Raw genomic sequence first — 45613 nt, 5'->3', positions numbered from 1 at the left:
TCAAGGAGGCGAACCCGGCGGTCCAGCTCCCCGCACGCGTGGACGGCACCGTGCAGGCCGACACGATCGGCGCCAAGGGCACCACCCCGGAGACCTACCTGGGCTACTCGCGCTCGACCAACCTGCAAGGCGCCGGCAAACTCACTCCCAACAAGACCGTTGCCTTCGGCCTCAACTCCGCCCAGCCCGACGACACCTTCAGCCTCGGCGGCAGCTGGCAGGTCGGCACCCAGAGCGTCACCTCGACGAAGACCTCCCAGAGCCGCCTCAACTTCAACGCCGCCAAGGTCTTCCACGTCCTGTCCGGCGAGGGCACCGTCAAGGTCTCGATCCCCGGCCTCCCCGACAAGACCGTCAAAGTCTCCGGCACTCCCAACGCCTACCAGCTGGCCGACCTCCCCAGCCAGCAACGCCACACCATGACCGTCACCTACACCCCAGGTCTGTCCGCCTTCACCTACAGCTTCGGCTGAGGCGAACCGACGTCACGACGGCGCAATACCTGGGCAATCTCCGTCCCGGATGCTGTTACCCATGGAGACTCTGCGGACGGCGCTGGCCGGTGGGGCAGCGTGTGAAGTGTGTGGCCGCCTTCCCCACCCCCGGCGGCTGCGCCTGACGCTCGCGAAGCTGCTGGCGGTCGCTCCGATCGAGTTGGCGTTGCATGCGATTGTGCTCGCGCTGCATCCGCCGTACCTGCTGTCGGTCGCCGCGCTGGCCAGTGTCACGACGGTGCTGGTGATCTGGGTGATCGAGCCGTCCACCATGCGCCTCCTTCGAAGGTGGCTGCACGGCCCCGTACGGCGCGGGCCCGCCGTCGCGGACACCTTGTGGCGCGTGCGAGTCACCGTCGACGACCGATCGGGCGCACTCGAGCGCCTGACGCACGAGCTGACCACCCTGGACGCGAACATCCTCGATCTCCACGTCCATCCGCTCGATCACGGCGTCCGTGACGAACTGGTCGTGTCGACGCCGGAGTCGACCGGCGCGGACGAGTTGCACGCCGCCATCGAGACCGCGGGCGGCCGGGACGTGCACGTCTGGTCGACCACAGCCCTGGCCCTGGTCGACGGCCAGACCAAGGCCTTGAGCCTGTCGATGCGAGTGGCCGCCGACCCGGCCGAACTTCCGCACGCTGTCGCCGACCTGCTCGGCGCCCGCCTGGTCACCGACCACGCCTTTCTCGCCGGACAGCTGCCCGGCGATCGCACGATCCTGAAGATCCCCTCGCCCTGGGCCGGCCTCTTCGCCTTCACCCGCCCTGGCGAGCCGTTCACCCCCGCTGAATCAGCCCGCGCCCACCGCCTCGCCCAACTCGCCGAGGTAGCCCACGCCCGCCCGTGACCCGCCGGTCAGGAGCGATGCCGCAAGCCCTCCGAGATCAACCCGGCCACGTCGGCCGGTTGAAGGTTGGTCAGCTCGGCGACTACTTGATAGGTCAAGCCGCTCTCGCAGGCCAGGTACAACACCAGGTCACGGCGTTCCCCGGCCGGCCGGGCGGAGACGCTCTCGGCGCCACCGCAGCGTTCGAACAGGTGCCGAACCAGCTCAGAGCGGACAGCCCCGGGGCGGTGCGCGCTGGCGCTGTGGATGACGTCGACGACGGCCCTGCGGGCCCGGAGCGGGTCGCGGGTCATCGCAGTCGCCAGCGACAAGAGCGCGGAACCGTGCTGGTCGCACAGCTGGCCGGCAGCTCCGGCGGGCGTACTGACGGTCTTCGACATGAAGCCTGATCCTCCCGGGGGGCAAGTACCCCTAACAACGCCTGGATCAAACAGACGTCACGCAGCGCGAGGCTCAGACCTGGCCTTCGAGGACGACGCGGCCGGACTCGTCGCGGACTTCGAAGGATCGGGCCTCGGCGCGGAGGACCGAGGAGTTCAGGTTGCAGACCATCGGCGCGGGGCCGGTGCCGATGAACTCGCCGGCCGGGGCGGTTCGCCCGTCCGAGTCCAGCACGACGACGCGGTACCGCCGTCCGGGTTCGTAGCCGCTGCCGGCCAGTTTGATCTCCATCCCCCAGGTGTGCGGGACGACGCTCGCGGTGGAGCGGATACCGGCGGCGATCGGCGTCACCGACACCGGCTCGATCGGGATCTTCGGCGGATCCGGGGCGGCGACGTATCCGATCCCGACCCCGCTTGCGCCGACCGCGAACAGCACGGCCGCGGCGAGTATCCAGCGGCGGCGCGGAGGTCGCGGCTCGGCCTTGATCGCCGCCAGGATCGACTCCTCCAGGCCGGGCGGCGGCAGCTCGGGCCGGCGCTCCAGCCGGGCGGGATCGACCGACCGCAACGGCCCGGCGAGCGGGGCGATCACCGCCAGCTCGGCCCGGCACTCCGCACAACCGTCGAGATGGGCCTGGACGGCGGTTCGTTCCGCGGGATCGAGCTGGTTCAGGGCGTAGGCGCCGAGCAGCTCCCGCAGCCGGCGATGCTCCTCGACGTTCACAGTTCGACTCCCATCTCGTCCATCGCCAGGCGCAAGGCCTTGAGACCGTAGAAGACTCGGCTGCGCAACGTGCCGACCGGCACGCCGAGTTCCGCGGCGACTTCGGCGTACGGGCGTCCTCTCAGATAGGTCTCGACCAGCGCCGAACGCGCCTCCGGCCGGATCCGTCCCAGCGCCTCCTCGACCAGCCAGCCGAGCACGAGCTGATCGTCGGCGCTGCCGACCGAAGGACTCAAATCGGTCAGCAGGTCGGCGGGGTGCGGTGTCGCCGGGCGCGCGGCCCGGCGGCGCGACTCGTCGATCACGAGGTTGCGGGCGATGGCGAACAACCACACCCGCAGACTCGCGACCGACGGGTCGAACCGATCCGCGGCCCGCCAGGCCCGGACGAACGTCTCCTGGACGACGTCGCGCGCGGCGCCGTCGTCGTCCAGCTGCCGCAGCGCGAACCGATAGAGCTCGGCGCCGTGCTCGGCGTACGCCGCGCGGACTCCGTCGTCGTGGCGGAGATCGTGTTCGCTACCGGGCATCGGTCGAGGTATCTCAGCGCGCGGCGTACGCCAGACCGACGACGTCGCCGAGACCGAGGGCGAGCAGCGGCGACGTCCGCCCGGTCTTCAGGTCGACCCGGACGAGCTGCGAGCCGCCGAACAGACCATGCCCGCCCCGGACCGCGGCGATCGCGTCGTAGTCGCGGGCGTTGAAGGACCCACGCCCCTTGCCGAAGATGTCGAAGCCGTTCACCGCCGAGATGTCCCGGCCCAGGCGGCCGACCGGGAACAGCTGCCCGCTGTTCGGCGACACCACCGGCGTTGCGCCGGGCAACGTCCCCTGAGTTGCCAGCGCATCGCGCGCGGCGTCGAGGACGTACAGGCCGGTACTCGTCGCACCCGCGAAACTGTCGGTGTACCCGGCCGCCGCGACCCGTGGGGCCGAGCCGCCCGCCGCATACGCCAGGTTGACGTCGGTCGCGGCCACCGCACCGGTATCGGGGTGCACTCGCAGATTGCGCCCGCTGCTGGTGACGACCCGGATCCGGTCGACCGTCGGGTTGAAGTCGATCCCGACACTGGAGCCGAGCGCCCCGGCCGCCGGTGTGCCGACCGCGGTCGCGCGACCGGACTTCACATCGAGCGTGTACAACTGCCCGGACTTCGCGATCGCGTACAACTTGCCCGTTGCCGGCCGCACATCGATACCGACCAGCCGATCATGAGCCTTGAGCCCCCGAACCTTGACCCGGTGCTCGGCCAGCAACGGCCGCTGCGCGTCCCGAACGCTCAGCGAGCCGTCGCTCTCCAGCAGATACAGGTCGGGCGACGCACCCCGAGCCGAGGCCGAAGCGGTCGGCGCCGCGGCCACAACAGCGCCCAGGGCAACGATCACGGCCAACGTCTTCTTCATGTCGGACTCCTCGATCCAGCGAATGATGCGAGTAGGTACGGCCCGGCACTCGCCCGCGTTCAAGAAGCTCCGAACTTTCTCCGCCCCGGGGCGCCCGCTCAGGCAACACTTCGGCCCGGACCCCAGCACGGATGGGTCACTTAGCCGACAGGAGATCCGCATGATGTGGACCAGGTACCCGCCTACGCCAACGCGTCCGACATCAGCAACCTCAGCCGAGCATCCTGCTGCTCAGACGGAGTCGGCTCCAGCACGACGCCAACTGGCACGAACGCCCAGGCAACGAAGTAGCCGAACCGTCTTGGGTACCACCCGCTGGACGCCGAACCGGCCACATCGCCGTCTGCTGGCTCACCCCGAGCCACCGTGTAAACCGCCCCAGTTCGTGTTGATCCGCCGGTGCATGCGAAAGAGGTGATGCGTCTGGCGGCCGTGCGGCTCAGTTGGACCACGCTGAGAACCTGGCCGGCACTCACTCGACGACTCGACGCCGATGTCGTCAACATGTCGGCCCGATCGCGCGGACCCGACGTCCGGACGGGCAAATCCAGCCCGCAACGAGCAGGCCGGCTGTCATGGTTGATCAGCCAAACTATCAATTGGGGGTCTGACGATGAAGGCAACGACTCGTGTCACACAACGCCTCTCGGCACTCGCCGCGGCCCTAGCCGCCGCAACACTCGCTGCCGTGCCAGCCGCAGCCGATCCACCCGAGCGGCCGATCATCCTCAATCTCGTCAACCAGCACAGCGGACTGTGCTTGACCGCAACAGATGCCAGCCAGAGCTTCGCCGTACTACAACTGCCGTGCAACGGCAGTTACGCTCAGAAATGGCAGAGCGAATGGCTGTGGCCGTACATGATGGACCTGCAGCACGGCCGCTGCCTGACCGCCTTACCCGGCACCAGCGCTCTCCAAACGACCGAGTGCTCTTGGAAACGCCCCGGCCAACCACGCGACCCGAAGCAGGACTGGGCCTACGACGGCGGCTCCGCGCCCACAAAGTTCGCCAACGGCGGCCTCTGCCTCGGCGTCCTCCCAGGCAACTCCTGGGCCCGCCGCCTCGACTGCAACACCGGCCCTGCCGTTACCTGGTACCGCTGACCGCCTCGACCACTGAGGTCCCAGCCCCGGAGCCTGCCGGCATCGGCCGGCAGACTCCGGGCGAGGTATCGCAGGTGCGCTCCGGATACCCCGCGCAATTCGCTACCTGGCCTGCTTGCACGTCGGGCATCCTGTGACATAGGGGTTCTTCGACCAGCCGGTGTAGTGCCACGGCCCGGCCGCCTCGGTCGTGCCCGATTTGGAGAAACCGCGGGTCCGGATGCGTGCAGCGGCTGAATACTGCAGGTAAATCTCCGAGCTTTGAACGCGCCAGTCCTCCTCCAGCACCCGGCATTCCTCGGCGGGGCCAACCTTCATCGTTTTGTTCCCGGCCGGAGTGATGAACTGGCTCGCCGGGCTGTAAACCGGAGAAGTCACCGTCTTGAACGAGCCGTCGATCACGTTCTGAAGCGTCAGGACGTATTGCACGTCGACGGGCGTCCGGTCGGCCGCCTTCTTGTCACAAGCTGCAATGCGATTCAGAAAGTTTGCTCGCCCGTTGATCCAGCTGCCGTTCCCGCTGACCGAGCCGAATTCATGCGCGGCACCGAAACTGAACTGAATCGAGTCACCCATGCTGCCGTCGCCCTGCGGCACTTTGGCCTGGGCAGCGTTGCCGCCTGCCAGAGTGATAACGGCGGCTGCAAGCGCCCCCACCGCCACGAAACGTACTCTCATTTCAACTCCTGACTTGCCGGTTCAGATTTCTGCGATTGTGACTCTGTAAGTCTGTTTGAGCTCGCGGACGAGCTTTGGCCCAGCGAATCTCACGATTCCACGGGTCCACCAGTCCTCGACTGCCATGCGAGGGAAGGCGTCCGGCCGAAGCAAGACCCGGAAGCGGGCGTCGATCTGCGCCACCTGCTCCTCAAGATCTGCCATCTCGGCGTACCCGGACAACTGCTCGCTCTGCAGCGCAGCCTCGATCGAGTCCCGAGAAGTCAGCTCATTGAAGTAGTCCGACGCAGAACCTCGATAACCCACTTGACATTTGGCGACGAATCGACCCCAGGCGCCGACGAGCTCTGCCGGCGACGCATCCCGACGCCTACCCGACGCGACAACGAGAGCCGTGAAAGCCACGTCGAAGGAGCTGGGTTTCGTCATCGATTCACCTCCTTCCAAAAATAGCGCCATCCATCGACGGGCCTGAAGAATGTGGTGATCTTGTCACCTTCTCGCATCCCAATATTGCCGGTCATCTCGTCGTACCGAATGATTGCACCATCACTTCGCTCGCCCTCGCGAACACCCGGCGGCAGCGGGCCGCACATCAGCGAGCATGAATCCTCAATATACCGGTTGAACCCTCCATTGAATTCGTACTCCGGCATATCGGCCTTCCAGTCAGGATCATCCGGGTCGTCACCGAGCACGTGCTTGTCGTAGTGCTCGTCCGCCGTTCTCGGGTCGAACCTGCAGTTGTGTACGAGGACCGGGTTGGTGCCGGCGAGAACGTAATAGGTGTGTGCCTTGGTGACGCTGAGGTTGTGGACCCGCGCTTCGGCCTGGTAAGCGCGCTTGGCGACGACCTTCACGACCTGGCCGGGTTGGATGTGACGCAGCTCGGCACCCGGCACCAGCTTGGCGGCCGTCGTCCACCGGTTGCTGGCGGTGTCGTAGAACGGGTGGCTGTCGGTGGCGGTGACCTCGTCGACGACCAGTGAGCCGTCCTTGGCTCTGCTGCTGACCTCTAGGACCACCATGTTCTTTGTGCCGTCGCCGGCAATCGTGTCCGATACCCGGTGTGGTCCGGTCTTGCCTGTGGTGGCATCGGTGGCCAAGACCAGGTCGTCGGCGCGGACATCCGCGATCCGCTTCGTGGTGCCGTCCGCCATCAGCACCTTCGTGTCCGGCGTGAACGAGTTGCATTTGGCCGGTCCGCCGCCGCCGAGTTTGCGGAGGATCTTGGGGCCGTACTTGCCGGCTGATCGGCCGCCGGCCAGGGCATCGCCGATGCCGGGGATGACTCCGACCAAGCTCAGCAGGCCGTTGGCCGTGTCGCCGTCGACGAAGTACTTGGCGGCGTTGATCGTGTCGAAGTAGGGCCCGATGCCGGGCAACTGGCCGAGGCCGTCGAGGATGGCGTGGTACTCGTCGGGGTGGTCTTCGATCCATTCGGCTCCGGCGCGTTCGTACTCGGCGACGCAGGAGCCGGGCAGTGCGCAGCCGAGGCCGTCTTGTTTGGGCGGCTTGACGGCGTTGCGGACTACTGGACCGTTCTTGTTGACGAGGCCGCGGTAGAGGCGTTCGCCGACGCCGCCGGTGGTGTTGGTGAGGTCTTTGTAGGAGCCGGCGCCTGGGAGGGTCGGTTTGTTGGGGGCGGCGCCGCACAGGGCGGGGTTACCGCCGGCGCAGCCCGGGGAGCCCGGGGGCGGGAACTCCGTGCTCTTGACGCGCTTCTCGATGGCGTTGTTGGCCGCCTCGGTGCGCTTACGGTCGCGTTCTTCTTTCTTCTTGCGCTGGCACTCGGCGTCGCAACTGGGCTTCTTCTTGGGCGGTGGGTTGCCGCCCTTGTCGCCGCCTTTGTCGCCGCCCTTGTCGCCGCCCTTGTCGCCGCCCTTGTCGCCGCCTTTGTCGTCGCCCTTGCTGCCGCCACCGCCCTTGGGCTTTCCGTAGCCGGATCCGATGTTCCCCTGACCGTGCTTGTCCGGGTCGATCGGAACGCACTTGACCAATTGCGCAAGGAGTCGGGGATCTGGCTTCTCGCGCGGAGGTGAGCCTCCGTCGTCGTCATCCCCGTCCAGGCAAGGCTGGTTGCCGGTGGGGTCGTACTTGGTGACGGGGTTGCCGGCGGCGTAGGCGTAGAGGTTGGGGTAGTTGGAGGGGGTGCTGGCGGGGTAGGTGACGGTGTCTCGGGAGGAGAAGGTGCCGGAGCTGGGTTCGTACCAGCGGGCGCCTTGGTTGACCTGGCCGCTTCGGGGGTCGGTGTAGTCGCCTTGGTAGCCGATGCGGTACTTGAGGCCGGTGCCGGTGGATTCGCCGAAGGGGTTGTAGGTGCGGGAGTCGGGGAGGCCGGCCGCGAGGCCAGTGTCGGTCGGGTCGAAGCCCCCGATGACGTCGCGGTGGCGGTCGGACAGGACGAGTCGTTTGGTGGATTCCTGACCGACGCTGAGCAGGTTGTCGTCGGGGCCGCGGCCGAATTGCTGGGTGCCGTCGTTGATGACCTCGTCGCTGAAGCCGGCGTACCGCATGCGCGTGGTGCCGGCCTGGACGGGGCGGTCGAGGGCGTCGTAGGTGAAGTCGCGGCCGGACACGGTGATCATGCGGTCGAAGGCGTCGAAGCTGAAGGCTTCGGTGGTGGAGCCGTCGGTCTTCGAGAGCATGGAGCCGCGTGCCGAGTAGGTGTAGTCGGTCCCGTCACCGGTGATGAGCCGGTTGCGGGCGTCGTACGACGCGGTCGCGGTACCGGCCTTCGTCCGGTTGCTCGCGGCGTCCCATTCGTACGCGGTCGTCTTACCGCCGACCGTCCAGGAGACGAGCCGGCCGAGCTGGTCGTACGCGTAGGTGTTGTCGCCGGCGCCGGAGACGCCGGTCGTCTTCTTGTTGGTCACGTTGCCGTCGGCGTCGTAGCCGTAAGTCAGCGACGCGACAGTGGTACCTGCGCTGTTCTTGAGGACGTCGCTGGCCTGCCGGCCGAACGCGTCGTACCCGATCGTCCGTATCCGGCCCGATCCGTAGTCGACCGTGCTGATCCCGCCGGCGGCGTTGTAGCTGTAGGTCTGCGGCGTGCGGGTGACGGAGTCGGTCGCCGAGGTGAGCCGGCCCTTCGTGTAGCTGAAGTCCGACGTACCGACAGCATCCACGCGCTGCGTGAGCTGACCGTCGTCGTTGTAACCCATGGTCGCCGGCCCGGAGGGGCCTTCGGCGCGCAGAAGCATGCCGCGATCGTTGTAGGTGTAGGTGTTGGAGCCGCCGATCGAGCTGGTCGACTTCACCCGTCCGGCGAGGTCGTAGCCGATCTCACGCGTAGCGGTGGCGGCCTCAGCTCCGGTGCCCTCTTCCTTGACGAGTCGGCCTGCGGCGTCATAGGTCTGCGTACGCCGGACGCCGCCCGGCGCAAGCATCGAGACCGGCCGTCCCATGGCGTCGTACGACGCCGTCCAGGTCCGATCCGCGACCGCCGGATGGCCCGGCGTCGATGGCTCGACCACCGTCTCCGGCAGTCCAAGGGTGTTCACCGCGTACGTCGTCGAGTTCCCCCGGCCATCGGTGTACCGCGACCGGTTTCCGGCGACGTCGTAGCCGTACCCGATCGTGATCGACTCCGTCGCCGTGACGGGATCGACCTGTTTGGTCAGCCGGCCGAGCGCATCGTAGGTGTACGCCGTCGCCCGCTTGCCGCTCACCGGACTCGACAGGATCAGGTTGCTGTCCGGGTCGTAGCCGAAACTCCGCGCGCCCAGCGAGTTGCCGGCGGCATCGTGCAGGCTGGTCGCCGTCGTCCGCCCGAACAGGTCGTACGTCGTACGAGCGGTCCGGCCCAACGCGTCGGAGACCCGCACTTGCCGGCCGGCGTAGTCGTAACCGAACTTCGTCACGACACCGTTCGGATCGGTGGAGGTCGTCAGCTGGCCGAGCGTGTCGTAGGCGAGGACGCTCGCTGCTCCCGAAGGCGTGGTTGCCTTCGTCACGTTGCCGAGATCGTCGTAGTCGGCGCGAGTCACGAAATTCGCCGCCGCCGGGGTCCGCTCGACCGCCGTACTGGTGATCTGCCGACCGAGGTCGTCATAGGTGAACTTCTGCACCGCGCCGAGCGGACCGGTCACCTCCGCGACCTGCCCGTCCGCCAGATAGCTGTACTTCCACACCGCACGCTCGGCATCGGTGGCCGCCGGAGCGTCGACCTCGATCCGACGGCCGAGGTGGTCGTACTTGAACCGGGTCGTGTTCCCCAGCGCGTCGATCTTCGCGGTGATGTTTCCGACGGCGTCGTACTCGGTCTTGAGCGTCGGCGTCAGTGGGCTGCCGGCACCCGGTGGTGTGTAACTCGGTGCGTTGCTCTGAATCGGTCGGCCGAGTTTGTCGTAGGCAATCCGGCTGATGTTGCCTCGCGCGTCCTTCGTCGATGTCGCCAGGCCGAAGGCTCCGTAGCCGACGACAGCGGTCGGGCGGGCCTCGGCCGGAGCGGAGCCGTTCTCGGCCAGCACCTTCGGCGCGACACTGCGCACCTGGCGACCGAGTTCGTCGTACTCGAACGTGGTGGTGAAGTCGGCCTTCACCGCGCCGCTGACGTTGCCGCGCGGCTGGGTCGCGGTCAGCGCCAGACCACGCTGATCGTAGGTCCAGGAGGTCGTCAGATAGGAGCCGTCCGCGGCCTTGTTCTTCTGCTCGAGGGTGCGACCCGCGGCATCCACCACGAACTCGGTCGTCGCGATCGTCGCCGGCGTGGAGCCGTCGACGTTCGACCACGCGCCGGTCCGATCCGTCTTCCGGACATTGCCGGCCAGGTCGAGGGTGTACGTCGTCCTCCGGGACAGGCTGGTGGCCGGGTTGACACTGGTGGTCAGGATCCGGCCGGCGGCGTCGTAGGTGTTGACCGTGGTTGCCTTGCCGTTGGCGCCCACCCGTTGGAGCAGGTTACCCGCGCCGTCGTAGGTGTTGTTCTCCAGGACGAAGTCCCGGTTCGTCCCATCGGGATTGCGAACTGCCTTTTGTGTGGTGGAGCGCAGCAGATCGTCACCGAAGTAGGCGTGTACGAACTCGCGCCCCATCGAGTCGACTTCGCGGATCTTGCGGCCCGCCTCGTCGTAGTTCAGCGACTGCCGCACGGTGTACCCGGTGTTACCGGACGGGATGTTGCCGTCGCGGACCTCGGCGAGCGTGTTCTGTGCGGTATAGCCGTAGGACCAGTTGCTGCCGTTGGCATCACGTGTCCAGGTCGTGTTGCCGAACGCGTCGTAGCCCGTCGCACTCTCGTTGCCTTCAGCATCGACAGTACGGCTGATCCGGCCCCGGTCGTCGTAGTCCAGTTTCGTGATCCGCGGATCGCCGCCGGCCTGCAGGTCCTTGGAGAGGTTCTGCACGATGTTGCCGTCGGCGTCGTAAGTCATCTCGACACGTTGCTGGTGCTTCGCGCCGCTGACGGCATCGGTCGTGACCGGTCCGGTGATCGAGGTCAACCGCGAGGCACGGTCGTAGGTGAAGTCGGTGCGGGCACCCGCCGGCACGCTGTCCGAGACCTGAGTCTGCGAGGTCGTTCGGCCGAGTGCATCGTAGGTAAACTTCGTGATCAGGCCGGACGGGTCCTTTTGCTGTGCGATCTGGCCGGTCGAGTAGTAGGTGTACTCGGTGACCGCGTCCGTATCGGCGGTGACCTTGTTGGTGATTGTCCGTACCAGTCCGGCCGGCATGGGCTGCCCGTCCGCGCCGGCAGCCACGCCATCGGTGTAGGTGTACGCCGTCGATCCGCCGCCCGGTGACAGCTGCAGGGAAACGTCACCATTGCCGTTGTACGACGTCGCCGAACGGTACGTGTTGTCCGTAGCACTGGCCGACCGGCCGTCACGAACCTCGAACGGTTTGTCCCACCTTGGGTCGAGCCCCGGCCACGAGCCCTTGTGGTACGTGTAGTACTCCGTCGAACATCCGGTCGTCCCGGTTCGGCAGGACTTCTTCGAAGCGAGATTGCCGCGGTCGTCGTAGGTCATGCTGACCTCGGCCTTGACCTCGTTCGTCAGCTTGACGAGCTGACCACGCGCGTTGTGGGTGAAACTGCGGACGGCGAATCCCTGCCCGGTCGCCCACTCGTAGTCCGGGTTCTCGCCCGGCACCGGAAGGTCTTCCGGCCGAAGATCGCGACCGAGAGGCTTCCCGGTCCGCAGCAGCCAGCCGCCTAGTGCGTCGTACTCGTAGACGGACGGACGGTTGGCCGGGTCGAGGACGGTCACCGTACGCCGGAGGTCGGTCTTGCTGCCGACCGTCTCCGGTGCGCCGACCTTCCAGCCGCCGCCATTGCTGTCGATGTATTCGCTGACCCGGTCCAGCGCTGGGTCGTACTTGACCTCGAGCTGCTGTCTGCCGCCAGGCGAGGTGACCGACGTCAACTGGTCGGCGGCGATCCGGCCCTGCCGGAAGTGCTCGAAGACCTCCTGATGCGGCAGTGGCTTGGAGTAGATCGCAACCTCGTCGATCTCGCCTTCGAAGTAGGCCCGCTGGGTGTCGGCCCAGCCCGGCCACGCCGACGGCGTCACCGCGTAGGCAGCGCCGATCTGGTTGAACGGGAACGGCGAGTTGTCGACGTGCCGCCCCGCTGCCTTGCCGACCAGCGCACCGTCCAGGTACAGCGATTGGGTCGAGTCCTGCACCGACAAGGCGACGTGATGCCACTCGTTGTCGTTGACCACACCTGTGCTGGTGATCGGCGCGTAGGCGCCGTTCCAGAACTGGCCGCGCAGCTTGCCGTCGGTCCCGACGTACAGGATCGGCATTCCGGCGGTCGACGGGTCACTCTGACTGTTCTCGATCTTGCGGTTCTGATACCCCAGCAGCGGCCGCGCGTTCGTGGACGAGGTCCGGAACCACATCTCGACCGAGGCCTCGCGGTTACGCCGCAGGATCCCGTTGCCCATCTTCACGTACGCCGGTCCTTCAGAACCGGCAAGCCGCACCGCCTTGTCCGCGTCGCCGACGCCGGCCAGCGGGCTGGGCTTGCCGGGTACGGCGCCGACGTACGAGCCGTTCTCGCGGTAGGGGTTGGTGTCGATCTCGTTGAAGGCGGGGTCGGTGACGTCGTCGCCGTCCGACATCCGGTAGTAGATGTCCGGCTGGCTGTCGACGACCGCGCTGCGGTAGTGCGAGCCCTTCTCGGAGTCGTAGCTCGTGCACTGCTGCTGCGGGTCACAGACCTTCATCAGGACGTCGCCGACGTAGGTGTAGGTCCAGGTCAGCGCTGTGCCGTCGACCGGTTGGGTGCTGACGGCGGCCACGTGCTTGTTGTCGGCTGTCCAGGCGAAGCTCAGCTTGCGTCCGGCGCCGTCCGCACTCGCGACGGTGTCCAGCGTTCCGTTGGCCCGATAGGTCAGTACCTGCGGCTTGCCGGAAGTCGCGTGGATCTTGGACAGCTTGCCGGTCGAGTTGAAGGTGTATTGGGTGCCCGCGGCGACCTGCAGGGTCCAGACCCCGCCCGCCTGCGTCAGGCTGGCCTTCGAGTTGTCAGGCGCGGCGTAGCTCCCGTCCGGATTACGGCCGAACCTGACCTGCTGGCCATCCGGGTAGGTGACCTTCACGTTCTGTTGAGCGGACTCCTCGACATCCAGCTTCATGTCGTAACGGGTGGACCATCCGGCGCCGAAGGCACCGTCACGGCGTGGGTCGAGGCTGTTGTAGGTACGGGCGACATTCAGCTCCGGACCGGCGACCGGGATCACAGCATCGACGGCGCCGGTGGTGAAGTTGCCGACCTGCGGGTCGTACGGCTTGTCACCGCTGCCCTGCGGCGAGTTCGCGATCCGCGACGTGATGACCGGCTGCGGAACCGACGTCGTCAGCGTGACCACCGGGCCGTTGGTCACGACGCCGTCGTTGTCCTTGACGTAGACCCGCCAGTCGTACTCCTTGTTCCACGCCAGCTTGCCGGCCGGCACGACCCAGCTCCTGATCGGGTTGTACTCGTTGGTGAAGCATCCGACCCGGCGTTCCGCGCCGACGACCTCGCAGACCTCGAACTTGTACTGCAGGCCGGTCGACGGCGTCTCGACGTCCACCGCGTCCGCCCACAGCTGCGGCGTCAGCGTCGGCGCCTGATAGCCGTTCACCGGCCAGACCTTCTTGATCACCGGCGGCACGTTCGAGACGGTGATCACCGCACCGCCGGCCGGTACGCCGTGGTCGGTGAAGACCTTGTTCCCGGCCGAGCTCTTGTGCACCATCGTGAACTCGAGGCGGTAATCCGTGCCCGCGGCGCTCCCCGGCAGCGCCTGGACGTTGGCCTTCACCTTCACCGCGCCCGTCCGGGCGATCGACACCGGCATCGGCGTCTGCAGCTCGTGCTGGGTGGTGATGCGCTTGCCGTTGCGGTCGAAGACCCGATAGGTGAGGTAGTGCGTCGACGGGTTCCAGGTGTCCGGTCCCAGATTCCGCACCGTGACCGGAATCTTGCCCGGGCGGTTCTCCAGCACGGCGTCCGTCTCGAGATCGTCGTCCGCGATCGGGTGCACCTTGTACGACGCGTTGTACGGCGAGTGCGTGATGAACAGCTGCGGCGGGTTCGGCGTCGACGTGCCGGTGAACCGCTTCCAGGCCAACGGGTCCAGCTCGTTACCTGCCCGGACGCTCAGGCCGTTGTTCGTCGTCTTGCCGTTCACCCAATCCTGCATCCAGGCGCGGCCCGCGGCGTTCATGTCCAGCTGCTGCCACGCGGTCGAGCACTTCGACGAGGTCTGCCCCTGAGCGATGAAGCCACGGGCGAACCCGGCGCCGGTCAGCGCCGGGCCGACCGCCGGGCCAGGGAACTTGATCTGATCCCGGGGGATGTTCTGCCAGGTCGTCTTGACCCCGTGCACGCTGATCCAGCGCGGGCTGCAGCTCGGGGCCTGGAAGTTCAGCAGGTTCAGCCGGGCATCGATGATCCGGTGGTACTTCAGCGTCGTCCGGCCGATGTCGCCGAACGACAGGTACATCGCGTTGACCTGCCTGCCCTCCCCACAGGGCCCGCCGGCAACCGCGGGCCGGCAGCCGAGCCACAGGTCCTGATCACCCAGCTGGGAGCCGTTGATCCCCACGCTGATCGCGTAGTTCGAGTCGTGCCCCTCGGCGGGGTGGATGCTCGGATCGACGCGCACGGGGTAGACCCGGGCCTCGTCGTCCAGCCAGGCGTCATCGATCGTCATCTTCAGCGTCGGCCGGCCCGCCTCCGTGACGATCCGGTAGGTGATCGCGCTGGACACCGCTGGGCCGCCGACCGGGTTCGAGTCCTCCATCGTGCCGCCGGGGATCAGCGCCCGCTTGGCGCCGGACGCGTCGGTCAGGACGACGTCGCGACCAACGACGGTCGCGGTCAGGCCGGTCAGATCCAGCGGGAACGAGTAAGAGCGAGCAGCCGACTTCGACTGCAGGACGATGGTCTCCTTGATGCCGCCGGGTTGAACGACGAGCTCGAGATCCGCGCTCGGGACGAAGCCTGGATAGAGCACCTTGCTACCGCTCGCCTGGCCAGGCACCTTGCGAGCACCGGCGACCGACCAGCTGATGCGGTGATCGGCGTCCAGCTGCAATGTGCCAAGGCGCGGGGCATCCGCGGTCGGGGCAATCGTCGAACGCACCTGGTCGGCCGTGTTCTGCCAGACGCCGGTCAACGGATCCTTGCGCAGCGTGGTACTGATCGGCGCCCAGGTGCCGTCGCCCTTCCGGTAGTTCACCGGAGACTGGGAGAAGACCGTCGTCTCGGTCTTGTCCGAATTGCTGAAGACCTTTGTGTTCCGCCCCCGGCGGTCCGTGAGCTCCCGGCTGGTCTTCGGGTCGAAGCTCTGAACCGGCGTCGCGCTCGGCTCCACCTCGGCGATCCGCTGCGGTCCGGGCTTCGGCGCCACCGGATCACCGACCGGGTACCGAGACCGCAACGACGGCGGCACCACATTGTTCGTGCGCGGCTCGCCGCCGATCCGCCGGTCCGCACTCCCGACCTGCTGAACAGGCGCGGTTTCCTCGCCCTTGCCGCTCATCGCAGCCACAGCCGGTCCGCTCGCGGCCGCCGCCGTCTCGGCGTTGGTCCGCAGCCCGGCCAACGGCACAGCACAGGCGAGTGTGATGGCCAGAACCTTGGCCGGCAGCGACATCCGTCGCTTTCGAGCGGACAGCGATGAGCGAGACATGGGCGGTATCCCCCGGTAGACCGTCGAATGACCTCGACCGCGGGACCACCCCAAGTGTTCTCCGGCAGGGCCGGGCGCAAGCGGGGCGGTTGTGCGGGTCAGGAGTCTTGTGCGCCGCTCACGATGGCGGACAGCTCCTGCGAACTTCTTGCAGGTTTCTGCACGCGCTCGGCCGGACCGGTCTCGATACGTTCGATCCGGCCCGGTGGTCAGCCCCAGTCCCAGGCCGTTGCGCAGGGCATCGGGCGGCAGGGGGTGTGTGGGGCGTTTATCGATATCACCGTCAGCTCCTGACACTGCGATTTCAGGCATCGGTTCGGGTGGCTTGATGTGAGGTTCACGATGACGAGGCCGTCGTGTGAATCGCTTGCAGGTTTCTGCATTAAGCTGAAGGTGACCTCTATTCGTGTCGTTCGGGCGTTGCGTCAGAGGGGGCTGGGGTGTGACGGCTGAGATACGTCTGCTGGGTGAAGTCGACGCGCTCGTCGACGGGCAGCCGGTGGATCTCGGGACGCCGATGCAGCGGTGCATGCTCGCGGCGCTCGCGGTCGAGGTGGACCGGGTGGTGCCGGTGGATCGGCTGGTGACGCGGGTGTGGGGCGCGGAGGCGCCGCCGCGGGCGCGGGCCACGTTGCACAGCTACATCTCGCGGCTGCGGAGAGCCTTGTCGGGTGCGGCCGGGGTGTCCATCGTGCGGCGATCGGGCGGGTACGCGCTGACCGCCGGCACGGCTCAGCCAGGGATCGACCTGCACAGATTCCGTGCGCTGTGTGCTCGCGCCCGCGCCGACGACAGGCATGCAGAGCAATCGCTGTCCGAGGCTCTGGAGTGCTGGCGCGGCGACGCCTTGACCGGGTTGAACGGCAGATGGGCCGAGGCAGAGCGCGAACAGCTGGCGCAGGAGCGACTGGCGGCACAGCACGACCTCGTTGACATCCGGTTGGGGTCCGGGCGCGGAGAGGCGCTGGTCGCCGAGTTGTCGGCACGCGCCGCCGCGTACCCGTCGGACGAGCGAGTGGCAGGCCAGTACATGCTGGCGCTGACTCAGGCCGGGCGTGCCGCCGAGGCGCTACGGCATTATCAGCAGGTCCGTACCTGGCTGGTGGAGGAGCTGGGTACCGACCCCAGCGCCGAACTCCAGGAGCTGCATCAGCAGGTGTTGTCCGCGGGGCCACCCCAATCCACGCTGCCGGTACGAACGCCTACCGAGCGGGCCCCAGGTCGTAACTGCCTTCCTCGCGACCTTCCGGACTTCACCGGCCGCGACGGCGAGTTCGCCCGGCTGGCAGCGTCTGCAGCCGACCGGGCCACCGTCTACACCGTCGACGGGATGGCGGGGGTCGGCAAGACCGCGTTCGCCGTCCACGCCGGCCACCGCCTGGCCGATCGATTCCCGGACGGCGCACTCTTCGTGGACCTCCAAGGCCACAGCGCGGGCAAGACGCCACTCACGCCCGACGAAGCTGTCGACGTACTGCTGGGTCAGCTCGCCATCACGGTGACCGGAGACGCCAAGGCGCAGTGGCGGGCGACGTCCGCCTCGCTACGGCTCCTCGTCATCTTCGACAACGCCGTGGACGAGACGCAGGTAGCACCGCTGCTGCCCGGTGGTCCCAGCCTCGTCATCGTGACCAGCCGATCCCGCCTGCCGAACCTCGCAGGCGCCCGCCCGCTGTCACTGGCCGTTCTGCCAGAAGCGGAGGCTACGACACTCTTCGCACGACAGGTCGGCGCTGATCGAGCCGCCGCAGAGCCCGACGCCGTCGCCCACATCGTCCGCATCTGCGCCGGTCTGCCGCTCGCGTTGCGGCTGTCCGGAGCCCGGCTGGCGCACCGAACCGCTTGGCCGATCGCACATCTGTCCGCCCAGCTGGCCAACACGCGCGGACGGTTGCCCCAGCTGTTCGCCGATCGTGAGGTCGCGCTGGCCTTTCGCATGTCCCATGATCAGCTGTCCGCCGGCGACCGGCAGATCTTCTACGCCCTGGCCCGGCATCCGGGCGCCGACGCGGACACCGCCGTTCTCGCCGCAATGACCGACCTGTCGGTCGGGCAGGCCGACGAGGCCCTGCAGCGGCTCGTCGACGTACATCTGGCTGAAGAACCCGTACCCGGCCGCTACCGCCAGCACGACCTGCTCAGGCAGTACGCCCGCAGCCTGTCCAACGACCCTCAGATGACCGAGAAGATGCTCGACCACTACACGACCGCCATCACCGACGCCGTCGCCAGCCACCGAGCCAGCGGCCCGGACGCCGAAGCGGCACACAACTGGCTGGTCGCCGAGCGCAGCAACCTACTGGCCGCGACACGGCGCGCGGCGGCCGAAGGAAACAGCAGCAACGCCTGGCGGCTCGCCATCACCTTCTGGCACTTCCTCGGTCGCAACATCACCGACGATCCGATCGAACTGCTCGAACACAGCCTGACCACCGCGCAAGAGACCGGCGAAGGCGGCGAAGGGCTCCTGAACACCCTGCTGGCCATGGCCCACTGGTCGGCAGGCCACACGTCCAACGCCTTCGATCTGCTGACCGCATCGGCCAACCAGCAATCCAACGGCGAGTCACATGCGCACACGCTCGCCCTGCTCGGCCTGATCCACCTCCAACGCGGCGCACATACTCTGGCCGAACGTCAGGCCCAGGAAGCGGCCGACGAACTCGCCGGCCTCGGCACGTTGTCCCCGCTCGGCGTCGATGCCAAAGTCATCACCTCGTGGACACGCGGCGTCGTCCGCAGCCTCAACGACGACCACGAAACCGCCTTGGCTTACCTGCGCGCGGCCTGTGCCGACTCCGAGTCGCTCAGCCAGCACAGCCCGAAGGACCATGTCCTCACCGCGCTCGCCCGCTCGATGATCGCCCTCGGCGGCTACGGAGACGCCTTGGGGTTCCTCCACCAAGCACGCGCCGTCCGGCAGCGAATCGGCGATCACAGCGGCGAAGCCGAAACTCTCATCCTCATCGCAACCGCAAAGCGCAGCTCAGGACGCAGCCACGACGCCTTGGTACCCCTGCACACCGCCCTGGCCGTACTCGACCAAGGCCATCGCCTCCAAGCCCTGGCCCACATCGAGCTGGGCCGAACTCTCGCCGCCCTGGGGAACGCGGCCGGCGCGATCGAGCACTACGAGCTCGCCCTCACCGTCGCGGCACCCGGCGAGCACCTCCACGAACAAGCTCAAGCCCACCACGAACTCGCCCGAGCGCACGCCGGCGACAACCCCCGAAAGGCCGCCGAGCACCAGCACCTCGCAACCGGGATCGCCACCCTGCTCGACCTCGAGATCCCCCGCTCACTCCCCCACTTACGCCCCGCAGGCTGGTAGTCCTGAACCGGCGAGGACGCTGTCCCCGTTCGGTTGATCTCCCCACAGAGTCGTGCGATGACGGCCGGTTTGCCCATTTGTCCGTCGTGGACCCGGTTACGGGGCGCCGTGGAGGAGGTCTGCGATTGCTTCGCCGACGTCGGCGAGTGCGACGGACTCGGCGCGGGCGGGGTCGCCGGCTCGTAGGGCGTCGAGGAGGGCTCGGTGGTTGGGCCAGCGGGTGAGGCCGAACTCTTCGCCGCGGGCGATTCGCTCCCAGCGCAGGTCTCTGGCCTCAGGCTGGGAGAAGACGCGGGTTTGCTCGAGCAGGCGCTCCAGAACCGGGTTGCCGGCGCATGCGGTGACCAGATCGTTGAACCGGTCGACGACGGCGAAGAGCTGGTAGATGTGCTTCTCGATCGGGAGACCGTCGCTCCGGCGCTGGGCGATCACGATGAGGAGATCGTCGGCCTCCCCCAGGGTGGACTCCAGCCGATCGAGCTGTTCGGCAGTGACGTGCCGCGCGGCAAACCGGGCTGCCATACCGCGGAGCGCCGCGTGGACCTCAGCCAGATCCTCGACAGCCTTGTTGCCGATCGTCGACACCTTGACGCTGCGCGGCCCGGTCCGCTCCAGGAGACCGTCCTGCTCGAGCCGCCGGATCGCCTCGCGCACCGGCGTCGGGCTTACGGACAGCTGCTCGGCCAGCCCGCGCTCGGTGACCTTCTCACCGGCGCGCAGCTCGCCACCGACGATGGCCTCCCGGATCGCCTGGTAAGCGCGGTCGGCGAGGGTGTCGGTCGCGAGACTGGCCAGCTGCTTGGTCGTCACGAGGCGAGTGTACAGATGCCATGACAAACCTCGTATCGAATCTCTTGACAGTTTTGCTATAGCAAAACTAATCTCCGTGGCAAATGTTCGGACCGAGAGGACGTGGTGGTGAGCGCAACCCCGCCGTCCGCCGCGACAGGGCACCAGGCCGGACGGACGATCACGTTCTACGTCGCCCTGGCGGTCTTCGCCCAGGAAGTGACGTGGAACTTCTTCGACTCCCAGGTGCCGCCGCTGCTGCGCGCCCACCTCACCAGCACCGCTGTGGTCGGTCTGCTGATGGGGATGGACAACCTGCTCGGGATCTTCATCCAGCCCTGGATGGGGAACCGCTCCGACCGCACCCGGACCCGCTGGGGACGACGCGTCCCCTACCTGGTGGCCGGCATGCCGGCCGCCGCGCTGGTGTTCCTGCTGATTCCACAAGTGGCCGGCAGCCTGTCGTTGCTCATCGCAACCATGGTCGTCTACGCGGTCATCTGCAACGGCTTCAAGCCGGTCTCGGAATCGCTGCTCCCCGACTTCATCACGCCCGAACGCCGCAGCCGCGCCAATGCGGTGGTGAAGATCGCGGCCGGACTGACGACGCTGGTCGCGGCGCTGATCAGCATCCTGCTGGTCGACGACCATCCGTCCGCGGCCTTCGCCATTCCGTCGCTGCTGATGCTAGCGGCGATCGCGGTGATCGGCTTCCGGGTTCGCGACAGCCGCTCACGCGGCTACCAGCGAGCGCTGGCGGAGGACGAGTCGGCCGGATCGCGCATCCGGGTGCGCACGATCATCCTCGGGATTCTGCGCGACGAGGACCGCAGCCGGCTGCTCCTCATCCTCGGGATCTTCGTCTTCGGCTGCGCCTGGGCCGCCGTCCGGGCGTTGATGACGCCGTACGGGCAGGAGGCGCTGGCGATGTCGCGCGGCGCGGCCGGCGGACTGGCGCTGCCCAGCGGCATCGCCTATCTGGCCGCCGCGATCCCCGCCGCGCTCCTGGCGGAACGCTTCGGGCGGATCAAGGTCATGGTCGGCGGGATCGCGATCTTCATCGCCGCGATGGCGCTCGGCACGATCTGGCAACAGCCGACCGGCAGCTACGTCGCCTTCGCCCTCGGCGCGGCCGGCGCCGCCGGATTCATGATCAACGCGGTCGTCGCCCTGTGGAACCTCGCGCCCTCGGCCCGGGTCATCGGCACCTACACCGGGCTTTACACGGTGGGCTGGGCCTCGGGAGCGTTCCTCGGTCCGGCGATGGTCGGCGCCTTCGTCGACCTCACGAGCTGGCGTTCGATGCTCGTCGGCATCGGCGTGATCGCCGCACTCGCCGCGCTCGTCATCACGCGAGTCGGCGTCCTGCAGCGCAATCGTGCGGCGGCCCCATGACCCGGCGACTGCTGCTCACTTCCGACTTCCTGCACCCCGGCGACGAGGTCGACGACTACCTGCGCTCGGCCGGGTTCGCCACGCTGCACGCGCCACTGACCGGACGACGGACGCCGAGCGAACTCATCGAGCTGCTCGACGGGGTTGAGGGAGCGTTGATCGCGAACGAACCGCTGACGGCCGAGGTGCTCTCGGCCTCCGTGCTGCGCGCCGTCGTCCGCACGGGTGTGGGCCACGACTCCATCGATCTGACCGCCGCATCCGGTCTGGGCATCTCCATCAGCAATCTGCCGGGGATCAATGCCAATGCCGTTGCCGAGTACACGATCGGGCTCATCCTGGCCGCGGCCCGTGGGCTGGTGCCCAGCGCGGCAGGAGTAGCCGCCGGCGGCTGGCCTCGTCATGACGGCTTCGAGTTGCGTGGCGCAACCCTCGGTCTGGTCGGCTACGGCACGATCGCGCAGGCCGTCGTACCGCTGGCCCGGGCCTTCGGCCTACAGGTCCTGTGTACGACCAAACTGCCGAGGGCCGATCCCGCGGTCCACTTCGTCGCGCTGCCCGAACTACTCGGCTCCGCCGACTTCGTCTCGCTGCACACGTCGCTGACCGAGCAGACCCGCGGCCTGATCGGCGCAGCGCAGTTGCGGCTGATGCGACCGAACGCCGTACTGGTGAACACCTCGCGCGGTCCGGTGGTCGACGAGGAGGCGCTGGCCGCAGCCGTTCGGGACGGCGTCATCGCCGGCGCCCAGCTCGACGTCGTCGCCGAAGAACCCCTGCCGACGACCAGCCCGCTCCGGAACGTTCCGGGAATCGTCGTCTACTCGCACCTCGCCGGGCAGACCGCGCAGGCGCGACAGGCGGCCGGCAAGCAGGGCGCCGCCGAGTTGGTCGCCGCGCTCGCCGGACGTCCTCGGTACCGCGTCAACATGATCGAAAGGAAACCTTGATGACAGTGGACGCCGTTCGGGTCCTGGCCGCCAGTGGCATGCTGGGCGGCGGATTCCCCGCGGAGACGATCGATCGCGGTCTGGCGCTCGGCGCCGACGTGATCAGCGTCGACGGAGGATCGACTGACAGCGGCCCGCACTATCTCGGCTCGGCCACCGCGAAGACCACCCGCCGGGCCGTCGCCCGCGATCTGCGGCTGCTGCTGCGCGGAGCCGCGAAGGGCGGCATCCCGCTGATCATCGGTTCCTGTGGAACCAGCGGCACCGACGCCGGCGTCGACTGGGTCGCCGAGATCGCCGCCGAGGTGATGACCGCGGAAGGCCTCGACCTCCCGGTCACCCGGATCTACAGCGAGCAGGACGCGGGCGACCTCCAGACGCAGCTGAAGGCGGGCCGGGTCCATCCGCTCGCGCCGTCCGGACCGCTGGACGCCGAGACACTCGACAGCTGCACCCACATCGTCGGAGCGATGGGCCACGAACCCATCGTCGAAGCACTCCGCGGCGGCGCCCACGTCGTGCTGGCCGGCCGCGCAACCGACACCGCCCTCGCGGCGGCGTACCCGCTGATGCTGGGCATGCCCGCGGGCCCGACCTGGCACGCCGCGAAGATCATCGAATGCGGCGGCCTCTGCACCACGAAACCGCAGGCCGGCGGCGTGCTCGCCACCATCGACGCCGACGGCTTCACCCTGGAACCACTGAGCCTCGAAGCCGCCTGTACGCCGACGATCGTCGCCGCGCACATGCTCTACGAGACCGCGAACCCGTTCGAGATGCGCGAGCCCGGCGGCACCCTGGACGTCCGCTCCGCGACGTACGTCGCCCTCGACGACCGCACCGTCCGCGTCGAGGGCTCACAGTTCCACCCGGCCGCCCAGTACACCGTCAAACTCGAAGGAGCCCGGATCACGGGCTACGAGACCATCTCCTTCACCGCGATCCGCGACCCGCACATCCTGGCGCGCATCGACGGCTGGGCCGGCTTCATGCACCGGATGCTGACCGAACGGATCCACGACACCCTCGACCTGGAGCCCGGCCAGTACGACTACGACCTCCGCCTCTACGGCCACAACGCCGTCCTCGGCACCCTCGAGCCGGACGCCGGACCGCCCCGCGAAGTCGGCGTCATGCTCGTGGTCAGCGCAGCGGATCAGGAGACCGCCACCGCAATCGCCAAGGTCGCCAACCCCCTGATGCTGCACCTGCCAACCGAAGACATGAATTACCTACCCAGCCTCGCCTTCCCCTTTTCCCCCGCCGAAACCGAACGCGGCCCGGCCTACGAATTCACCCTCAACCACGTCGTGGACACCACCCCCCTGGCCCTGTTCCGCACCGAGACCGGAGTCCGCCCGTGACCACCCTCGCCGACCTGACCACCGAAGTCCGCTCCAAGAACGCCGGCCCCTTCTGGCTCACCCTCGAACTCTTCCTCCGCGACGAGCCCGCCTACCAGCTCGCCGCCGACCCACGCCTCCTCAACGAACGCACCATCGCCGCCCTCTACGCAGTCGACGAGACCACCGTCCAGCTCTTCCGCATCCCCACCCTCAACGTCATCAAAATCTCCTTCCCCCGCCCCCGCAGCCAGGGCTCCCTCCACGACCGAGACATGCACTCCGGCCAACAACACATCCCCCTGGCCCAGCTACAGGTCCAGCAACCGCCCGCCTGAGCAGCGACGCGCTGCTCAGTTGATCATCGGACGCGTTGACCTTCGTGGTCCGCAGGACCGGGTAGCTTGTCGCACGATGACGACTACAGGTGATTCGCGGTCCCGGGGGCGCAGTTTGCGGCGGGACGCGCTTGGGTTGGGCACGTCCGCCGCGATCGGGATCTCCTCGTCGGCGCCGGCGTACTCGCTGGCCGTTGCGGTCGGGCTGCTCGCCGCGTACGTCGGTACTGCGGCTCCCCTGGTCCTGGGGCTTTCGGCGGTGCCGGTCGTGCTGGTCGCGCTCTGCTTCCGCGAGCTGAACCGGACCGAGCCGGACTGCGGTACGACGTTCCCCTGGACAGAGAAGGCGTTCGGCATCGGAGTCGGCCGCATGGTCGGCTGGACCACGGTGATGGCTTGCGTGCTCGTCATGAGCAACCTGGCCCAGGTCGCCTCGATCTACACCTTCGTCCTGCTCGGGCTGGACGATGCGGCCGGCTCCCGCCCGGCACAGGCTGCGCTGGGGGCCGTGTTCATCACCGTGATGGCGGCGCTCGCGTACCGCGGTATCCGGATCGCGGCCTGGACCCAGGCGATCCTGCTGACGGTCGAGGTCGTGGCGTTGCTCTGGTTCGCCGGCAACGCCTTCCGCGAGGCCGGCTCGTTCAGCCTCGCGACGAACACCGGCGAGGGCAAGTGGGCCCTCGGCGTACTCGTCGCGGTGTTGCTCTACTGGGGCTGGGACTCGTCCTTCAGCGTCAACGAGGAGACCCGCGATCCGCGCCGTACTCCGGCCGTCGCAGCCCTGGTCGCCAACGGTTTCCTGATCGTCCTGTACGCCGTGGTCGCCTGGTCCGCGCTCGCATACGCCGGCGTCGGCACGCTGGCCGGCATCGCGGACGACGACTTCTTCTCGGTCCTCAGCAACGACCTGCTCGGTACGGCGGGCGGCAAGCTGCTCATCGGCGCAGTCCTCGTCTCCGCGCTCGCCTCGACCCAGACAACCATCCTGCCGACCGCCCGGACCATGCTGTCGATGGCCCGGCGCGACGCGTTTCCGGGGCAGTTCGCGCGGATCTCCACTCGCTTCCACACCCCCAGCGTGTCCACCGTGGTCTTCGCCGCGGCCAGCCTAACCATCTACGTCACCCTGGTCCTCATCTCGGACGCCGTACTGGCCGACGCCGTCGGAGCCGTCTCGGTCCTGGTGTCGCTCTACTACCTAGCCACCGCGATCGCCGTACCGGTGTATTTCACCGGCCGGCTCAAGGGCCGCGTGCCGCAGCGGTTGATCATCCCGGTGCTCGCGGCCGCGTCGTTCGCCGCAGTCCTGGTGCTGGCTGTCGCCGACGTGGGTACCGGCCCCCTGGTTGTCGTGGGTGTCACCATGGTGGTGGGCGCGCTGATCATGTACTCGATGAAGCCGCCTGCCGAGGGAGAAGGCAGGGTATGACGCAATCCGGACCGATCAGGCGCATGCGCAGTGCCGGCATCACGCTCGGCCTGACCGCGCTGGTCGCCGCTTCCCTGACCGGATGCGCCAACGACGGCGACACCGCCGACTACGCAGCAATCTGAGTCGACCCACAAACCCAGCAGCGCACAGACGACGACCAGTGCAAGGACGACCGCGAGTACCACGGCTCCGGCGCCGGCTTCTTCTGGTTCTACATGGCCACCCGCGGCGGCCTCCTGGTACCGCCAGTCGGCGGCCGCTACAACACCACGGACGGCACCTACACCACCTCCACCCTACGCAACGCCTCCGGCGGCGCCCCAACCATCCAACGCGGCGGCCTCTCCCCCAAGGGCGGCACCATCGACACCATCGCCCGCGGCGGCTTCGGCAAAGCAGGCAAGGGAACCTCCGGCGGCTGACGCGGACGCTCAACCAGTCAAGAGGTTGACCCAGCTCCGACCCTGGTCGATCTCAAACAAGCGGCCGCCATTCCGTCCACGGTCGCTCTCCGCGGAGTCCGCGCAGCCAGGCGACGCGTACAACGCTTGAAGGAACAACTGCACCAGATCTCCATGGAAGCCAAGCAGGCCGGCGGCGGCCTCGCTCAGTTCAAGATGAAGTTCACGCAGCACTCGCAGCAGGTGCAAGCCCTAATCGCCGGAACTGCCACGGGCGTCGATCGGGACATTGCCGAAATCCTGGACGCCGCCGGGCGTGCAGTTGAGCAAGCGGCCCAGTCGCTGGAGATCGCCGCGTCCGGATGCGCGAACTACGCAAACCAGATCTAAGCGGGCATCATGCCCTCCGAACTGCAACGGGTCGCTCAGGGCCTGGTCGACTCGCTCGACCAGGTGCCGCAGGTCGTCGCCTACCTCCAGAGGACGGCAGGTAGATGTCGAGAGAACGCCGCCGCGGTTGTGCAGCTCGCGGGGCAGAACGGGGCAACGGCCGCCGCTCAACTCGATGACGCGGCAAGGAGATGCGAGGAGGCCGCACACTACCTATCGATGGCCCCACCGAAGGCGCAAGGATGGGCGGCAAGGTTGGTGCAGCTCGGCGCCGCAGGCACGACGTACCCCAGAGCGGGCTCACCGGACCGCAGCCCACTCAGGAGCGGTGACCCAAGTCCAGACGATGACCCGGCCTCCAGCCGCAGAGAAGAGGACTCACGCAGGAGCAAAGCCGTGCAGCCCGAACGCCGGCAACTCGATAATGCCGCGGAGCCGCGACACGCGACTGCACCCGAACTGTCGGACGACTTCGACCAGAAGGCCATCGAGATTCTGAACCGCCTACCGGTGCGCAAGCCCACCCGCAGCTACAGCCCAAAGACGCGGGGCACCTGGCGAGAGGATGACGGCACGGAGCACGACCTGATCAGCGGACGCCACGACCCCGAGTTCGGTGAAGCTCAACGCCACGCCGAACAGCTAGGGATCGTCGACCCGCCGTCCATTCTGTCAACTGCCGCCGATGTCGAACTCAAGTTCGCCATGCGCATGCGGCGCGACGGCATCCGCAACGCGCGGATCGTGTTAAATAACCGACCATGCCCCGGCGATCTGGGCTGCAACAAGCTCTTGCCGAGCTTCTTGCCTCCCGGCAGCCAACTGACCGTCTACGGACCGGGCGGATTCAAGCAGACCTACTACGGAAAGTCGGACCCGGAATGAACACCATCAGGGCGTACTACAAGCACGAACACGACACCCAGCCTCTGATCCTTGAAACCGCCGCCGACATCGACCTGCTCATCGACGGGCTACTGAGCGAGGACTACGATCACTCGGTCGCCGCCCTCTACGTCGAGGGGCGTCTGAACGCCGCCGGAGTCCCCGACCACGAGCTCCTGGTAGCCGTCAACAACGAGGACGGCGACGTCGGAGCTCTGCGCTACATGGGCGACGGCGGCACCTACTACACCCACGGCCCCGGCAACGCCGAGGTGACCTACTTCTACACCGGAAGCGACCGCGAGTTCCCCGCGGACTCCGAAGTATCCCTCACCGACGTCCGAGAAGCCATCAAGGAGTTCCTGGCAACGGGAACACGGCCGGCCGGGCTCGAGTGGACGAAGGCGGCGTAGCATCGATCAGTCGCCAAGCTCGCTGTCGACCGCCTCGATATCACCTGGCTCCGCCCAACTGTTGACTCTGTAACTGCCGTGCGGCTTGGTCCTCATGCACCCACCGGCATGCTTTCGTTTTCTTTCTTCTCTTTCTTCGTAGAAACACGAAAGCCGGCTGGGCCCTGGGTGGAGGGCTCAGCCGGCTTTTGTGTGGGTTACTTCGTCAGGCCGAGGATGAGGGTGTTGGGGTAAGGGGGGTAGGGCGGGAGGTAGAAGTTCTGGACTTTGGAGCCGTGGAGGAAGGCGTTGCGGGCGTAGAGGAGGGGGACCAGGGGGCTGTCGGTCATGATTTGTTTGTCGAGGGCGGACCAGAGGGTGGCGGCTTTGGTTTTGTCGGGTTCGGCGGTGGCGGCGTTGATGGCGGTGTCCACGGCGGGGTTGGAGTAGCGGGAGATGTTGTAGCCGCCGTTGCCGATCTCGGAGGTGGAGAAGAGGGGCTGGATGTTGCCCAGGGCGCTGGGGAAGTCGGGGAGCCAGCTGGAGACGGTGAGGTCGTAGTCGGGTTTGTTGCCGGTGATGAGGTCGCTGAGGGGTTCGGCGTCGAGGGGTTTGATGTCGACGGTGATGCCGGCTCGTTTGAGGCCCTGCTGGATGGCTTGGGCGACGGGGAGGCCGGTGGCGTTGTCGGCGACCAGGGTGAGGCGGAGGTTGCTGACGCCGGCGGCGGCCAGGAGTTGTTTGGCCTTGTCGGGGTCGCCGGCGGGCGGGGCCTCGTAGGCGTTGTACTTCGCGTAGCCGTCGATACCGGGGGTGATGAGGGTGGAGGCGATCTCGCCGCCGAACTCGGGGCCGCCTTCGGCGACCTGGACGGCCTGCTTGTCGACGGCGTACTGGATCGCCTTGCGGACCTCGGGGTTGGACAGCGCGGGGCGCTTGTTGTTCATCGCGAGGTACTGCAGGGCGCCGGACGGCGACGTGGCGACGCGGGCCTTGACGGCGGGGTTGCCGTTGACGGTCGGGATCAGCGCGGCCGGGACGCTGACGCCGGTCGCGGCGGCAAACTTGTCGTCACCGGAGTCCTGGATGAGGCGCTGGTTGACCGTGTTGGACTCCAGGCCCATCTGCCAGACGTAGGCGTCCGGGAGCGCGGTGCGCGCGGGGTCGCTGGCCTTGTCCCAGTTCGGGTTGCGCTCGAGTTCGAGTTTCGAGCCCGGGGTGTAGGTCTTGACCTGGTACGGGCCGCTGGCCAGCGGCTTCTCGCCGTAGTGGGCCGGGTCGGTGTCGGCCTTCTTCGGCACCGGCGAGAAGGCCGGCATGCTGACCACCCACGGCCAGTCGCCGAACGCCTTGTTCAGCTTGAAGACGATCGTGGTGTCGTCCGGCGCCTCGACGGAGTCCAGCGACGCGCCCTTGTACGGGCCGGTGTACTTGTCGCCCCCGGCCAGCAGCGACTTGTGGTAGCCCAGCCCGCCGGACAGCTCCGGCGCGAAGGAGCGCTCGATCCCGTACTTGATGTCGGCGGCAACGATCGTCGAGCCGTCGGCGTACTTCAGGTTCGGCTTGAGCTTGTAGGTCCAGGTCTTGCCGCCGTCGGTGGTCTGGCCGATGTCGGTGGCCAGGTCCGGGATCAGCTCGGTCGGCTTGGCCGGGTCGGTCTTCCAGGCCGTCAGCCCGCGCAGGATCAGGTGGATCGCGCTGGTGCCGAGATTCTGGCTCTTCGCCGGGTCGAAGCTGATTTCCTTGCTGGTGCTCAGGAACTGCAGCGTGCCGCCTGCTTCGGCCGTGCCGGTCGAACCGCCGGAGCTCGGCTTGTTGTTGGCGTTGCAGGCGGTGGCCGCCAACGCCAGTACGGCCGCGACCGCGACCGCTCGGGTGATGGGTTTCATCATGTCCTCTCAGAGGTGGGGGGCTCGGGGAAGTAGCAGGCGGCCAGGTGTTCAGTCTGGCCCGCGACCGGTTGCAGAACCGGCCGTTCGGTGGCGCAAACGTCCTCGGCCCGGTAACAACGTGTCCGGAACGGACAGCCGGACGGCGGCGCGATCGGCGTCGGCACGTCGCCCGTCAGCACGATCCGCTCCCGGACGGCGCCCGGCTCGGGCACCGGCACCGCCGACAGCAAAGCCTTCGTGTACGGGTGGGCCGGCGCGTTGTAGACCTGGTCCGACGGCCCTTCCTCGACGATCGTGCCGAGGTACATCACCGCGACCCGGCCGGCGACCTGCCGGACGACGGCCAGGTCGTGCGCGACGACGACGTACGACAGCCCGAGCTCGTCGCGCAGGTCGGCCAGCAGGTTCAGCACCTGGGCCTGCACCGACACGTCCAGCGCCGACACCGGCTCGTCGCAGATCAGCAGATCCGGGCTGACGGCGAGCGCGCGGGCGATCCCGATCCGCTGCCGCTGCCCGCCGGAGAACTCGTGCGGGTACCGCTCCAGATGCTCCTCGGACAACCCGACCTGATGCAGCAGCTCGACGAGCTGCGTCCGGGTCGGCCGCGTCCCTTGCGCGCGGAACGGCGTACTCAGAATCGTCCCGACCGACTGCCGCGGGTTCAGCGAGGCCTGCGGGTCCTGGAAGACCATCTGCACCCTGCGCCGCACCGGCCGCAGCCGCCGCCCGCGCACCCGCGTGACGTCCTTGCCGCCGATCTCCACCCGGCCCGCGGTCGGGTCGAGCAACCGGGTCGCGACCCGCGCCAGCGTCGACTTGCCCGACCCTGATTCGCCAACCAGCCCGACCGTCTCGCCTTTGCGGACGACGAAGCTCACGCCGTCCACCGCGCGCACGGCCTGGGCCGCCTGCCACGGCACGCCACGCAGCCCAAAGTACTTCCGGACGCCGTCCAGCCGCAGCAGCTCCTCGGTCATGCCACCACCTCCGGACGCCGACCCAGGTGACAGGCGGCCTCGTGATCACCCTCGCCGGGCCGCGGTGTGAGCTCGGGTCGCTCGGTGACGCATCGCTCGCCGACCCGCTCGGTATACGCGCAGCGCGGCTGGAACGGGCACCCGGCGCTGATCGAACCCGGCGACGGCGGGCTGCCCGGGATCGTCGTCAGCCGGCGCGTCGGCGGGACGTCGATCCGCGGCATCGCGCCCAGCAGCCCAAGGCTGTACGGATGCGCCGCCCGGAAAAACAGATCCCGCACGGTCCCCCGCTCGGCCGCGCGCCCGGCGTACATGACCAGGACGTCGTCCGCGACCTCGGCGACCACTCCGAGGTCGTGCGAGATCAGCACGAGCGCCGTCCCGAACTCCTCCTGGACGTCGGCGAGCAGCTGCATGATCTGCGCCTGCACGGTGACGTCGAGCGCCGTCGTCGGCTCATCCGCGATCAGCACCCGCGGGTTGTTGACCAGCGCCATCGCGATCACGACCCGCTGCCGCATCCCGCCGGAGAACTCGTGCGGATAGCTCTTCGCGCGCCGGGCGGCGTCCGGGATGCCGACCTTGTCGAGCATCTCGACGGCCCGCCGGAACGCGACCTTCTTCGAGACGTCGTGGTGCAGCCGGTACGCCTCGGCGACCTGCCAACCCACGCTGTAGTAGGGATTCAGCGCTGACAACGCGTCCTGGAAAACCAGGGCGATGTCGTTACCGCGGATCTTCCGCAACTCGTCCGCCTCCAGGCCGACCAGCTCCCGCCCGTCGAGCAACACCTCGCCGCGCACCTCGGCGTTCGACGGCAGCAAGCCCATCACCGCGGCCGAGCTGACGCTCTTGCCGGAGCCGGACTCGCCGACGATCGCCAGCGTCTCCCCCGGCGCGACGGCGAAGTCGATGCCGTCGACGGCCGGCACCGGCCCGCCCTCGGTCGCGAACGTGACGCGCAGGTCGTGGACTTCGAGAATCGGCTCAGCCATGACTCACCCTCGGGTCGAGCGCACCGTGGACGATGTCCACCACCAGGTTCGCCAGGATGATCAGGAACGCCGAGAACAGCGTCACCCCGACGACGACGGCGACGTCCAGCTGGCCGACGGCGCTGATCAGCAGCTCGCCCAGGCCCTGCATGCTGAACACCTTCTCGGTCAGAATCGCGCCGCCGAGCAGACCGCCCAGATCCAGGCCGAACAGCGTGACGATCGGGACGAGCGCGCCCCGCAGACCGTGGGTGACGACGACGCGCGCCTCCCCCGCGCCCTTGGCCCGCGCGGTGGTGATGTGGTCGAGGTTGAGCTCCTCGAGCATCTGCGCGCGGGTCAGCCGGATGTACGACGCCGCCTGCAGCACGGCGAGCACCAGCCACGGGGTGACCAGATGCCAGGCCCAGTCGACCGGGCTCTCGGTGAACGGGACGTACCCGTTGACCGGGACCATGTTCAGCCAGAACCCGAAGGCCAGGATCGCCAGCAGGCCGAGCAGGAACGACGGCGTCGAGACCCCGATCAGCGCGACGCCGACCGAGAGCCGATCGAGCAGCCGGCCGCGGTTCAGCGCCGCGATCACACCGAGCGAGACGCCGATCAGCAACCAGAGGACGGCGGCGCCGAGCGCGATCGAGGCGGTGACGGGGAGCCGATCCGCGATCAGGGTCGTGACCGGGCGGCCGAGCGGGAACGAGTAGCCGAAGCAGGGCGCCTCGCAGCGCACCGCGGCCGGCCCGTCGCCGAAGGTCCGGCCGGCGAAGATGCCCCTGAGGAAGTTCAGGTACTGCTGGATCGTGCTCTGGTCGAGCTGCATGAAGTGCCGGGCCTGCTCCAGCCGGTCCGGCGTACAGGGTTTGCCGCAGGACAGATGGGCGGGGTCGGCGGGGATCGCGTAGAAGATCAGGTACACGGCGAGGCTGAGCGCGAGCATCACCAGCACGGTCGCGAACAGCCGGCGGACGACGAACCAGACGATCCCGGGCATCAGCGGGTCCTCCGCAGCCGGACGTCGAAGGCGTCGCGGACGCCGTCGCCGAGCAGGGTGAAGCCGAGGACCGCGGCGAACAGCGCAATCCCGGGGAAGACCATGAACCACGGGTCGGCGCCGGTGTAGACCCAGACGATCGAGTCCGAGATCGAGCGGCCGAGACTCGGTGTCGGCGGCGGGACGCCGACGCCCAGGAAGGACAGCGCGGCCTCGGCGCCGATGTAGCCGGGGATCGCGAGCGTCGCGATCACCAGCACCGGGCCGAGCAGGTTCGGCAGCAGCTCGCGGGTGATCACCCACCAGCCGGACGAGCCGACGCTGCGGGCCGCCTCGACGAATTCCCGGGTGACCAGCGAGCGGGCCTGCGCCCGGATCAACCGGGCCAGGCCGGCCCAGCCGAAGACGCTCAGGACGCCGATCAGCAACAACGTCCGCGGCACCTTCGCCGGGACGATGATGCCCAGGGCAATCATGAAGACGAGTTGCGGGAAGCCGAACAGGAAGTCGAGCAACCGGGACAGGACGGCGTCGAACCAGCCGCCCACGTAGGCCGCGGTGATCCCGAGCAGCGTGCCGATCACGGTGGTGACGACGGTGACCACGATCGCGATCACCAGCGACGTCCGCAGGCCGAGGACCACGATCGAGAACAGGTCCCGGCCGGTCAGCGGCTCGACGCCGAACCAGTGCTCGGCGCTGACCCCGCCGAACGACCCGAGCGGCGCGTTCCCGCGGGCCGGATCCAGCAGGTCGATGTGGTACGTGTACGCGTCCTGCCCGGACAGTTTCACCAGTAGCGGCGAGGCCGCCGCCACCACGATCAGCGCCGCGACCAGCACCAGACCGACCCGCGCGCTCCGGTCCCGCCGGACCCGGCGCAGCGCCTGCCGGGTCGGACTGACCGCCCCGGCGACCGACGAACTCACAAGCACTCCCGACGAGGTTGAATTTCCAACAGCCGACACAAGCTAGAGCGCATCCTCCCACCATGCCCACACCATCTTGAATCCTGAGAATCTCTACTCGACAACTCCAGATTCAGGTAGGTGCTCCCGGGTGGCTACTCTCCGCAGATGGACAGCGAGCTCCGCATCGGCACCCGAGTCCTCAACTACAGCCGCTACGGCCACTCTGGCGGCGTACCGGTGCTCTCGCTCGGCGGCTCGCCGTCAACCCGCTGGAAGCGCCCTGAGGTGGTCGCGGCCATCGCCGACGCCGGCCTCGACGTCGTCTTCCCCGACCGCCCCGGATACGGCGGTTCCACCCGCCAACCCGGCCGCACCGTCGCCGCTGCAGCCGCAGACGCCGCTGCGCTCGCGGACCACCTCGGCTGGTCGGCGTTCGCCGTCACCGGCGGCTCCGGCGGCGGGCCGCACGCCCTCGCCTGTGCGGCCCTGCTCTCCGATCGGGTCACCCGCTGCGCGGTGGTCGGCGGCATTGCGCCCCCACTAACCGACGGGCCCCAGCCCACTCAAGCTGACGAGGACGCCGACCCCCGCCGCAACGAAACGTCATGGCTGGCGGCACACGAGCCAGCCAGCCTACGTCCGTTGTTCGAGCAGTCAGCGGCACACATCATGTCCGCAGTCGAAGCTGGTGGGCCTGAGTTCCCGCCTGACCCCGGTACGCCGCCTGGCCCGCCCGCGCGTGATGACGCCGAGGCGATGGCTCGGCTCACCGCTACGTTCGTGACGAGTCACGACGGCTGGTACGACGACTTGGTCGCCTTTGCGCGTCCGTGGGGGTTCGACTTCGCGGACGTCGCCGTACCGGTGCGCCTTTGGTACGGCAGCGCTGATGAGCGCTCGCGCAGGTACGCGGAACTGCTGGCGGGTGAGCTGTCGGCTGAGCGGGTCGAGTACGCCGGTGGGCACATTCCGCCGGCACCGGCGTATCGAGAGGTGCTTGGGTGGCTCAGCCGGTGAGGTCCCAGCGGCGCGGCCGGAGGAGCCGGATTGCTACGACAGCGATGACGGCTCCGAGGAGGATGCCGGGGAGGGACCAACGCCAGCCGGTGAAGAAGGTGGTGGTGGCGGCTAGTTCGGTGGTGGGAGTGGGCGCGGGGGCGGCCTGGTTTGGTTGGGGGTAGGTGGTGGGGCCGCCGCGGGGGTGTTCGCCGTTGCGGTCGCCTGGTAGGAGCTTGAGGTCGCTCAGGAGCTTGGTCAGGGCTACTGGGTCGGTGGTGCGGTGCCAGGTGGGGCTGGAGTCGCCGGGGATCTCGGTGGTGGCGATCCAGGGGCCGCCAGGGGCGTCTGGGTAGATGAGGCTGAGACGCCAGACTCGCATGTCGTGGATGAGCCAGGTGGCGCGGACGAAGGCGCCCTCCTCGTGGGAGCCGGTGTCGGGCTCGGGGCGGGCGGCTGACGGGTCGGTGAGGCTCATCAGCTGGCTGTACTTCGGGTCGTCGTAGCCGAGGGCGGTGACGTGCGGGGGCGCGCTGAGGAGCACGCTCGTAGGGCCGCCGGCGTGGGCCGGGACGGCGGGCAGCAGGAGCAGTACGGCGAGCAGCGCCAGGAATCGTCGGGCCATACCTGGATACACCGCGACGGGTCAGGAGGTTCCGGCGGCGAGTTGGACGGCCCGGGCCTTGTCGGCGACTTCGAGCCGGTAGGTGACACCGGCCCGCTCCCAGACCAGAGTCGGCCCAGCGATGCGGACGACGCGTTGGTCCACCAGCACTAGCGTGTGCGGAGTGCTGAACCAGTAGCCGGAGACCTCGGGCACATACTCGATCTGGTTGTAGTACTTCTTCCAGTACAGCGGTGACACTCCGGACTGGAACTGCTCCAGCCGCACACCGTCCCACCCCATCGCGACGAACCTCGGTGATGCGTCCACACCGGCCGGTGTGCCCAGTTCACGCGGCCAGGCCGGTGTGAAACCCGCAGTACGGGCAGCGTCGTCCAGAGACAGCCGGCCAGTGACCACAGGGATCGGTGGTGCCGTACTGGGTGCAGTGCCGACCGGCCGCGCCTCCACTCCCCCGATCCGCAGCCACTCCGCGACTGTCGCCCGTACTGGCGGTGTGAGCGCCAGCCCGGCCAGTAGTACACACAGGCCAGCGACGAAGAACCGCCAGCGATCGCGCATGCGGCGCCGAACCGGGATGTCGGCGACGCGGTTGAGTACGGCGGCCGTCAGTGCGTCGTCCACCGGAGGCACCACGGCAGAGCGGCCGAGGGCGCGTAGCTCGTCGTCCAGATTCATGCGGGCACCTCCTTTCGTAGCCGGTCCAGCGCGCGGTGCAGGCGCGACTTCACCGTTCCGCGCGGCCAGCCGAGCACTACCGCGGTCTCCTGCTCATCCAGCTCCAACAGATACCGGCACGTCACTACGAGCCGCTGCGGCTCCGGCAACGCCGAAACCGCCGCCAACAGCTCTGTACGCCGAACCAGCGACACAGCAGCGTCAGCCGGGTCCAGTACGACGTCCAGCGGCGCAGCGAGCTCCTCGCGGCGGCTACGCCGCGAGCGGGACCGGACGGCGTTCCGCGTCTCGTTGGCGACGATTCGCAGCAGCCACGGCCGGAACGCCGCCTCGCTGCGAAAACTCCCCAGCGCCCGGTATGCCTTCACGAACGCCTCCTGGACGACGTCGTCCGCATCCGCGCCCGCACCGAGGAAGACCGCCGTCCGCTTCGCGATCGGGGCATGCAGCAGCACCAGCTCGCCGTACGCAGCGGAGTCACCGCTACGCACCCGAGCCAGGATCGCTACCTCGTCCACCTCGCTGATACGGCCTCCTGACACGTTCTGGTCATTGTCACTACACCGCAGCTCGTCTGTAGGTTCCGGTGTATAAGGTCGGCGACGTGCCAGAAGTCGATGAGTCCTTCCTTGCCCTGCCCCGACAAGAGCTCGCGGACGCCGCACTGCAGCGCGCCCGGGACCTGGGCGCCACCTTCGCCGAGTTCCGCCTCGAGCGCATCCGGTACGAATCGCTCGCACTCCGCGACAGCGTGCTCGAAAGCGCGACCGACACCGAAGACCTCGGCCTGGCCGTCCGCGTCGTCCATGACGGCACCTGGGGCTTCGCAGCCGGCATCGCCCTGACCACCGACGAAGCCGTTCAGGTCGCCGAACAAGCTGTCCACATGGCCCAAGTCGCCCGCCCGATCAACGCCGAACCGATCGAACTGGCCGACGAGCCGGCGTACGACAACGCCACCTGGGTCTCGTCGTACGACATCGACCCCTTCACCGTCCCGCGCGCCAACAAGGTCGCTCTGCTGACCGACTACAGCGACCGGCTGCTCAATGCCGACGGCGTCGCGCATGTCAGCGTGCACGTCGCCTTCGTCCACGAGTGCAAGTTCTACGCCAACTCCGAAGGCACGACCTACACCCAGCAGCGGATCCGCACCGGCACCGACTTCACCGCCTTCGCCGTGGACGCCGAGACCGGCCGCTTCGACTCGATGGCCAGCCTCGCCCCACCCGTCGGCCGCGGCTGGGAATACCTCACCGGCACCGGCTGGGACTGGGACGACGAACTCGCCCGCATCCCCGGCTACCTCGCCGAGAAGATGGCCGCGCCGAGCGTCGAAGCCGGTGTGTACGACGTCGTCATCGACCCCAGCAACCTGTGGCTCACCATCCACGAGTCGATCGGCCACGCCACCGAGCTGGACCGCGCGCTCGGCTACGAGGCCAACTACGCCGGCACGAGCTTCGCCACCACCGACAAGCTCGGCAACCTCAAATACGGCTCACCGGTCATGCACGTCACCGGCGACCGCACCGCCGAGCACGGCCTGTCCACCGTCGGCTACGACGACGAAGGTGTCGCCGGCCAGCAGTGGGACCTGGTCAAGGACGGCATCCTGGTCGGCTACCAGGTCGACCGCCGGATGGCGAAGGTCAACGAAGAGCTGCTCGGGACGCCGCGCTCCAACGGCTGCGCGTACGCCGACTCCTCCGGCCACATCCCCATCCAGCGGATGGCCAACGTCTCCCTGCAACCCGCTCCCGACGGGCCGTCGACCGAAGAGCTGATCAGCCGCGTCGAGAACGGCATCTACATCGTCGGCGACAAATCCTGGTCCATCGACATGCAGCGCTACAACTTCCAGTTCACCGGACAGCGCTTCTACAAGATCACCAACGGCAAACTCGACGGCCAGCTCCGCGACATCGCCTACCAAGCCACCACCACCGACTTCTGGGGCTCGATGGAAGCCGTCGGCGGCCCGCAGACCTACGTGCTGCACGGCGCGCTGAACTGCGGCAAGGCCCAGCCCGCGCAGTCCGGCGCGGTCAGCCACGGCTGCCCGTCCGCACTGTTCCGCGGCGTCAACATCCTCAACACCACGCAGGAGGCCGGCCGGTGACCGCCATTCAGCTCACCCCACAGGACACGGTCGAACGCGGCCTGGAGCTCGCTGCGACCGAAGGCGCCGACGGCTGCGTCATCATCGTCACCGAGACTTCCAGCGCCAACCTGCGCTGGGCCAACAACACCCTGACCACCAACGGCTCCATGCGCGGCTCACAGGTCACCGTCATCGCCACCGTCGGCGCAGGCGAGGGCACCGCGACCGGCGTCATCGGCCGGTCGCTCGTCACCGACGTCTCACTGCCAGAACTGATCGCAGCAGCTGTGTCGACCGCACGGGACGCCGCTCCGGCGGAGGACGCGCGGCCGCTGGTCGAGGGCGCGGTCAGCGACAGCTGGGCCGATGAGCCGGCCGAGACCTCGGTGACGGTCTACGAGAAGTTCGCGCCGGCGCTCGGTGAGTCCCTGCGGCGCGCAACCGCCGAAGGACGCTGGCTGTTCGGTTTCGCCGACCATGAGGTCGTCACCGTGTACGTCGGCTCCTCGGCCGGGCTGCGCATCCGCCAGGCCCTCCCCCGCGGTTTCGTCAGCGCCACCGGCAAGTCCGGCGACCGCGTCCAGTCCGCCTGGGCAGGCGCTGCCACTCGTGACTTCAGCGATATCGATCCGCTGGCTTTGGACGCCGAGCTGGTCCGCCGGCTCGGCTGGGCGCAGCGGACCGTAGCGGTCGAGCCGGGCCGGCATGCGACGGTTCTGCCCCCGGCTGCGGTTGCCGACCTGACGACGTACCTGTTCTGGGAGCTGGACGGCCGGTCCGCGTTCGAGGGTCGCAGCGCGTTCGCCAAGGCCTCCGGTGGCTCGCGGGTCGGTGAGGCGCTGACTCCGCACGCCGTCCAGTTGCGCTCCGACCCGGCGCTGCCTGGGCTGGAGACGTTCCCGTTCGTCGTCGCGCAGACGTCCGGCGACTCCGCGAGCGTTTTCGACAACGGGCTGACGCTGTCGGCGACGGACTGGATCCGCAGCGGCAAACTCGAGACGCTGATGACCAGCCGGCACACCGCCGAGCTGATCGGCGCCCCAGCCGCCGCTCCGGCGATCGACAACTACGCACTGTCGGTCGACGGCGCCACCGGTACGACCGATGACCTGGTCGCCGGTCTGGACGACGGTCTGCTGCTGACCTGCCTCTGGTACATCCGGATGGTCGACCCGCAGACCCTGCTGGTCACCGGACTGACCCGGGACGGCGTCTACCGCGTCCAGAACGGTGAGGTCGTCGGAGCGGTCAACAACTTCCGCTTCAACGAGAGCCCAGTAGACCTGCTCTCCCGCTTCAGCCAGGCCGGTGCGACGGTTCCGTCGTTCTCGCGCGAGTGGGGCGACGAGTTCTCCCGCACCGCCACGCCGCCGCTGCTGGTTCCCGACTTCAACATGTCGAGCGTCAGTCAAGCCAGCTGAACACGGCAACGCCCCGCGAACCACCAGGGTTCGCGGGGCGTTGTGCTGTGCTCAGACCGTCGGGTACCCAGGCTCAGCCGGGCCGGACGGACCGCCGAACCCCTGGCCGCGTTCAGCCGCCTTCGGGTCCGGGCCGTGCTCGTTGTCACCGACCTGCCCCTCCCTCACGTACCAGACGAGCAGGACGATCCAGCCAATGCAGACCACGAAGCTGAGCAGGACCCACCAGCCGCTGCGGCCCACATCGTGCAGCCGACGCACGCTGACCGCGATCGAGGGCACCAGCAGCGCGAGCTGGAACACAACAGCCAGGTAGCCGAAGCTGCCGTAGGTCGCACTCTTGTAGAACTCGAGACCGAGCAGCGAGTCCAGGATGCTCAGTACGAGCGCCCCGATGAAGAAGAACAGCTGGAAGAACCAGAACTCTTTCCGCCGCGCGCGACCGCTGAACTGCGCGTAACGCTTGGTGATGACGTCGATGAACCACTGCATGGCAGCTCTCCGATTCTCGAAGGTGAGGCGCGTCACAGCACCGTGTCCGGTCCCGGGTCAGGCGGCAACCGGGCGCGCCGTACTTCGAGCGAACTTCACCTTTTCGCGACCGCGACCCGCCACAGCCGGCGCGGCGGCTCGGCGTACGGCGTGATGTCCACCGGCTGCCAGCCGGTCGACAGCTCGTCGACCAGCCCTCGGTCGAAGAAGCGGCCGACGAAACCGTCGTGTTCGGACAGGCCGTCATCGACGGCCTCCCACGAGCCGGCACAAGAGTCATCCGCCGACCAGACGGCGTACACGAACAACCCACCTGGCCGCAGCACGCGCTGCACCTCGCCGACCAGTGTCCGCAGCTCGGCCGGGCTGAAGGCCATGTTCAGCAGCAGGTTCGCGAACACGGCGTTCACGGTCGCGTCAGCAGGCGGCAGTGGATCGCGGACGTCGTGCAACGCGGCGGTCACCCGGTCGTCGAGACCGGCCCGCTGCGCATGCTGCCGCAGTTGGTCCAGTGCGGTCTCGCTGAAGTCGGTGGCGTGCACGCTGAACCCCTGTGCAGCCAGGTAGAGCGCGTCCCGGCCGTGGCCCGCGCCGAGTTCCAGTACGTCATCGATGCCAGCGGCCCCGAACGCCTCAGCTGCCCACCGGGCAGCCTCAGAGGGCTCAGACCCGTGCAGCTGCGGATGGCGTGCGTACGCCGCCTCCCAGCGATCCTGCTGAGCCCGTGCGAGCTCGACATGTCCAGTATTCATACTGCTCCCCGTGGTCGTCCCACCGATCTGGACGATCGGCAGACCGCGCCAGCCTACGTCACCGGCTCAGAGCGTGGGTCAGACCGTGAGGGGGTTGGGGGCGTGCAGGTCCGGTTTGCAGGGCAGAGTGTCGGCGGTCAGCCAGCGGCGGGCGAGGCGGTCGCCGTCCGGGCCGGCAGCCTGTAGGAGCGGCAGAGCGAGGATCAGCCGATCGCGGACGACGTCGAGGAGTTCTGACTCATCCGCAATGCCATCCGCGGCCAGACAGCCCACAACGGCCAGCGCCTGGTTGTGCAGCAGGTTGCACGTGAGCAGGTCGTCAACATCCTGGTCGTCGGTGACGACAAGCGCCGAGTCGCGCAGGCCGGTCACAGCCAACAGACCACGCAGGTACGACGACGCCAGGTAGTAGCCCTGGTTGTCGCGGTACGCACCGCCCTTGATCCGGCCCAGCCCGTCCAGCCGGACGAGCGTGTTCTGGCCGTGCGCCTCCAGACCGATCCCCGTTTCGGCGTACAGATGCAGCATCGGGATCAGCACATGGTCGATGTACGCCGCCACCCAGCCACCCGGGTCGTCGACGGCGTACTCGCTGAGCCGGCTGATCCGATCCGGGCGCGGGGCAACCAGACCGGCGAGACAGGCGTAGCTGTTGACGTCGTTCGGGACCTCCCGAACAGCGACGTCCAGCCCGGTCAGTGTCGGGCCGCCCTCGTCGAGTGCGATCCAGGCCGGGTCGCGAACAAGGGTGAAGCGCGGGTGCGCGGTCGCCGTACCGGCGTTGTAGGCCGCGTCGAGGAGCCGGTAGATCTCCACACCGCGGCGCAGCTCGGTCGGCGTCGACTCGCGGCTCGTGTCGGTGACGCGGAGGCCGAGCGACAGTTTCAGCATGACCGGCAGGTCAGGGTGGTAGAGCGTGCGCAGACTCGACGTCGGGTACCACTGCGCGCCGTGCGGGCCCAGCTCGCGGACCCGGCCGTCCGCGATCAGTTTGGCCACGCGCGGGCGTTGCACCAGCGCGGCCGCCTGCCACGGGTGGGCCGGGATCAGCACCCGGCCCGACGACGGAGTGATACCGGCCAGCGCGCCCATCAGCTGCACAGCGTCCAGTCCCTGCAGCGAGGGCGCGCCGGCCACCTGGTCCGAGGACACCAATTCGGTGTCGGCCTCGAACCAGTGCACTGCGAAACGGCCGCCGAGCTCCGGCGAGTACCTCGCCAGCTCGGCGCCGCTCAGTCCGTCCCGGCTCTTGGGCGCCGGGTGATTCAACTGCCCGAACAGGAGCCCCTGCTCGATTTCCAGGAAGCGGCCCGGCCCGCGGTCGCACTCCCCCGCGGAGACGAAGCGCGCGACGTTCCGCACCGACTCCGCCGTCCGCGCCACCAGGTCGTCCACATCGGCCGGATCGGCGCCGGCCGACAGCACCCGAACCAGCTCCTCCGGCGCCGGCGGCACGCCGTCCACCAGGATGCCGGCGAACTGATGCCAACCGGTCCGCGAAGCGTGCTCGACCCGGGCAGTCACCGTCGACGCGCCGACCGCCAACCGCAGTACGCCGAACGCCACCGGCACGCCGGCCTCCCGCGTGTACCACCGCAGAATCGCGTTCAGATGCGCCGCAACAGCCGTCTCGGTCGACGAGGTCACGCCCACTCTCCCTGGTAAGGCAACGCTTACTTAGGGAACCCTAACTTCAAACGGCCGCCGTGACCAGCCGGACGCGCGTGGCCATCCTCACTCGCCGTACGGCGTCCTGGTCAGCACGAACGTCGCCAGGTCGAGGTGATCGATCGCGTCACCCCGGCGGACCACCCGCAGCCGCTCACCGGCGAAGTAACCGTCCCGGCCGCGATACATGTCCGGGCCGATCGGCGAGAAGCGCGACGACATCGACCCCGACAGCTGCAGAATGCCGGCCACGACCGAGAACGTCAGCGGGCTGTTCCCCCAGTACCAGTGGCCGAGCAGCTCGTGGCCCTGGGCAAGCTCCGGCTCCGGCACCCACTCCGGCGCGAGCACAGGTTCGTACCGGACCAGCGTCGTCAGCAGGTCGGTCGCGACCGAGGCGACCCGCCCGTGCGTCGCGTTGCCGAGCGTGATCGCACCGATCCGGCGCGCGCGATCGACGAACAGCCCGGCCAGGAAGCCGGGCATCGAACCGGTGTGCCCGACCAGCAGATGCGGATCGTCGGCGATCAGCCGCAACCCGAGCCCGTACGACGCGGTCAGCGCCTCACGCGGATCGGCCGCGGCCGGCGCCGCCATCTCTTCGATCGTCTCCCGGCTGAGCACCTCGGGCACCGGGTCGATCAGGAACCGGGCGAACCGGGACAGATCCTCGACGGTGCTCCACAACTGCCCGGCCGGCGCCATCGCGCCCGCGTCGTACGCCGGCTCCTCGACCAGCTGCCCGCTGAACGGATGCACCGAGAACCCCTGCGCCGCGGCGCCGAACGGGAAGTACGACGTCCGCCGCATCTCCAGCGGATCGAGGATGCGCCGCTGCACCAGCTCGAGCCAGGACGCGCCGCGCACCCGAGCCACGATCTCGGCCAGCAAGCCGTACCCCAGGTTGGAGTAGTGGTGCCGCCGATCGGCCGGGCCGGCCGCGTGCGACTCGTCCATCGCCGCGACCAGCTGGTCGAACGAGACCCCCGGATTGCGCTCCCACCACGGCCCCGCGGGCTCGGCGTTCATCCCGCCGGAGTGCGCGAGCAGATTCCGGATCGTCAGGTCGCCGAAAGCGATGCCGGGCAGATACTTGCCCACGGCATCGTTCAGCGCGAGTAACCCCTCGTCACGGCACTGCAGCACCAGGACCGCGGTCAGCGTCTTCGTGATCGACCCGATCCGGTACTGCACGTTCGGCCCCGGCTCCAGCCCGTGCGCCGTCGCGAACCGGCCGCGCGCGCCCGTCCAGACAAGCTGACCGTCCCGCACCACCCCGGCCGCCAGTGAAGGCACTCTGGTCTCGCTCTGCGCAGCAGCGATCCCGGCGAGCAGGGCGGCCGAGGTGTCAGGACGGAGATCGGTCATGGGACCGAACTCTAATTCGCGTCCGGCCTACTCGAAGGCCTCCGGCGACGGGCAGGAGCAGATCAGGTTGCGGTCGCCGTAGGCGCCGTCGATCCGGCGGACCGGCGGCCAGTACTTCGACGCCCGGTCGACCGACTGCGGGAAGGCCGCCTCCTCGCGGGTGTAGGCGTGCTCCCACTTGTCGTTGATCACCGAGGCCGCGGTGTGCGGGGCGTTCACCAGCGGGTTGTCGTCGGCCGGCCACTCGGCCGCGGCGACGCGGTCGATCTCGTGCCGGATGGCGATCATCGCGTCGCAGAACCGGTCCAGCTCGCCGAGGTCCTCGGATTCGGTCGGCTCGACCATCAGCGTGCCCGCGACCGGGAACGACATCGTCGGCGCGTGGAAGCCGTAGTCGACCAGCCGCTTGGCGACGTCGTCGACGGAGATGCCGGTCTCCTTCGTCATCGGGCGCAGGTCGAGGATGCACTCGTGCGCGACCAGGCCGTTCTCACCGGTGTAGAGCACCGGGAAGACGTTCTCGAGCCGCTTGGCGACGTAGTTCGCGGTCAGGACGGCGTTCTTCGTCGCGGCGGTCAGGCCCTCGCCGCCCATCATCCGGATGTAGGCCCAGGAGATCGCCAGGACGCCGGCCGAGCCGAACGGCGCCGCGCTGATCGGGCCGACGCCGGACTCCGGACCGGCCTGGCCGAGCAGCGGGTGGTTCGGCAGGTACGGCGCCAGGTGCGCGGCGACCGCGACCGGGCCGACGCCCGGGCCGCCACCGCCGTGCGGGATGCAGAACGTCTTGTGCAGGTTCAGGTGGCTGACGTCGCCGCCGAACTCACCCGGCTTGGCCAGGCCGAGCAGGGCGTTCAGGTTCGCGCCGTCGACGTACACCTGGCCGCCGTGGTCGTGGACGATCCGGCAGACCTCGGTCACGCTCTCCTCGTACACGCCGTGCGTGGACGGGTAGGTGATCATGATCGCGGCCAGCTTGTCCGCGTGCTCCGCGGCCTTGGCGCGCAGGTCGCCGAGATCGATCGTGCCGTCTTCGTTGCCCTTGACAACGACGACCTTCATCCCGGCCATCACGGCCGAGGCGGCGTTGGTGCCGTGCGCGCTGGAGGGGATCAGGCAGACGTTACGGGCCTCGTTGCCCTGGGCCCGGTGGTAGCCGCGGATCGCCAGCAGGCCGGCGAGCTCGCCCTGGGAGCCGGCGTTCGGCTGGATCGAGACCTTCGCGTAGCCGGTCACCTCGGCCAGCCAGCGCTCCAGCTGGCTGATCAGCTTCACGTAGCCGGCGGCGTCCTCGATCGGGGCCAGCGGGTGCATGTCGGCGAACTCCGGCCAGGTGACCGCCTCCATCTCCGTGGTCGCGTTCAGCTTCATCGTGCAGGAGCCGAGCGGGATCATGCCGCGGTCGAGCGCGTAGTCCTTGTCGGAGAGCTTGCGCAGGTAGCGCAGCATCGACGTCTCGGAGCGGTGCGTGTTGAAGACCGGGTGCGTCAGGTACTCCGACGTCCGCGCGACCGCGACCGCGGGGGCCGCGAGGGTGTCGTCGTACTGGACGCCGAACGACTGGCAGACCCGGGTCAGCGCGGCGACGTCGGTCTTCTCGTCACAGGAGATGCCGACGTGGTCGGCGTCCACCTCGCGCAGCCAGATGCCGTTCTGCCGGGCGGCGTCGACGACGTCGGCGGCCGCGCCGGGGACGCGGGCCAGGACCGTGTCGAAGAAGTCGCCGTGGACGACCTCGACCCCGCCGGCGCGCAGCGACGCGGCCAGCTTGCCCGCATAGTCGTGGACGCGGTTCGCGATCGCCTTCAAGCCGTCGGGGCCGTGGTAGACGGCGTACATCGACGCGACGACGGCGAGCAGGACCTGCGCCGTACAGATGTTGGACGTCGCCTTCTCGCGCCGGATGTGCTGCTCACGCGTCTGCAGCGCGAGCCGGTACGCCGGGGCGCCGTCGGAGTCGACCGAGACGCCGACCAGCCGCCCGGGCAGCGAACGCTCCAGCCCGGCGCGGACCGACATGAAACCGGCGTGCGGGCCGCCGTAGAACAGCGGGACGCCGAAGCGCTGCGACGAGCCGATGACGATATCGGCCCCGGCCTCCCCCGGCGCCTCGAGCAGCGTCAGCGCGAGCAGGTCGGAGGCGACGGCGACGAGCGTGTCCTGCGCGTGCGCGGCCTCGATCAGCGGCTTCAGGTCGCGGACGACGCCGCCCGAGCCCGGGTACTGGACGAGGAAGCCGAAGAAGTCGCCCTGCGGCAGCCCGTCGGTGGTGTCGGCGACGACGACCTCGATACCGAGCGCCTCGGCGCGGGTCCGG

37 protein-coding genes and 1 pseudogene (1 of these 38 only partly in view) are annotated in these 45613 nt (G+C 68.5%); 17 read left to right on the top strand and 21 right to left on the bottom strand.

Going from position 1 to position 45613, the window contains the following annotated elements; all coding sequences use genetic code 11:
• Together HPO96_RS36020 and HPO96_RS36015 are read left to right on the top strand one after the other, a co-directional pair.
• Positions 1-473, top strand: a pseudogene (locus HPO96_RS36020) (cytochrome c biogenesis protein DipZ); the annotation flags it as partial.
• A 61-nt stretch (positions 474-534) separates the two neighbouring features.
• A complete protein-coding gene (locus HPO96_RS36015; RefSeq protein WP_171678950.1) occupies positions 535-1347 on the top strand; it encodes an ACT domain-containing protein in 813 nt (270 codons plus the stop codon).
• 8 nt (positions 1348-1355) lie between these two features.
• On the opposite strand, the gene HPO96_RS36010 is transcribed toward HPO96_RS36015, so the two are convergent.
• The 4 genes from HPO96_RS36010 to HPO96_RS35995 all read right to left on the bottom strand — a co-directional run bounded on the left by HPO96_RS36010 (position 1356) and on the right by HPO96_RS35995 (position 3858).
• The gene (locus HPO96_RS36010; protein ID WP_171678949.1) at positions 1356-1727 is read right to left on the bottom strand and encodes a hypothetical protein; all 372 of its coding nucleotides are present in this window, start codon (positions 1725-1727) and stop codon (positions 1356-1358) included.
• A gap of 73 nt (positions 1728-1800) precedes the next feature.
• Positions 1801-2454, bottom strand: a complete 654-nt coding sequence (locus HPO96_RS36005; RefSeq protein WP_171678948.1) for a zf-HC2 domain-containing protein — start codon at positions 2452-2454, stop codon at positions 1801-1803.
• Positions 2451-2984, bottom strand: a complete 534-nt coding sequence (locus tag HPO96_RS36000; protein WP_171678947.1) for a sigma-70 family RNA polymerase sigma factor — start codon at positions 2982-2984, stop codon at positions 2451-2453. The genes HPO96_RS36005 and HPO96_RS36000 overlap by 4 nt, the downstream gene beginning before the upstream one ends.
• A 13-nt stretch (positions 2985-2997) precedes the next feature.
• A complete protein-coding gene (locus HPO96_RS35995) occupies positions 2998-3858 on the bottom strand; it encodes a DUF4394 domain-containing protein (protein WP_171678946.1) in 861 nt (286 codons plus the stop codon).
• 688 nt (positions 3859-4546) lie between these two features.
• Between HPO96_RS35995 and HPO96_RS35990 the strand changes: the two genes are divergently transcribed.
• The gene (locus tag HPO96_RS35990; RefSeq protein WP_171678945.1) at positions 4547-4963 is read left to right on the top strand and encodes a ricin-type beta-trefoil lectin domain protein; all 417 of its coding nucleotides are present in this window, start codon (positions 4547-4549) and stop codon (positions 4961-4963) included.
• 102 nt (positions 4964-5065) lie between these two features.
• Here HPO96_RS35990 and HPO96_RS35985 read toward each other — a convergent pair whose 3' ends face one another.
• The 3 genes from HPO96_RS35985 to HPO96_RS35975 are packed head-to-tail and all read right to left on the bottom strand — an operon-like array spanning position 5066 to position 15774.
• Positions 5066-5641 (bottom strand): hypothetical protein, encoded by a 576-nt coding sequence (locus HPO96_RS35985; RefSeq protein ID WP_171678944.1) that lies wholly within the window; start codon positions 5639-5641, stop codon positions 5066-5068.
• Between the two features lie 21 nt (positions 5642-5662).
• On the bottom strand, positions 5663-6070 hold the full coding sequence (locus HPO96_RS35980) for a hypothetical protein (RefSeq protein WP_202886829.1): 408 nt from the start codon (positions 6068-6070) through the stop codon (positions 5663-5665).
• A complete protein-coding gene (locus HPO96_RS35975) occupies positions 6067-15774 on the bottom strand; it encodes a LamG-like jellyroll fold domain-containing protein (protein ID WP_171678943.1) in 9708 nt (3235 codons plus the stop codon). The genes HPO96_RS35980 and HPO96_RS35975 overlap by 4 nt, the downstream gene beginning before the upstream one ends.
• Before the next feature lie 442 nt (positions 15775-16216).
• Between HPO96_RS35975 and HPO96_RS35970 the strand changes: the two genes are divergently transcribed.
• The gene (locus tag HPO96_RS35970) at positions 16217-19105 is read left to right on the top strand and encodes a BTAD domain-containing putative transcriptional regulator (RefSeq protein WP_171678942.1); all 2889 of its coding nucleotides are present in this window, start codon (positions 16217-16219) and stop codon (positions 19103-19105) included.
• 96 nt (positions 19106-19201) lie between these two features.
• Here HPO96_RS35970 and HPO96_RS35965 read toward each other — a convergent pair whose 3' ends face one another.
• Positions 19202-19915, bottom strand: a complete 714-nt coding sequence (locus tag HPO96_RS35965) for a GntR family transcriptional regulator (RefSeq protein ID WP_171678941.1) — start codon at positions 19913-19915, stop codon at positions 19202-19204.
• A gap of 108 nt (positions 19916-20023) precedes the next feature.
• On the opposite strand from HPO96_RS35965, the gene HPO96_RS35960 reads away from it, so the two are divergent.
• The 10 genes from HPO96_RS35960 (at position 20024) to HPO96_RS35920 (ending at position 27444) form a co-directional block, all read left to right on the top strand.
• A complete protein-coding gene (locus HPO96_RS35960; RefSeq protein WP_171678940.1) occupies positions 20024-21289 on the top strand; it encodes an MFS transporter in 1266 nt (421 codons plus the stop codon).
• Positions 21286-22239, top strand: a complete 954-nt coding sequence (locus tag HPO96_RS35955) for a phosphoglycerate dehydrogenase (RefSeq protein WP_171678939.1) — start codon at positions 21286-21288, stop codon at positions 22237-22239. The genes HPO96_RS35960 and HPO96_RS35955 overlap by 4 nt, the downstream gene beginning before the upstream one ends.
• The gene (locus HPO96_RS38785; RefSeq protein WP_171678938.1) at positions 22239-23603 is read left to right on the top strand and encodes an acyclic terpene utilization AtuA family protein; all 1365 of its coding nucleotides are present in this window, start codon (positions 22239-22241) and stop codon (positions 23601-23603) included. The genes HPO96_RS35955 and HPO96_RS38785 overlap by 1 nt, the downstream gene beginning before the upstream one ends.
• The gene (locus HPO96_RS38780) at positions 23600-23920 is read left to right on the top strand and encodes a DUF4387 domain-containing protein (RefSeq protein ID WP_337796946.1); all 321 of its coding nucleotides are present in this window, start codon (positions 23600-23602) and stop codon (positions 23918-23920) included. The genes HPO96_RS38785 and HPO96_RS38780 overlap by 4 nt, the downstream gene beginning before the upstream one ends.
• A 76-nt stretch (positions 23921-23996) precedes the next feature.
• Positions 23997-25352 (top strand): APC family permease, encoded by a 1356-nt coding sequence (locus tag HPO96_RS35940; protein WP_171678937.1) that lies wholly within the window; start codon positions 23997-23999, stop codon positions 25350-25352.
• Positions 25349-25477 carry a hypothetical protein gene (locus tag HPO96_RS39400; protein ID WP_272954787.1) on the top strand — a complete coding sequence of 43 codons (129 nt, stop codon included), beginning with the start codon at positions 25349-25351 and terminating at the stop codon, positions 25475-25477. Before HPO96_RS35940 ends, HPO96_RS39400 begins: the two co-directional genes overlap by 4 nt.
• Before the next feature lie 93 nt (positions 25478-25570).
• Positions 25571-25777 (top strand): hypothetical protein, encoded by a 207-nt coding sequence (locus tag HPO96_RS38775; protein WP_171678936.1) that lies wholly within the window; start codon positions 25571-25573, stop codon positions 25775-25777.
• Positions 25778-25903: 126 nt separating this feature from the next.
• Complete coding sequence (locus tag HPO96_RS35930; protein ID WP_238355881.1) at positions 25904-26146, top strand: hypothetical protein; 243 nt, start codon at positions 25904-25906, stop codon at positions 26144-26146.
• Positions 26147-26542: 396 nt separating this feature from the next.
• The gene (locus HPO96_RS35925) at positions 26543-27031 is read left to right on the top strand and encodes a DddA-like double-stranded DNA deaminase toxin (RefSeq protein WP_171678935.1); all 489 of its coding nucleotides are present in this window, start codon (positions 26543-26545) and stop codon (positions 27029-27031) included.
• Positions 27028-27444: an Imm1 family immunity protein gene (locus HPO96_RS35920; protein WP_171678934.1), complete on the top strand. Its 417-nt coding sequence runs from the start codon at positions 27028-27030 to the stop codon at positions 27442-27444. Before HPO96_RS35925 ends, HPO96_RS35920 begins: the two co-directional genes overlap by 4 nt.
• A gap of 197 nt (positions 27445-27641) precedes the next feature.
• On the opposite strand, the gene HPO96_RS35915 is transcribed toward HPO96_RS35920, so the two are convergent.
• Genes HPO96_RS35915 through HPO96_RS39815 form a run of 5 tightly spaced genes read right to left on the bottom strand, consistent with a single transcriptional unit; the run spans position 27642 to position 33210 of the window.
• Entirely contained in the window at positions 27642-29315 is a 1674-nt protein-coding gene (locus HPO96_RS35915) for an ABC transporter substrate-binding protein (RefSeq protein ID WP_238355880.1), read from the bottom strand.
• Complete coding sequence (locus HPO96_RS35910) at positions 29312-30295, bottom strand: ABC transporter ATP-binding protein (protein ID WP_171678933.1); 984 nt, start codon at positions 30293-30295, stop codon at positions 29312-29314. Before HPO96_RS35910 ends, HPO96_RS35915 begins: the two co-directional genes overlap by 4 nt.
• Complete coding sequence (locus HPO96_RS35905; protein WP_171678932.1) at positions 30292-31290, bottom strand: ABC transporter ATP-binding protein; 999 nt, start codon at positions 31288-31290, stop codon at positions 30292-30294. Before HPO96_RS35905 ends, HPO96_RS35910 begins: the two co-directional genes overlap by 4 nt.
• The gene (locus HPO96_RS35900) at positions 31283-32281 is read right to left on the bottom strand and encodes an ABC transporter permease (protein WP_171678931.1); all 999 of its coding nucleotides are present in this window, start codon (positions 32279-32281) and stop codon (positions 31283-31285) included. The genes HPO96_RS35905 and HPO96_RS35900 overlap by 8 nt, the downstream gene beginning before the upstream one ends.
• Entirely contained in the window at positions 32281-33210 is a 930-nt protein-coding gene (locus HPO96_RS39815; protein WP_171678930.1) for an ABC transporter permease subunit, read from the bottom strand. The genes HPO96_RS35900 and HPO96_RS39815 overlap by 1 nt, the downstream gene beginning before the upstream one ends.
• 147 nt (positions 33211-33357) lie before the next feature.
• Between HPO96_RS39815 and HPO96_RS35890 the strand changes: the two genes are divergently transcribed.
• On the top strand, positions 33358-34209 hold the full coding sequence (locus HPO96_RS35890) for an alpha/beta hydrolase (RefSeq protein WP_171678929.1): 852 nt from the start codon (positions 33358-33360) through the stop codon (positions 34207-34209).
• Here the strand turns inward: HPO96_RS35890 and HPO96_RS35885 are convergent.
• The 3 genes from HPO96_RS35885 to HPO96_RS35875 are packed head-to-tail and all read right to left on the bottom strand — an operon-like array spanning position 34199 to position 36033.
• Positions 34199-34813 (bottom strand): hypothetical protein, encoded by a 615-nt coding sequence (locus tag HPO96_RS35885; protein ID WP_171678928.1) that lies wholly within the window; start codon positions 34811-34813, stop codon positions 34199-34201. The two genes, HPO96_RS35890 and HPO96_RS35885, sit on opposite strands and share 11 nt — an antisense overlap.
• Positions 34814-34834: 21 nt before the next feature.
• On the bottom strand, positions 34835-35491 hold the full coding sequence (locus HPO96_RS35880; protein WP_171678927.1) for a hypothetical protein: 657 nt from the start codon (positions 35489-35491) through the stop codon (positions 34835-34837).
• On the bottom strand, positions 35488-36033 hold the full coding sequence (locus HPO96_RS35875) for an RNA polymerase sigma factor (protein ID WP_337796945.1): 546 nt from the start codon (positions 36031-36033) through the stop codon (positions 35488-35490). The genes HPO96_RS35880 and HPO96_RS35875 overlap by 4 nt, the downstream gene beginning before the upstream one ends.
• Positions 36034-36095: 62 nt before the next feature.
• On the opposite strand from HPO96_RS35875, the gene HPO96_RS35870 reads away from it, so the two are divergent.
• Together HPO96_RS35870 and HPO96_RS35865 are read left to right on the top strand one after the other, a co-directional pair.
• Positions 36096-37613, top strand: coding sequence for a metallopeptidase TldD-related protein (locus HPO96_RS35870; protein ID WP_171678926.1), 1518 nt, complete (start codon positions 36096-36098; stop codon positions 37611-37613).
• Positions 37610-39016: a metallopeptidase TldD-related protein gene (locus HPO96_RS35865; protein ID WP_171678925.1), complete on the top strand. Its 1407-nt coding sequence runs from the start codon at positions 37610-37612 to the stop codon at positions 39014-39016. Before HPO96_RS35870 ends, HPO96_RS35865 begins: the two co-directional genes overlap by 4 nt.
• 51 nt (positions 39017-39067) lie before the next feature.
• Here the strand turns inward: HPO96_RS35865 and HPO96_RS35860 are convergent, their stop codons facing one another.
• From HPO96_RS35860 to gcvP, 5 genes are all read right to left on the bottom strand, one after another.
• Positions 39068-39508 carry a DUF805 domain-containing protein gene (locus HPO96_RS35860; RefSeq protein ID WP_171678924.1) on the bottom strand — a complete coding sequence of 147 codons (441 nt, stop codon included), beginning with the start codon at positions 39506-39508 and terminating at the stop codon, positions 39068-39070.
• Between the two features lie 95 nt (positions 39509-39603).
• Positions 39604-40260: a class I SAM-dependent methyltransferase gene (locus HPO96_RS35855; RefSeq protein ID WP_171678923.1), complete on the bottom strand. Its 657-nt coding sequence runs from the start codon at positions 40258-40260 to the stop codon at positions 39604-39606.
• Positions 40261-40338: 78 nt separating this feature from the next.
• Positions 40339-41907, bottom strand: a complete 1569-nt coding sequence (locus tag HPO96_RS35850; protein ID WP_171678922.1) for an IucA/IucC family protein — start codon at positions 41905-41907, stop codon at positions 40339-40341.
• A gap of 87 nt (positions 41908-41994) precedes the next feature.
• Positions 41995-43296, bottom strand: coding sequence for a serine hydrolase domain-containing protein (locus HPO96_RS35845; protein ID WP_171678921.1), 1302 nt, complete (start codon positions 43294-43296; stop codon positions 41995-41997).
• Positions 43297-43323: 27 nt separating this feature from the next.
• Positions 43324-45613, bottom strand: partial view of an aminomethyl-transferring glycine dehydrogenase gene (gcvP, locus tag HPO96_RS35840; RefSeq protein ID WP_171678920.1) — the 3' portion only. The gene runs 542 nt beyond the window's last position; only the last 2290 of its 2832 coding nucleotides appear in the window; its start codon lies beyond the right edge, outside the window; the stop codon is at positions 43324-43326.

This window comes from Kribbella sandramycini (assembly GCF_013131805.1).
Lineage (GTDB): Bacteria > Actinomycetota > Actinomycetes > Propionibacteriales > Kribbellaceae > Kribbella > Kribbella sandramycini.
Note: the sequence above shows the minus strand (reverse complement) of the source record. Positions and strands in the feature narration are given on the sequence as shown.

Excerpts from the sequence above, each read along its gene's own strand:
- HPO96_RS36015 (WP_171678950.1), top strand. The coding sequence starts at position 535 with ATGGAGACTCTGCGGACGGCGCTGGCCGGTGGGGCAGCGTGTGAAGTG.
- HPO96_RS36010 (WP_171678949.1), bottom strand. The coding sequence starts at position 1,727 with ATGTCGAAGACCGTCAGTACGCCCGCCGGAGCTGCCGGCCAGCTGTGC.
- HPO96_RS36000 (WP_171678947.1), bottom strand. The coding sequence starts at position 2,984 with ATGCCCGGTAGCGAACACGATCTCCGCCACGACGACGGAGTCCGCGCG.
- HPO96_RS35995 (WP_171678946.1), bottom strand. The coding sequence starts at position 3,858 with ATGAAGAAGACGTTGGCCGTGATCGTTGCCCTGGGCGCTGTTGTGGCC.
- HPO96_RS35985 (WP_171678944.1), bottom strand. The coding sequence starts at position 5,641 with ATGAGAGTACGTTTCGTGGCGGTGGGGGCGCTTGCAGCCGCCGTTATC.
- HPO96_RS35980 (WP_202886829.1), bottom strand. The coding sequence starts at position 6,070 with ATGACGAAACCCAGCTCCTTCGACGTGGCTTTCACGGCTCTCGTTGTC.
- HPO96_RS35975 (WP_171678943.1), bottom strand. The coding sequence starts at position 15,774 with ATGTCTCGCTCATCGCTGTCCGCTCGAAAGCGACGGATGTCGCTGCCG.
- HPO96_RS35955 (WP_171678939.1), top strand. The coding sequence starts at position 21,286 with ATGACCCGGCGACTGCTGCTCACTTCCGACTTCCTGCACCCCGGCGAC.
- HPO96_RS38785 (WP_171678938.1), top strand. The coding sequence starts at position 22,239 with ATGACAGTGGACGCCGTTCGGGTCCTGGCCGCCAGTGGCATGCTGGGC.
- HPO96_RS35940 (WP_171678937.1), top strand. The coding sequence starts at position 23,997 with ATGACGACTACAGGTGATTCGCGGTCCCGGGGGCGCAGTTTGCGGCGG.
- HPO96_RS39400 (WP_272954787.1), top strand. The coding sequence starts at position 25,349 with ATGACGCAATCCGGACCGATCAGGCGCATGCGCAGTGCCGGCATCACG.
- HPO96_RS38775 (WP_171678936.1), top strand. The coding sequence starts at position 25,571 with ATGGCCACCCGCGGCGGCCTCCTGGTACCGCCAGTCGGCGGCCGCTAC.
- HPO96_RS35920 (WP_171678934.1), top strand. The coding sequence starts at position 27,028 with ATGAACACCATCAGGGCGTACTACAAGCACGAACACGACACCCAGCCT.
- HPO96_RS35915 (WP_238355880.1), bottom strand. The coding sequence starts at position 29,315 with ATGATGAAACCCATCACCCGAGCGGTCGCGGTCGCGGCCGTACTGGCG.
- HPO96_RS35910 (WP_171678933.1), bottom strand. The coding sequence starts at position 30,295 with ATGACCGAGGAGCTGCTGCGGCTGGACGGCGTCCGGAAGTACTTTGGG.
- HPO96_RS35905 (WP_171678932.1), bottom strand. The coding sequence starts at position 31,290 with ATGGCTGAGCCGATTCTCGAAGTCCACGACCTGCGCGTCACGTTCGCG.
- HPO96_RS35900 (WP_171678931.1), bottom strand. The coding sequence starts at position 32,281 with ATGCCCGGGATCGTCTGGTTCGTCGTCCGCCGGCTGTTCGCGACCGTG.
- HPO96_RS35890 (WP_171678929.1), top strand. The coding sequence starts at position 33,358 with ATGGACAGCGAGCTCCGCATCGGCACCCGAGTCCTCAACTACAGCCGC.
- HPO96_RS35885 (WP_171678928.1), bottom strand. The coding sequence starts at position 34,813 with ATGGCCCGACGATTCCTGGCGCTGCTCGCCGTACTGCTCCTGCTGCCC.
- HPO96_RS35880 (WP_171678927.1), bottom strand. The coding sequence starts at position 35,491 with ATGAATCTGGACGACGAGCTACGCGCCCTCGGCCGCTCTGCCGTGGTG.
- HPO96_RS35860 (WP_171678924.1), bottom strand. The coding sequence starts at position 39,508 with ATGCAGTGGTTCATCGACGTCATCACCAAGCGTTACGCGCAGTTCAGC.
- HPO96_RS35855 (WP_171678923.1), bottom strand. The coding sequence starts at position 40,260 with ATGAATACTGGACATGTCGAGCTCGCACGGGCTCAGCAGGATCGCTGG.
- HPO96_RS35845 (WP_171678921.1), bottom strand. The coding sequence starts at position 43,296 with ATGACCGATCTCCGTCCTGACACCTCGGCCGCCCTGCTCGCCGGGATC.